This is a genomic window from Streptomyces arenae, from assembly GCF_022343545.1.
GTDB classification, from domain to species: Bacteria; Actinomycetota; Actinomycetes; order Streptomycetales; family Streptomycetaceae; genus Streptomyces; species Streptomyces humi.
Window position 1 is genome coordinate 279,785 of the sequence record NZ_JAKQYH010000090.1, and the last position, 55,283, is coordinate 335,067.

General features: G+C 72.8%; 54 protein-coding genes and 1 pseudogene (2 of these 55 running past the window's edge). 27 read left to right on the forward strand and 28 right to left on the reverse strand.

Annotated elements, in window-relative coordinates; all coding sequences use genetic code 11:
* On the reverse strand, window positions 1-90 hold the beginning of the coding sequence (locus MB828_RS43325) for a cyclase family protein (RefSeq protein WP_301652939.1). The gene continues 846 nt to the left of window position 1, outside the view; the window shows 90 of its 936 coding nt (coding positions 1-90); the start codon lies at window positions 88-90; its stop codon lies beyond the left edge, outside the window.
* An 86-nt stretch (window positions 91-176) separates the two neighbouring features.
* On the opposite strand from MB828_RS43325, the gene MB828_RS43330 reads away from it, so the two are divergent.
* The 3 genes and pseudogenes from MB828_RS43330 to MB828_RS43340 form a co-directional block, all read left to right on the forward strand.
* Window positions 177-1,091, forward strand: coding sequence for an SDR family oxidoreductase (locus MB828_RS43330; RefSeq protein WP_301652940.1), 915 nt, complete (start codon window positions 177-179; stop codon window positions 1,089-1,091).
* 156 nt (window positions 1,092-1,247) lie between these two features.
* Window positions 1,248-2,396: an acyl-CoA dehydrogenase family protein gene (locus tag MB828_RS43335; RefSeq protein WP_301652941.1), complete on the forward strand. Its 1,149-nt coding sequence runs from the start codon at window positions 1,248-1,250 to the stop codon at window positions 2,394-2,396.
* Window positions 2,396-3,442, forward strand: a pseudogene (locus tag MB828_RS43340) (Zn-dependent alcohol dehydrogenase); the annotation flags it as partial. The gene MB828_RS43335 and the pseudogene MB828_RS43340, both read left to right, overlap by 1 nt.
* On the opposite strand, the gene MB828_RS43345 reads toward MB828_RS43340, so the two are convergent.
* Window positions 3,367-4,479: a GlxA family transcriptional regulator gene (locus tag MB828_RS43345; protein WP_301652942.1), complete on the reverse strand. Its 1,113-nt coding sequence runs from the start codon at window positions 4,477-4,479 to the stop codon at window positions 3,367-3,369. The pseudogene MB828_RS43340 and the gene MB828_RS43345 overlap by 76 nt on opposite strands.
* A 71-nt stretch (window positions 4,480-4,550) precedes the next feature.
* Between MB828_RS43345 and MB828_RS43350 the strand changes: the two genes are divergently transcribed.
* Window positions 4,551-5,861, forward strand: a complete 1,311-nt coding sequence (locus tag MB828_RS43350) for an MFS transporter (protein WP_301652943.1) — start codon at window positions 4,551-4,553, stop codon at window positions 5,859-5,861.
* On the opposite strand, the gene MB828_RS43355 is transcribed toward MB828_RS43350, so the two are convergent.
* The 6 genes from MB828_RS43355 to MB828_RS43380 form a co-directional block, all read right to left on the reverse strand.
* Complete coding sequence (locus tag MB828_RS43355) at window positions 5,858-6,466, reverse strand: flavin reductase family protein (protein ID WP_301652944.1); 609 nt, start codon at window positions 6,464-6,466, stop codon at window positions 5,858-5,860. The two genes, MB828_RS43350 and MB828_RS43355, sit on opposite strands and share 4 nt — an antisense overlap.
* A 78-nt stretch (window positions 6,467-6,544) precedes the next feature.
* Window positions 6,545-7,330, reverse strand: coding sequence for an enoyl-CoA hydratase/isomerase family protein (locus MB828_RS43360; protein ID WP_301652945.1), 786 nt, complete (start codon window positions 7,328-7,330; stop codon window positions 6,545-6,547).
* Window positions 7,330-9,558 (reverse strand): acetate--CoA ligase family protein, encoded by a 2,229-nt coding sequence (locus tag MB828_RS43365; protein ID WP_301652946.1) that lies wholly within the window; start codon window positions 9,556-9,558, stop codon window positions 7,330-7,332. Before MB828_RS43365 ends, MB828_RS43360 begins: the two co-directional genes overlap by 1 nt.
* 131 nt (window positions 9,559-9,689) lie before the next feature.
* Window positions 9,690-11,195 (reverse strand): flavin monoamine oxidase family protein, encoded by a 1,506-nt coding sequence (locus tag MB828_RS43370; RefSeq protein ID WP_301652947.1) that lies wholly within the window; start codon window positions 11,193-11,195, stop codon window positions 9,690-9,692.
* A gap of 171 nt (window positions 11,196-11,366) precedes the next feature.
* Window positions 11,367-12,524, reverse strand: coding sequence for a flavin-containing monooxygenase (locus MB828_RS43375; protein WP_301652948.1), 1,158 nt, complete (start codon window positions 12,522-12,524; stop codon window positions 11,367-11,369).
* Window positions 12,525-12,834: 310 nt separating this feature from the next.
* Window positions 12,835-14,427 (reverse strand): subtype B tannase, encoded by a 1,593-nt coding sequence (locus tag MB828_RS43380; protein ID WP_301653030.1) that lies wholly within the window; start codon window positions 14,425-14,427, stop codon window positions 12,835-12,837.
* A gap of 213 nt (window positions 14,428-14,640) precedes the next feature.
* Here MB828_RS43380 and MB828_RS43385 point away from each other — a divergent pair, with 213 nt between their 5' ends.
* Genes MB828_RS43385 through MB828_RS43395 form a run of 3 tightly spaced genes read left to right on the forward strand, consistent with a single transcriptional unit; the run spans window position 14,641 to window position 16,637 of the window.
* Window positions 14,641-15,069, forward strand: a complete 429-nt coding sequence (locus MB828_RS43385) for a Zn-ribbon domain-containing OB-fold protein (protein WP_301652949.1) — start codon at window positions 14,641-14,643, stop codon at window positions 15,067-15,069.
* 43 nt (window positions 15,070-15,112) lie between these two features.
* On the forward strand, window positions 15,113-15,721 hold the full coding sequence (locus MB828_RS43390) for a GNAT family N-acetyltransferase (protein WP_133026590.1): 609 nt from the start codon (window positions 15,113-15,115) through the stop codon (window positions 15,719-15,721).
* 40 nt (window positions 15,722-15,761) lie between these two features.
* A complete protein-coding gene (locus tag MB828_RS43395) occupies window positions 15,762-16,637 on the forward strand; it encodes a GNAT family N-acetyltransferase (RefSeq protein WP_301652950.1) in 876 nt (291 codons plus the stop codon).
* A gap of 240 nt (window positions 16,638-16,877) precedes the next feature.
* Here MB828_RS43395 and MB828_RS43400 read toward each other — a convergent pair whose 3' ends face one another.
* Genes MB828_RS43400 through mdlC form a run of 3 tightly spaced genes read right to left on the reverse strand, consistent with a single transcriptional unit; the run spans window position 16,878 to window position 19,724 of the window.
* Window positions 16,878-17,279, reverse strand: coding sequence for a tautomerase family protein (locus MB828_RS43400; protein ID WP_301652951.1), 402 nt, complete (start codon window positions 17,277-17,279; stop codon window positions 16,878-16,880).
* A gap of 38 nt (window positions 17,280-17,317) precedes the next feature.
* Window positions 17,318-18,079 carry an SDR family oxidoreductase gene (locus tag MB828_RS43405; protein WP_301652952.1) on the reverse strand — a complete coding sequence of 254 codons (762 nt, stop codon included), beginning with the start codon at window positions 18,077-18,079 and terminating at the stop codon, window positions 17,318-17,320.
* A 34-nt stretch (window positions 18,080-18,113) separates the two neighbouring features.
* Window positions 18,114-19,724: a benzoylformate decarboxylase gene (gene mdlC, locus MB828_RS43410; protein ID WP_301652953.1), complete on the reverse strand. Its 1,611-nt coding sequence runs from the start codon at window positions 19,722-19,724 to the stop codon at window positions 18,114-18,116.
* 196 nt (window positions 19,725-19,920) lie between these two features.
* Here mdlC and MB828_RS43415 point away from each other — a divergent pair, with 196 nt between their 5' ends.
* A complete protein-coding gene (locus MB828_RS43415; protein WP_301652954.1) occupies window positions 19,921-20,547 on the forward strand; it encodes a TetR/AcrR family transcriptional regulator in 627 nt (208 codons plus the stop codon).
* A 79-nt stretch (window positions 20,548-20,626) separates the two neighbouring features.
* On the opposite strand, the gene MB828_RS43420 is transcribed toward MB828_RS43415, so the two are convergent.
* Entirely contained in the window at window positions 20,627-21,298 is a 672-nt protein-coding gene (locus MB828_RS43420; RefSeq protein ID WP_301652955.1) for a pyridoxine/pyridoxamine 5'-phosphate oxidase, read from the reverse strand.
* Between the two features lie 143 nt (window positions 21,299-21,441).
* On the opposite strand from MB828_RS43420, the gene MB828_RS43425 reads away from it, so the two are divergent.
* Window positions 21,442-21,912, forward strand: a complete 471-nt coding sequence (locus tag MB828_RS43425; RefSeq protein ID WP_301652956.1) for a hypothetical protein — start codon at window positions 21,442-21,444, stop codon at window positions 21,910-21,912.
* Between the two features lie 22 nt (window positions 21,913-21,934).
* Here MB828_RS43425 and MB828_RS43430 read toward each other — a convergent pair whose 3' ends face one another.
* On the reverse strand, window positions 21,935-22,945 hold the full coding sequence (locus MB828_RS43430) for an expansin EXLX1 family cellulose-binding protein (protein WP_301652957.1): 1,011 nt from the start codon (window positions 22,943-22,945) through the stop codon (window positions 21,935-21,937).
* Window positions 22,946-23,077: 132 nt separating this feature from the next.
* Window positions 23,078-24,247: a thiolase C-terminal domain-containing protein gene (locus MB828_RS43435; RefSeq protein ID WP_301652958.1), complete on the reverse strand. Its 1,170-nt coding sequence runs from the start codon at window positions 24,245-24,247 to the stop codon at window positions 23,078-23,080.
* A 99-nt stretch (window positions 24,248-24,346) separates the two neighbouring features.
* Here MB828_RS43435 and MB828_RS43440 point away from each other — a divergent pair, with 99 nt between their 5' ends.
* A complete protein-coding gene (locus MB828_RS43440; RefSeq protein WP_301652959.1) occupies window positions 24,347-25,531 on the forward strand; it encodes an acyl-CoA dehydrogenase family protein in 1,185 nt (394 codons plus the stop codon).
* Window positions 25,528-25,995: a nitroreductase family deazaflavin-dependent oxidoreductase gene (locus tag MB828_RS43445; RefSeq protein WP_301652960.1), complete on the forward strand. Its 468-nt coding sequence runs from the start codon at window positions 25,528-25,530 to the stop codon at window positions 25,993-25,995. The genes MB828_RS43440 and MB828_RS43445 overlap by 4 nt, the downstream gene beginning before the upstream one ends.
* 15 nt (window positions 25,996-26,010) lie before the next feature.
* Here the strand turns inward: MB828_RS43445 and MB828_RS43450 are convergent, their stop codons facing one another.
* Window positions 26,011-26,625, reverse strand: a complete 615-nt coding sequence (locus MB828_RS43450; protein ID WP_301652961.1) for a LysE family translocator — start codon at window positions 26,623-26,625, stop codon at window positions 26,011-26,013.
* 82 nt (window positions 26,626-26,707) lie between these two features.
* On the opposite strand from MB828_RS43450, the gene MB828_RS43455 reads away from it, so the two are divergent.
* The gene (locus MB828_RS43455; RefSeq protein ID WP_133026581.1) at window positions 26,708-27,160 is read left to right on the forward strand and encodes an Lrp/AsnC family transcriptional regulator; all 453 of its coding nucleotides are present in this window, start codon (window positions 26,708-26,710) and stop codon (window positions 27,158-27,160) included.
* 66 nt (window positions 27,161-27,226) lie between these two features.
* On the opposite strand, the gene MB828_RS43460 is transcribed toward MB828_RS43455, so the two are convergent.
* Window positions 27,227-27,874: a TetR family transcriptional regulator gene (locus MB828_RS43460; RefSeq protein WP_301652962.1), complete on the reverse strand. Its 648-nt coding sequence runs from the start codon at window positions 27,872-27,874 to the stop codon at window positions 27,227-27,229.
* A gap of 168 nt (window positions 27,875-28,042) precedes the next feature.
* On the opposite strand from MB828_RS43460, the gene MB828_RS43465 reads away from it, so the two are divergent.
* Both MB828_RS43465 and MB828_RS43470 read left to right on the forward strand, forming a co-directional pair.
* Window positions 28,043-28,801 (forward strand): VOC family protein, encoded by a 759-nt coding sequence (locus tag MB828_RS43465; RefSeq protein ID WP_301652963.1) that lies wholly within the window; start codon window positions 28,043-28,045, stop codon window positions 28,799-28,801.
* A 199-nt stretch (window positions 28,802-29,000) separates the two neighbouring features.
* Window positions 29,001-31,343, forward strand: coding sequence for a PQQ-binding-like beta-propeller repeat protein (locus tag MB828_RS43470; protein ID WP_301652964.1), 2,343 nt, complete (start codon window positions 29,001-29,003; stop codon window positions 31,341-31,343).
* 184 nt (window positions 31,344-31,527) lie between these two features.
* On the opposite strand, the gene MB828_RS43475 is transcribed toward MB828_RS43470, so the two are convergent.
* From MB828_RS43475 to MB828_RS43485, 3 genes are read right to left on the reverse strand one after another with little or no spacing between them, the layout of a single operon-like run.
* Window positions 31,528-32,301, reverse strand: coding sequence for an enoyl-CoA hydratase/isomerase family protein (locus MB828_RS43475; protein ID WP_301652965.1), 774 nt, complete (start codon window positions 32,299-32,301; stop codon window positions 31,528-31,530).
* Entirely contained in the window at window positions 32,298-32,711 is a 414-nt protein-coding gene (locus MB828_RS43480) for a Zn-ribbon domain-containing OB-fold protein (protein ID WP_301652966.1), read from the reverse strand. The genes MB828_RS43475 and MB828_RS43480 overlap by 4 nt, the downstream gene beginning before the upstream one ends.
* Window position 32,712: 1 nt before the next feature.
* The gene (locus tag MB828_RS43485; protein WP_301652967.1) at window positions 32,713-33,876 is read right to left on the reverse strand and encodes a lipid-transfer protein; all 1,164 of its coding nucleotides are present in this window, start codon (window positions 33,874-33,876) and stop codon (window positions 32,713-32,715) included.
* Between the two features lie 75 nt (window positions 33,877-33,951).
* Between MB828_RS43485 and MB828_RS43490 the strand changes: the two genes are divergently transcribed.
* Window positions 33,952-35,541, forward strand: a complete 1,590-nt coding sequence (locus tag MB828_RS43490) for a FadD3 family acyl-CoA ligase (protein ID WP_301652968.1) — start codon at window positions 33,952-33,954, stop codon at window positions 35,539-35,541.
* A 65-nt stretch (window positions 35,542-35,606) separates the two neighbouring features.
* Here the strand turns inward: MB828_RS43490 and MB828_RS43495 are convergent, their stop codons facing one another.
* Window positions 35,607-35,831, reverse strand: coding sequence for a hypothetical protein (locus MB828_RS43495; protein ID WP_301652969.1), 225 nt, complete (start codon window positions 35,829-35,831; stop codon window positions 35,607-35,609).
* A 194-nt stretch (window positions 35,832-36,025) separates the two neighbouring features.
* On the reverse strand, window positions 36,026-38,977 hold the full coding sequence (locus MB828_RS43500; RefSeq protein WP_301652970.1) for an AfsR/SARP family transcriptional regulator: 2,952 nt from the start codon (window positions 38,975-38,977) through the stop codon (window positions 36,026-36,028).
* 254 nt (window positions 38,978-39,231) lie between these two features.
* Between MB828_RS43500 and MB828_RS43505 the strand changes: the two genes are divergently transcribed.
* From MB828_RS43505 to MB828_RS43535, 7 genes are all read left to right on the forward strand, one after another.
* Window positions 39,232-40,479: an amidohydrolase family protein gene (locus MB828_RS43505; protein WP_301652971.1), complete on the forward strand. Its 1,248-nt coding sequence runs from the start codon at window positions 39,232-39,234 to the stop codon at window positions 40,477-40,479.
* The gene (locus tag MB828_RS43510) at window positions 40,461-41,396 is read left to right on the forward strand and encodes an LLM class F420-dependent oxidoreductase (protein WP_301652972.1); all 936 of its coding nucleotides are present in this window, start codon (window positions 40,461-40,463) and stop codon (window positions 41,394-41,396) included. The genes MB828_RS43505 and MB828_RS43510 overlap by 19 nt, the downstream gene beginning before the upstream one ends.
* Before the next feature lie 12 nt (window positions 41,397-41,408).
* Complete coding sequence (locus MB828_RS43515; RefSeq protein ID WP_301652973.1) at window positions 41,409-42,179, forward strand: SDR family NAD(P)-dependent oxidoreductase; 771 nt, start codon at window positions 41,409-41,411, stop codon at window positions 42,177-42,179.
* Window positions 42,180-42,272: 93 nt separating this feature from the next.
* A complete protein-coding gene (locus MB828_RS43520) occupies window positions 42,273-43,391 on the forward strand; it encodes an LLM class flavin-dependent oxidoreductase (RefSeq protein ID WP_343236249.1) in 1,119 nt (372 codons plus the stop codon).
* Window positions 43,392-43,491: 100 nt separating this feature from the next.
* Entirely contained in the window at window positions 43,492-45,222 is a 1,731-nt protein-coding gene (locus MB828_RS43525; RefSeq protein ID WP_301652975.1) for an N-acyl-D-amino-acid deacylase family protein, read from the forward strand.
* Entirely contained in the window at window positions 45,219-46,679 is a 1,461-nt protein-coding gene (locus tag MB828_RS43530) for an aldehyde dehydrogenase family protein (protein ID WP_301652976.1), read from the forward strand. The genes MB828_RS43525 and MB828_RS43530 overlap by 4 nt, the downstream gene beginning before the upstream one ends.
* A 196-nt stretch (window positions 46,680-46,875) precedes the next feature.
* Complete coding sequence (locus MB828_RS43535; protein WP_301652977.1) at window positions 46,876-47,430, forward strand: DUF3455 domain-containing protein; 555 nt, start codon at window positions 46,876-46,878, stop codon at window positions 47,428-47,430.
* Between the two features lie 21 nt (window positions 47,431-47,451).
* On the opposite strand, the gene MB828_RS43540 is transcribed toward MB828_RS43535, so the two are convergent.
* Both MB828_RS43540 and MB828_RS43545 read right to left on the reverse strand, forming a co-directional pair.
* Window positions 47,452-47,865: a cytidine deaminase family protein gene (locus tag MB828_RS43540; RefSeq protein ID WP_133026567.1), complete on the reverse strand. Its 414-nt coding sequence runs from the start codon at window positions 47,863-47,865 to the stop codon at window positions 47,452-47,454.
* A 43-nt stretch (window positions 47,866-47,908) separates the two neighbouring features.
* Window positions 47,909-48,295, reverse strand: coding sequence for a nitroreductase/quinone reductase family protein (locus MB828_RS43545; RefSeq protein WP_133026566.1), 387 nt, complete (start codon window positions 48,293-48,295; stop codon window positions 47,909-47,911).
* Between the two features lie 218 nt (window positions 48,296-48,513).
* Here MB828_RS43545 and MB828_RS43550 point away from each other — a divergent pair, with 218 nt between their 5' ends.
* Window positions 48,514-50,163 carry an alkaline phosphatase family protein gene (locus MB828_RS43550; protein ID WP_301652978.1) on the forward strand — a complete coding sequence of 550 codons (1,650 nt, stop codon included), beginning with the start codon at window positions 48,514-48,516 and terminating at the stop codon, window positions 50,161-50,163.
* Between the two features lie 155 nt (window positions 50,164-50,318).
* Here MB828_RS43550 and MB828_RS43555 read toward each other — a convergent pair whose 3' ends face one another.
* The 3 genes from MB828_RS43555 to MB828_RS43565 all read right to left on the reverse strand — a co-directional run bounded on the left by MB828_RS43555 (window position 50,319) and on the right by MB828_RS43565 (window position 52,329).
* Window positions 50,319-51,173, reverse strand: coding sequence for a serine hydrolase domain-containing protein (locus MB828_RS43555; protein WP_301652979.1), 855 nt, complete (start codon window positions 51,171-51,173; stop codon window positions 50,319-50,321).
* A 111-nt stretch (window positions 51,174-51,284) separates the two neighbouring features.
* Window positions 51,285-51,467 (reverse strand): DUF397 domain-containing protein, encoded by a 183-nt coding sequence (locus MB828_RS43560; RefSeq protein WP_301652980.1) that lies wholly within the window; start codon window positions 51,465-51,467, stop codon window positions 51,285-51,287.
* Between the two features lie 10 nt (window positions 51,468-51,477).
* The gene (locus MB828_RS43565; protein ID WP_301652981.1) at window positions 51,478-52,329 is read right to left on the reverse strand and encodes a helix-turn-helix domain-containing protein; all 852 of its coding nucleotides are present in this window, start codon (window positions 52,327-52,329) and stop codon (window positions 51,478-51,480) included.
* Window positions 52,330-52,529: 200 nt separating this feature from the next.
* On the opposite strand from MB828_RS43565, the gene MB828_RS43570 reads away from it, so the two are divergent.
* The 3 genes from MB828_RS43570 to MB828_RS43580 all read left to right on the forward strand — a co-directional run bounded on the left by MB828_RS43570 (window position 52,530) and on the right by MB828_RS43580 (window position 53,575).
* On the forward strand, window positions 52,530-52,970 hold the full coding sequence (locus tag MB828_RS43570; protein ID WP_301652982.1) for an ATP-binding protein: 441 nt from the start codon (window positions 52,530-52,532) through the stop codon (window positions 52,968-52,970).
* A gap of 50 nt (window positions 52,971-53,020) precedes the next feature.
* Window positions 53,021-53,296: a hypothetical protein gene (locus MB828_RS43575; RefSeq protein ID WP_301652983.1), complete on the forward strand. Its 276-nt coding sequence runs from the start codon at window positions 53,021-53,023 to the stop codon at window positions 53,294-53,296.
* Between the two features lie 150 nt (window positions 53,297-53,446).
* Window positions 53,447-53,575: a hypothetical protein gene (locus MB828_RS43580; protein ID WP_301652984.1), complete on the forward strand. Its 129-nt coding sequence runs from the start codon at window positions 53,447-53,449 to the stop codon at window positions 53,573-53,575.
* Here MB828_RS43580 and MB828_RS43585 read toward each other — a convergent pair.
* Both MB828_RS43585 and MB828_RS43590 read right to left on the reverse strand, forming a co-directional pair.
* Entirely contained in the window at window positions 53,545-53,823 is a 279-nt protein-coding gene (locus MB828_RS43585; RefSeq protein ID WP_301652985.1) for a hypothetical protein, read from the reverse strand. The genes MB828_RS43580 and MB828_RS43585 overlap by 31 nt on opposite strands.
* 4 nt (window positions 53,824-53,827) lie before the next feature.
* A complete protein-coding gene (locus tag MB828_RS43590) occupies window positions 53,828-54,412 on the reverse strand; it encodes a 3'-5' exonuclease (protein ID WP_301652986.1) in 585 nt (194 codons plus the stop codon).
* A gap of 269 nt (window positions 54,413-54,681) precedes the next feature.
* Here MB828_RS43590 and thrS point away from each other — a divergent pair, with 269 nt between their 5' ends.
* A protein-coding gene (gene thrS, locus MB828_RS43595) for a threonine--tRNA ligase (RefSeq protein ID WP_301653031.1) crosses the window boundary here: on the forward strand, window positions 54,682-55,283 show its 5' end (the start). Its footprint extends 622 nt past the window's final position; the window shows 602 of its 1,224 coding nt (coding positions 1-602); the start codon lies at window positions 54,682-54,684; its stop codon lies beyond the right edge, outside the window.

The following is a 55,283-nucleotide window of genomic DNA, read 5'->3' on the forward strand; positions in this document are numbered from 1 at the left end:
GCCGATCTCGTCGTCGGCTCCCCAGCGCCCCCAGTTGTTGACGCGCTCGGCGATCTCGTGAAACGCGGGATGAAGGGTCGGCAGTGACATCCGGTTCCTCCCCGGGGCTTGTGTCCGCACATCAGACGCGCCATAAAATCTAACGGTCCGTCAGAAACCGCGGGAAGGGGCCGGGCGTGGGGAACTTCTTGGCAGGCAGGGTCGTCGCCGTGACCGGTGCGGGGCGCGGTATCGGACGGGCGGTGGCGCTGGCGGCGGCGGCCGAGGGGGCGAGGGTCGTCGTCAACGACTACGGCGTGGCGGTCGACGGCGGATCGCCCGCCGGCGAGGTCGCCGAAGCCGTGGTCAAGGAGATCGAGGCGGCGGGCGGCGAGGCGGTCGCGGTGGCCGACGACATCTCCACGATGGCGGGCGGACAGCGGATCGTGGACGTGGCGCTGGCCTCGTACGGCCGGCTCGACGGAGTCGTGTGCGTGGCGGGGATCCTGCGCGAGCGGATGCTGTTCAACATGACCGAGGAGGAGTGGGACCCGGTCATCGCCACCCACCTCAAAGGCACGTTCACGGTGTTCCGGGCGGCGTCCGCGGTGATGCGGAAGCAGCGCGCCGGCACGCTGATCGGCTTCACCAGCGGCAACCACCAGGGTTCCGTCGCGCAGCCCAACTACAGCGCCGCCAAGGGCGGGATCATCTCGCTGGTGCGCAGCGCGGCGCTCGGCCTGCACAAGTACGGGGTGACCGCGAACACGGTGGCGCCGGTCGCGCGTACCCGGATGTCGGCGGGGGTGCCGACGGAACTCGCGGAGATCGGCGAACCGGAGGACGTGGCCGCGTTCGTGGTCTACCTGCTGTCGGACGCCGCGCGGGACGCGGGGATCACGGGGCAGGTGTACACGGTCGCCGGGCCGAAGATCGCGGTGTGGGCCCAGCCGAGGGAACTGCGCGCCGCGTACGCGGAGGGCGGCACCTGGACGCCGGAGCGGATCGCCGAGGTGCTGCCGGGGAGCGTGGGGGTGGACCCGATGCCGATGCTGGCGCGGCTGGCGGCGATGGAGGCGGCCGCGCGGGCGGGGAGCCGGCCGAACGCCTAGGGGGCAGGGGGGTGCGGTGCGAGGGCGGGTGCGGGTGCGTCGTGGTTGTTCGCGCAATTCCTCCCCCAGCCTTCGGCCGGGGGTACCCCCAGCGCCCCTGGGCCCGCTGCCCCCACCGGCGTTCGGACCTGACCCGAATCATCTTTGGAGGTCACCGTGGAGTTCGGTTCAGTGCCGGAGGACGAGGCGTTTCGTGGGGAAGTCCGGGCCTGGCTCGGCGCGCACGTCGCCGGTGGTGTGGACCGGCGCGGGTGGGAGCGCGTGCTCGGGGCGGACGGGTGGATCGGGCTCGGGTGGGCCGAATCCGGGTACGGGAACCGGACCGGCACCCTCACCCAGCAGGTCGTCTGGGCCGAGGAGTACGCCAGGTCGGCCGCCCCGCCGCGCTCCGGGCACATCGGCGAGAACCTGCTGGCGCCGACGCTCATCGCACACGGCACCGCGGAGCAGAAGGCGCGGTTCCTGCCGCCCGTCGCCGCCGGCGAGGAGCTGTGGTGCCAGGGGTACAGCGAGCCCGGCGCGGGATCGGACCTGGCCGGCGTGCGGACTGCGGCCGTACGGGAGGCGGACGGCTACCGCGTCTTCGGGCAGAAGATCTGGACCTCGCTCGCGCACGAGGCCGACTGGTGCTTCGTGCTCGCGCGGACCGAGGCCGGTTCACGCCGGCACCACGGACTGAGCTTCCTGCTCGTGCCCATGGACCAGCCCGGCCGGATCGAGGTCCGGCCCATCCGGCAGCTGACCGGCACCGCCGACTTCAACGAGGTCTTCTTCGACGGCGCGCACGCGGAGCATGTCGTCGGCGGCGAGGGCAACGGCTGGCGGGTGGCGATGAGCCTGCTCGGCTTCGAGCGGGGCGTGTCCACGCTGGCCCAGCAGATCGGGTTCGCCGAGGAACTCGGCAGGGTGGTGCGGGACGCCGTGGCGAGCGGCGCCGCCGCCGATCCCGTCGTACGCGCACGGCTGGTGCGGCAGTGGGCCGAGTTGCGGGTGATGCGCTGGAACGCCCTGCGCACGCTCGGGAACCCGGCCGCCGAACCCGGCGCCCCGAGCGTGGCCAAGCTGCTGTGGGCCGGCTGGCACCAGCGGCTCGGCGAACTCGCCGTGCAGGTGCGGGGCGCGGCGGCGAGCGTCGGACCGGCCGACTGGTCGGCGGCCGCGCCGTACGAACTGGACCCCGCGCAGCACCTGTTCCTCTTCTCCCGCGCCGACACCGTCTACGGCGGCTCGGACCAGGTCCAGCGCACGATCATCGCCGAGCGCGTGCTCGGTCTGCCGAGGGAACCGAAGGGGGTCGAGTCGTGATGCGTGGTGTGGTGTTCGACGGGAAGCAGGTGCAGGTCGTCGACGACCTGGAGGTACGGGAACCGGGGCCGGGCGAGGTGCTGGTGGCGGTGGCGGCGGCGGGGCTCTGCCACAGCGACCTGTCCGTGGTGGACGGGACCATACCCTTCCCCGTTCCTGTGGTGCTCGGACATGAGGGTGCGGGCGTGGTCGAGGCGGTGGGTGTGGGGGTGACCCATGTGGCGCCGGGAGACCATGTGGCGCTGTCCACCCTCGCCAACTGCGGGGCCTGTGCCGACTGCGACCGGGGGCGGCCGACCATGTGCCGCAAGGCCATCGGCCGTCCGCAGCAGCCGTTCACGCGCGGCGGCCGTGACGTCCACCAGTTCGCGTGCAACTCGGCCTTCGCGGAACGCACGGTCGTCAAGGCCGTGCAGGCGGTCCGGATCCCGAAGGACATCCCGCTGACGTCCGCCGCGCTGATCGGCTGCGGGGTGCTGACCGGGGTGGGCGCCGTACTGAACCGGGCCCGCGTCGACCGCGGCGACACCGTGCTGGTCATCGGCACCGGCGGGATCGGGCTGAACGTCATCCAGGGCGCGCGGATCGCGGGCGCCCTGCGGATCGTGGCCGTGGACGCCAACCCGGCCAAGGAGGAGGTGGCCCGGCAGTTCGGCGCCACCGACTTCCTGACCGCCACGGATGGGGTGAAGGACCTGCTGCCCTACGGCGTCGACCACGCCTTCGAGTGCGTGGGCCGCGTCGAACTGGTGAGGCAGGCCATAGACCTCCTCGACCGGCACGGCCAGGCGGTCCTCCTGGGCATGCCCGCCGCCACCGCCGAGGCGTCCTTCGTGGTCGCCTCCATGTTCCTCGACAAGTCCGTCCTGGGATGCCGCTACGGCTCCTCCCGCCCCCAGCACGACATCGCCCTGTACGCCGAGCTGTACCGCCAGGGCCGCCTGCTCCTGGACGAACTGGTGACCGCGACCTACCCGGTGGAGGACTTCGAGAAGGCCCGCGCGGACGCGGAGGCGGGGCGGGTCGCCCGAGGGGTGCTGACCTTCTCGCGGGCGGCGGCGGACGGCCGGGGGCCGGTGGGCTCCGGGGACTCGCCCGGCGCGGTGCGGAAGGTCCGTCGGTAGGCGGTCGGGGTGACGCCCAGGGTCGCCTGAAGGTGCTGGCGCATCGACTGGGCGGTGCCGAACCCGGCGTCCCGGGCCACCTGGTCGACCGACAGGACGGTGGACTCCAGCAGGTGGCGGGCGCGTTCGACGCGCTGCCGGGTGAGCCACTGGCCGGGGCTCACGCCGGTCTCCTCGCGGAAACGGCGGGTGAAGGTCCGTACCGACATGGCCTCCTGCTCGGCCATGTCGCGCAGCTGGATCGGCTCGTGGAGGCGGCCCAGCGCCCAGGCGCGGGCGGCCGTCGTGGTCGCCGTCTGGAGGTCGGGGACCGGGCGGTGGATGTACTGGGCCTGGCCGCCGTCCCGGTGCGGGGGTACGACGGTACGGCGGGCCACCTCGTTGGCGACGGCCGTGCCGTGGTCGCGGCGGACCATGTGCAGGCACAGGTCGATGCCGGCGGCCACCCCGGCGGAGGTCAGCACGTCACCGTCGTCGATGAACAGGACGTCCGGGTCCACCTCGATCCGCGGGAACAGCCGCTGGAGATGGTCCGCGTCGGCCCAGTGCGTGGTCGCCGGGCGGCCGTCCAGCCAGCCGGCGGCGGCCAGCACGTAGACGCCGGTGCAGATGGAGGCGAGCCGGGTGCCGGGGCGGACGTGGGCCAGGGCCGCGGCCAGTTCGGGGGTGAGGACGCCCTCCTCGAAGAGCGGACCCAGTTCGTACGACGCCGGGACGATCAGCGTGTCGGCGGTGGCCAGCGTCTCCGGGCCGTTCGGCACGTGGATCGAGAAGTCGACGTCGGTCTCGACCGGGCCCGGCGGGCGGACGGAGCAGGTCACGACCTCGTACAGGTGCCGGCCCCGGGCGTCCTTGGGGCGGCCGAAGATGCGGTGCGGGATGCCCAGCTCGAAGGGGAGCAGGCCGTCCAGGGCGAGGACGACCACACGGTGCGGGCGGAAACCGGGCTCACTGCTCATGGCCCGATCGTAGCGAATACTGTCCTTCGGGCCACTCGATGGAGTGAACCCCCTGACCGAAGCTTTATGGCGTGACCCAGACAACCGAAGCCGCAGCAGCCCGCCGGGACCCGAGGCCGACCCGCGCCCCGCGCGTCCACCGCGCCTGGTTCGTCGCCGCCGTCACCTTCGTCACGATCATCGGCGCGGCCGCCTTCCGTTCCCTGCCCGGCCTGCTCATCGACCCGCTGCACGCGGAGTTCGGCTGGTCGCGCGGCACGATCGGGGCGGCCGTCTCCGTCAACCTCGCGCTGTACGGGCTCACCGCGCCCTTCGCGGCCGCCCTGATGGACCGGTTCGGCATCCGGCGCGTGGTCGCCGTCGCGCTGACCGTCATCGCGCTGGGGTCCGGTCTGACCGTGTGGATGACGGCGGCCTGGCAGCTGATGTTGTGCTGGGGCCTGCTGGTCGGCCTGGGCTCCGGCTCGATGGCGCTGGCGTTCGCCGCCACCGTCACCAACCGCTGGTTCACCGCCCGGCGCGGCCTGGTCACCGGCATCCTGACCGCCGCCTCCGCCTCCGGCCAGCTGATCTTCCTGCCGCTGCTGTCCTGGATGGTCGAGACGTACGACTGGCGCCCGGCCGCCGTCACGGTCGCCCTCGCCGCCCTCGCGGTGGTCCCCTTCGTCTGGCTGCTGCTGCGCGACCACCCGGCCGACGTGGGCCTGAAGCCGTACGGCGCGACCGAGTTCGTGCCGAAGCCGCCGCCGGTCACCGGGGCCGCCCGCCGGGCGGTCGGAGTGCTCCGCTCCGCCGTGCGCACCGGCCCCTTCTGGCTGCTCGCCGGCACCTTCGCGATCTGCGGGGCGTCCACCAACGGCCTGATCCAGACCCACTTCGTGCCCGCCGCCCACGACCACGGCCTGCCGGTCACCGCGGCGGCCTCCCTGCTCGCGGTCATCGGCGTCTTCGACGTCGTCGGCACGATCGCCTCCGGCTGGTTCACGGACCGCTTCGAACCGCGCCGCCTGCTCGCCGTCTACTACGCCCTGCGCGGCCTCTCACTGCTCTTCCTGCCGATGCTGCTCGGCCCGTCGGTGCACCCTCCGATGATCTTCTTCATCGTCTTCTACGGCCTCGACTGGGTCGCCACCGTCCCGCCCACCCTGGCCCTGTGCCGCGAGCAGTACGGCGAGGACAGCGCCATCGTCTTCGGCTGGGTCCTCGCCTCCCACCAGATCGGCGCGGCCCTCGTCGCCTTCCTCGGCGGCGTGGCCCGCGACGTCTTCGGCAGCTACGACATGGTCTGGTACGCGTCGGGCGCCCTGTGCGCGGCGGCGGCCCTGATGGCCCTGGTGATCCGCCGCCGTACGGTCCCGGCCGCGCCCGCCCTCGCCGTCTAACCGCCCAGTCCGGCGAACCGGCCCCGGTGGAACAGGAGCGGGGCGGCCTCTCCGTCGCCGGCCCCCAGGGCGGTCACCCGGCCGACCACGATCAGGTGGTCGCCGCCGGTGTGCACCGCGTGGACCGCGCAGTCGATCCACGCGGCGGCACCGGCGAGGCGGGGCGCCCCCGAGACCGGGGCCGCGTCGTACGCCACGCCCGCGAACTTGTCCGTGCCGCTCGCCGCGAAGGCCCGGCACAGCCCGTCCTGGCCCGCGCCGAGCACGTTGACGCAGAAGACGCCGGCACGGGCGATGCGCGGCCAGGTGGCCGACGTACGGCCGACCATGAAGCAGACCAGCGGCGGGTCGAGGGAGAGGGACGAGAAGGACTGGCAGGCGAAACCGGCGGGGGCGGGCTCGCCCCCGGCGGCCGGTGCGGTGATCACGGTCACCCCGGTCGCGAAGTTCCCGAGGACCCGCCGGAACTCGCCCTGCTCGACCGGCGCCCGCTCGTCCGCGCGCACACACCGCAACTCCGGCCGCGGCAGCGCTTCCACCGGCCCCCGCGCGGGAGCCGACCTGAGATAACGAACGGCGGCGGCCGCCGCCCCTGCGTGTCCCATCACCTCTTCATTGAAGCTGACGCACCGTCAGATGAAAAGGGTGGCGACGGACGCTGTATGGGCACCTAGTGTGCGGGCTCACCGGCCCCGGAAAACGGGGCTTCTGCGCTCCGTGAAGGCCCGTAGGCCCTCCTGGGCGTCATGGGTCGTCATGTTGATCTCCTGGGCGGCGGCCTCGGCGGTGAAGGCGGACGCGCGGTCGCCGTCCAGGGACGCGTTGAGCAGCTGTTTCGTCAGGGCCAGGGTGCGGGTGGGGCCGGCGGCCAGACGTACCGCCCACTCCCGTGCCGTCTTCGCCAGCTCCTCGTCCGGCACGACCCGGTTGACCAGGCCCATGCGCTCCGCCTCCGGCGCGGAGAGCGCGTCGCCGAAGAACATCAGCTCCTTGGCGCGCTGCGGGCCGACCAGGCGCGGCAGGAGGTAGGCGCCGCCGCCGTCGGGGACCAGGCCGCGCCTGACGAACACCTCGATGAAACGGGCCGACTCGGCGGCCAGCACCAGGTCGCAGGCGAGCGCGAGATGGGCGCCGAGCCCGGCCGCGGTGCCGTTGACCGCCGCGATCACCGGTTTCTCGCAGTCGAGGACGGCGGCGATCAGGCGCTGCGCGCCGAGCCGGATGGTGCGGGCCACGTCACCGGGAACGCGCTCGGCCGTGGCGCCGCCGCCCCGCAGGTCGGCGCCCGCGCAGAAACCGCGGCCGGTGCCGGTGATCACCACCGCGCCGATCCCGGGGTCCCCCGAGGCCCCGGCGAGGAGGCGGATGACGTGGTCCCGCTGGTCGGGCGTGAGGGCGTTGAGGGCTTCGGGGCGGTCGAGGGTGAGGTGGGCGACCCGTTCCGCCGTCACGTACCGGACGCTGTCCATCAGCGGCACACCGCCAGCGCGTCCAGCGCCACCGCGCCCTGCCCCTGGTCCAGCACCATCAGCGGGTTGATGTCGAGCTCCGCGAGCTGGTCGCCCAGTTCCAGGGCCATGCGCTGGACGCGCAGGATCACCTCGACGAGCGCGTCGAGATCGGCCGGCGGCCGGCCCCGCACCCCGTCCAGCAGGGCCCGCCCGCGCAGTTCGGCCAGCATGTCCCGGGCCTGTTCCTCGCCGAACGGCGGCACGCGGACGGCCGCGTCGTGCAGCACCTCCACCAGCACCCCGCCGAGCCCCACCGTCACGGTCGGCCCGAAGAGGTCGTCGTGGGTGACCCCGACGACCATCTCCACCCCCCGCTCCACCATCTGGCAGACCAGCACGCCGTCGAGGGCCACCCCCTCGTACCGGGCGATGTCGGTGAGCTCCCGGTAGGCGTCCCGGACCTGGCTGGCCGAGGTCAGTCCGACCTTCACCAGGCCCAGCTCGGTCTTGTGGGCGAGCTGCCCGCCGGACGCCTTCATCACCACCGGGTAGCCGACCAGCCCGGCCGCGCGCACGGCCGCCGCCGCGCTGGTCACCAGCTGCTCGCGCGGCACCCGTATGCCGTACGCGCGCAGCAGCTGCTTCGCCGCGTGCTCGCTCAGCTGCTGTCCGGGCCGCATCAGCGCCAGCGCCTTGCGGTAGGAGGGCGAGGGGGTGCGCGGGGCCTCGTCGAAGGGGGAGCGGTAGCCGCTGACGAAGCGGTGGTGGTCGAGGTGGGCGCGGACGGCGGTCAGGCAGTTGCCGACGGTGCGGAAGGTGGCCACCCGGGAGGAGCCGAGGAGCACCTCGCGGTAGGCGGCCTCGGTGCCGACCGGCGAGCCCCACACCACGCAGACCAGCTTGTCGGTCGCCTCCGCCGCGTCGACCAGGTCTCGGACCAGCCTGTCGCTGAGCGGCGGGAAGGGGCCGGTGACCGGGCAGATCAGCACCCCGACCTCCGGGTCGGCGAGGATCGAGTCGATGATCTTCCGGCCGCGCCAGTCGCCCACCGGATGCCCGCCGTTGTCGACCGGGTTGGCCACGCTCAGGTACTCCGGTATCCACTGGTGCAGCTCGGCCTGCCGGGCCTCGGACAGCACCGGCAGCCGCAGGCCCAGGCCGGACGCCAGGTCGGCGACGTGCGCGCCCGTGCCGCCCGAGATCGAGTAGACGACGACCCCGTCGGAGCGCGGTGCCCGCGCCCGGGCCAGCAGGGCGGCGGTGTCCTGGAGTTCGTCCAGACCGTCGACGCGGATCACGCCGTACTGCCGCAGCGCCGCGTCGACCACGTCGTCCGCGCCGGTCAGCTTGCCGGTGTGGGAGGCGGCGGTGCGGGCGCCGGTCTCGGTGCGGCCGACCTTCACGGCGACGACGGGCACCTTGCGGCGGGCCGCGCGGTCGGCGGCCAGGAGGAAGGCGCGCCCGTCCTTCAGCCCTTCGACGTAGCAGGCGATGGCGCCGACCTCGGGCCGCTCGGCGAAGTAGGAGATGAAGTCGGCGGTCTCCAGGTCGGCCTCGTTGCCGGTCGGGGCCCAGTGGGAGAGGCGGATGCCGAGTTCCTGCGCGGCGAAGACCGGGCGGCCCTGGTGGCCGGACTGGGTGATCAGGGCGATCGCCGGGCCGTCCAGGTCGTCGCGGAAGCGCTCGAAGGCGTTCAGGTTGGTGTTCGGGCCCAGCAGGCGGAGCCCGGAGCGCCGCACGGCCGCCGCGAGCCGCGTCTGGGCCGCCGCCCCCGCCACGCCGGTCTCCGCGAACCCGGAGGCGAAGGCCACGGCGAACCTGACCTTGGCCTCGGCCAGTTCCTCGATCACCGGCAGCGGGTCGGCGACCAGCAGCACGGCGAGGTCGACCTGCTCGGGCAGGTCGGCGACGGAGCGGGCGCAGGCGATGCCGAAGACCGACGGCCGGGTGGGGTGCACCGGATGCACCCGGGCTCCGACCCGCCCGGCCCAGTCGAGCAGCTGCCGGGTGATACCGGTGTTGGGCCGCCCCTCGGCGTCCGAGGCGCCGATCACGGCGACGGACTCGGGCCGGAAGAACCGGTCCAGATCCGGCACGTCCGCGTACAGCGGCCGTCCGCTGACGTCCAGTTCGTCCTCGTCGGCCGTCCGGCCGTGGACGGCGGGGCCGGGACGCTGCTCACCGCAGGCGATGGCCCGGGCCCGGCGGGAGTCGGTGGTGAGGGTGCCGTGGGTTGATCCAAGCATCGGTCCGCCCGCTCCTGTGTGACAGCTCCTGTGTGACAGCACAATTAACTGACGCAGTGTCAGATTACTGAACTGACACTGCGTCAGGAACCAGTGTGCACGCAAAGTTGAGGCCGAAAACGCTCCGTCCGCTACCCGAGGGCGGCCAGCACCTCCTTGGCCGCCCGCTCGCCCGACCGCACCGCTCCGTCCATGAAGCCCGTCCAGAACGTGGAGGTCTCCGTCCCGGCCCAGTGCACGCCGTCGACCGGCTTGCGCAGGGCGGCCCCGTACGCGGTCAGCACACCGGGCGGTGCGTAGGCCACCGGGCCGCCCCGGGAGAAGCCCTCGTTGTCCCAGCGTTGCAGCACGAAGGAGGTGGGTGATGCGGCCTTGTCGCCGAAGTAGTTGACGTAGTCGGCCAGCACGGCCGCCTTGATCTCGGCCTCGCCCGCCGCGTCGTACGCCCGCATCTCGTCGGCCTCGATGAAGCCCATCAGCGCGCCGTAGGAGGCGTCCGGCGGGGAGTTGTCGAAGGTCGAGCGGACCACGCCGGAGTCGCTGACGGCCTGCCCGTTGAGGCCGTCGGCCCGCCAGAACGGGGTGTCGTACACCGCGATCGCCTTGCCGATCGAGCCCATCGGCATCCGCTGGGTGAGCTGGTCGCGGGCGGCCGGCAGCAGCGGGTCGAAGGTGATGCGGGCGGCCAGCGGCGGCGGTACGGCGACGATCACCCGGGTCGCGGTGACCGTGACGCCGTCCGCCGTGACCAGGTACGAGCCGCCGGACTTCACGACCGAGCGCACCGGGGCGCCCAGCACCACCCGGTCGCCGAGGGTCGCCGCCAGTCTGATCGGGACCTGCTGGGAGCCGCCCACGAAACGGGACTCCTGGGCGCCGTTCGCGGTGTCGGTGAGGCGTTCCAGGGTGCCGGGCGTGGACTCGTTCCCGGCGGCGGCGATGTAGTAGAGGACGTAGAGCAGGGAGAGTTCGCGGGGCTGCGCCGAGAAGATCGACGTGCAGGCCAGGTCCAGCAGGAACTTGGCGGAGGGGATGACCGCGTTGGCGTTCAGCCAGCTCTCGAAGGTCTGCTTGTCCCACTCGGCGGCCTTGGCGGCGGTCCAGGGCGCGTCCACCGGCACCGTCGCGGCCATGCTGTCCAGCTCGGACTGCACGATCGCCGCGTTGGCGAGCCCGGCCGCGTCCACCGGCGGGACCGAGCCGAGCAGGCCGCTGGTGTCGTAGGGGGTGCGCTTGCCGCCCTTGTAGAGGAGGTTGTCGCCCGTGTTGTAGGTGGTGAAGGTCGCCACGCCCAGGGAGTCGGCGAGGGCCTTGATCCGGTCCTGGGTGGGGCCGATGAACTCGCCGCCGCCCTCCGTGTGGCCGCCGTTGGCCAGCTTCAGGTTCACCACCCGGCCGCCGACCCGGTCCCGGGCCTCCAGGACGGCCACCGTCCTGCCGCCGGCCACCAGGTCGCGGGCCGCGGTGAGCCCGGCGAGGCCGCCGCCGACGATCGCGACGTCGACGGTCCGGGAGCCGGCCGTGGTCGCCGCCGCGGCCGCCCCGGCGGAGACCGCCGAGACCGTGGTGAGGCCGGCCGCCCCGGCGGCGGCACCGCCGAGCAGGGCGCGGCGGGAGAGCTGTCTTTCACGTGCCACGTGCGTCCTCCGTACTGAGCGAGAGGGGTGGAGCCGGAAAGTTGAGCAGGGCTCACATTCTGGTCTCGCGCGCGGGCATGCTGCTACCGCCGGTAACAAACAACTCTCGTCGCGTCGGTCACATGGCCAAGAGGACGTCTACGTAAGGAGGTTGAGGACGGTTGAGGACTTCTACGCCGTCCGGGCGCGCTTGGCGAGCGCCTTCGCGATCTTCTCGGCGTCGATGGCCATCTCGCGGAACATGCCGCTGATCGGGTTGGTGTAGCCGGTGAAGTAGAGGCCGGGGGCGTTCCCGGGGGTGCGCGGGCCGTGCACGACGGGGCGGCCGCGGCCGTCGAGGACGTCGAGGTGGCCGACCAGGCCCTCCAGGGCGCGCACGTATCCGGTGGCCGCGATCACCGCGTCGGGGGAGGTGCGGGTGCCGTCGGCGAGGGCGACCTTGCCGTCCTCGAAGCCCTCGACGGCGGCCACGATCTCGACCCTGCCCTGCCGCACGGCGTCGATCAGGCCGACGTCCAGGACCGGGATGGAGCCCTGCTTGACCCGGCTGTAGAGGCCGGTGTCGGGGCGGGGCAGCCCGTGGGCGGCGAGGTCGGGCACGCTGACCTTGGCCATGGTGCGGGCCAACCGGTCCACCAGGCCGGTGGGGAGCCGTCGTACCAGGATCGAGTTGTACTGGGCGGCCCAGCCCGCCGTGGAGCGGCGCACGATGTGCGGGACCGTGCGGACAGCCAGCCGTACCCGGGCCGCGCCGCCCTCCGCCAGGTCGACGGCGATCTCGGCGCCGGTGTTGCCGACCCCGACGACCAGCACGTCCTGCCCGGCGAACGGCCCGGCGTCGCGGTACTCGCCGGCGTGCAGGAACCGGCCCCGGTAGCCGTCGAGGCCCGGCCAGTCGGGGATGCGCGGGGTGTGGTTGAAGCCGGTGGCGACCACCACCGCGGAGCCGGTCAGTTCGCGGCCGCCGGAGGCGTGCAGCAGCCAGCCGTCGCCGTCGGGCGAGCGCTCCACGCGGGACACCTCGACACCGGTGACGATCTCCAGTTCGTGGTGCTCGGCGTACTTCTCCAGATAGCGCACCACGTCGTCGCGGGAGACCCAGCGGCCGAACCGGCGCGGCATGGGCAGCCCGGGCAGCGCGGACAGCCGGCGGGTGGTGTGCAGGTGCAGGCGGTCGTAGTGGCGGCGCCAGGACGCGCCGACGCTGTCGGACTTCTCCAGGACGACGGCACGGACACCCCGGGCCCGCAGCGCGTACGCGGCGGCGAGACCTCCGGGGCCGGCGCCGATGACGTAGACGGGCGAAACGGTGGGGGAGAACACGGCCATGAGCGCGAGCGTAATCACGCTTCAGGTTGATGGGTCTCGGTCAAGACCGGAATTGGTTGCGGATTGATCACACCCGTAGGAGTCGTGGGTGGGATTTGTGGCGTAGCCCACTTGGTCTGCGCGGAAACGGAACGGAGAGGGTGCGAAAAGGCCCGTGCCGTCGGGCTCCGGTGCGCTGGAGCCCGACGGCACGGGTGGGCGGTGTCCTCAGACAGACGGGAAAAGGACACCGCGTTCGGGGAGGCTATCGCGGCAGTGGGGGGCCTATCTCGATTGTGAGAGGTTCTTACCTCTGCGAGGGCCGCTGCTTTTACGAGCGCTTCTTGCCCTTGCGATAACCCGTCACTTCCGCGATCCAGGTGATGAAGTCACCGGGGTCGGTGTTGGCGCCGTGACCCTGGTCCCAGTAGTAGAGGTGGTCCACGTCGTCGCCGAGGTTGTCCAGACGGGCGGCCAGGTTCGCCGAGATCACGTGCGAGGTGTCGGAGTCGTTGGTGCCGAGGCGGATCCACCAGTGCTTGGACCGGCGGTCGTTGACCTTCTCCACCAGGTGGTACATCGGGTTCATCAGGTTCAGCTTCGCGGGGATGTCGGCCGCGACCCGCCTGCTGCTCAGCCCGGTGCTGTCGTTCTTCGCGCCGTACGCCGTGAAGTGCCGGCTCGCCGTGGTGCCCGCGCCGAACTCGTTGTTCTCGCCCGCCGACAGGTCGAAGGCGTCGAAGGCCGGGGTGTCCTTCTTCCGGGCGCCGACGTGGGTGAGGAAGTCGGCCCAGGTGAAGGTGGCCTTGCCGCCCGACCAGGTGATGAAGGTGTTGGACGCGAGGTACGTCTCGCGGTCGGAGTCGGAGAGCGCGGCGAGGTAGGCGGTGGCGGACGGCTGGAGGTACTGCTCGACCAGGTAGTCGTCGTAGTTGCGGGCGGTCAGCGGGCCGAAGCCGGCCAGGCCGCGGAGCCGCAGGCCCGCCTGGTACTCGGCGAACTGCCCCTTGAGGTCCTTGGAGACGGACTGGTCGACCTGCTTGCCGGTGGCGAGCGCGTTGGTGCCCCAGTTCCACTCGTAGGCGCCGTCGGCGTGCTCCAGATCGGTGATCGGGCACCAGGCGCCGACCGCGAAGACCGCGTCGGAGGCGTCGGCGGCGCCGAGCTCCTTCAGGTACTTCACGTAGAGCGGGCTGTCGCCGGAGGCGCCGAGCAGCGTGGACAGGGCGCCGCCCGCGCTCGTGCCGGCGGACACGATCCGCTCGACGTCACCGGGGATGACACCCTTGTTCGCCTTGATGTACCGGACGGCGGCCTTGAGGTCGACGATCGCGGCGGGCGCGGTGCCGTAGTACTCGCCTGCGGAGTTCTTGAGCGTACGGCCGCGGGCGCCCGGCTCGATCACGACGTACCCGGCGGCCAGTGCGAGCAGCTGGTTGCTCGAGGTGGCACCGCCGGTCGCGTTGGTGTTGCCGTTGGCGTTCGGGGCCGCGCTGGTGGTGGAGCCGGGGGCGCCGCTGGGGGCCGCGCCGCCGCCCATCGCCGAACCGCCGCCGCCGACCTCGGTGGCGTCCGCCACGGAGGCGGGCAGGTAGCCGCCGATCGAGTTGGCGAGCAGGATCGGCGCGTTCGCCGGGTCGACGGTGCTGCCGTCGATCTCGACCGGGGCGCTGACGATCAGGGACTGGTAGGTCTCGTCCACCGGGTTGGCGACATAGGTGATCGCCTTCCAGAAGTGGTAGGTCACGGAGTGGTCGGCGCCGTCCGCGTCGGTGATGGTCTTCGTCAGCTTCGTGTAGGCGTCCGGGTCGAACACCAGGGAGCCCGAGGCGCCCGAGGACCCCCCGGACGAGCCGTCGGCCGCCTGTGCGCCGAGCGCGATCCCGCCGGCCGCCGCGACGCCGGCCGTGGCGCCGATGCCCATGACGACCGTCCTGCGCTTCACTGACCTGTGCTTCACGGTGCTGCCCCTCGTCTTCCGGCTCCTTGGCCCTGCGTCTGCGAACGTAGGCGAGCGCCAACAAAATCGTCAACAATTTCCGGGGATTCATGGGCGGCGCACAGCCCCGCGGGGAACGCACAGCCTTTTCAGGTCCGGCACTCGGTTTTCCCGCCGACCTGACGTACCGTCAGATGCATGGATGCGACGACCGGCGACCCGTCCCCCGGCACACCGCCGCCCCGGCGCCACGACCTCCCCGAGCCGGACGCCTTCACCCGCCCCTACTGGGAGGCGGCGGCCGAGGGGCGGCTGCTGCTGCGCCGCTGCCGCCCGTGCGGCCGGGCCCACCACTACCCTCGGGAGTTCTGTCCGCACTGCTGGAGCGAGGACGGCACCTGGGAGCCCGCGACGGGCCGCGCGACCCTCTACACCTGGTCCGTCGTCCACCGCAACGACCTCCCGCCGTTCGGCGACCGGGTCCCGTACACGGCCGCCGTGGTCGACCTGGCGGAGGGGCCGCGCATGATGACCGAACTGGTGGAGACGGTCCGGCCGCGCGCCGGTCTTCCCCTGGAGGTCGCCTTCCGGGACGGGGTGCCGGTGTTCCGCCCGGCGGAGCGCTGAAACCCGCTGGGCCGCCACCTGCCCCACGGGTTTCAATGGGCGCATGGCCCTGACCGACGAACAGCCCGCCGCCCGCCGTCCCGACCCCGCCCCGCACGGCCACGGCCTGCGACTCGACCACTGGGACCCGGACACGGAAGCCCATCTGGAGAGCTGGCTGCGCGGCCGTACCGACCCGGAGTTCCGCCGCTGGAACACTCCGCTCACGACCGAGACCGACCTGGCCGGCGCCCGGGCCGCCCTGGTCAGACAGCAGGCCCAGGTGGACGACGGGATCTGCGTGCCGTTCCGCATCGCGGACGCGGCGAGCGGTGCGACCCTCGGTCACATCGGCATCAACGTGATCGACCGGGTGTTCCGGTCGGCCCGGGTCGGTTACTGGGTGCTCCCCGAGGCACGGGGCCGCGGGGTCGCCACCCACGCCCTGGACCTCGCCGCCGCCTGGACCTTCGCCGAACTGGGCCTGTACCGGCTGGAGCTGGGGCACGCGCTCGGCCACGAGGCGTCCTGCCGCATCGCACGGACCTGCGGGTTCCCGGCCGAGGGGACCCTGCGCGGCGCGATGTTCGAGGCGGGCCGCCAGGACGCCTTCCGGGACGTCCACCTGCACGCCCGCCTCGCGACGGATCCCGCGACCTCCGTGGCCGGCTAATTCAGGTGCCGGACCGGGCCGTCGGAGGGGACCATCGACCATGAACCCCCGAACACACACGCCGGCCTGGCACTTCACCACCGACGTCGACGAATTCCTCGCCCACACGCGGGACTTCCTGCACTCACGCCCCGACCTGCACACCGTCCACCTGACGGTGACGGAGCAGCTGCGGCGGAGCGGGCCGCGGGCCTACGGCGACCGGCCGCCGCTCCTCGGCCGTCTGGCCCGGGCGGACGGCAGCGTGGGCGCCGCGCTGCTGCACACCCCGCCGTACGCCCTGCGCACCACCGGGCTCACCGCCGACGAGACCGAGACGCTGGTCGACGCACTCCTCGACCGCGGCCATCCCGTCACCGGGTTCGCCTCCGAGCGGGCCACCGCGGAGGCGTTCGCGACGGCGTGGCAGCGGCGGACCGGGGTGCCCGCACGGCTCGGCGAACGCCATCGGCTGTACCGGCTGGCCGAGTTGACCGAGCCGTCGCCGCTGCCGGCGGGCCGGGCGCGGGTCGCGTCCGAGGCGGACCGGGACCTGCTGGTCCGCTGGTACGGCGAGTTCGTCGAGGACACGGGAGCGCACGCCGGCCGGGACGGCGGTGAGTGGGCCGACTTCCGGCTCTCGTACGGCGGAGTCACCCTCTGGGAGACCGCCGACGGCACGCCCGTCTCCATGGCCGGGGTCACCCCGACGATCGCCGGGCAGGCCCGGATCGCACCCGTCTACACCCCGAGGGAGCTGCGCGGCCGGGGTTACGCCGGGGCGGTCACCGCGCGGGTCAGCCGGGCGGCGCTGGCCGAAGGGGTCGGCGAACTCCTCCTCTTCACGGACCTCGCCAACCCGACGAGCAACGCCCTGTACCAGCGCATCGGTTACCGCCCGGTGGCCGACTGGGCGGAGTACGACCTCGGAGCCTGACCGGCCCGTGCGCCGTTCCCTCTCCGGACGGAACCGTGCGCGCTGTCCCCGCTCCGGTCCGGGCCGTGTGCGCCGTCCCCTCTCCGGCCGCGCGGCGGGGGCCGGTCGGAGGGCCGCGCTGCGCGGCCTGCGGTGCGCGTGCCGTGCGCGGGGCCTGCGGTGCGCGTGCCGTGCGCGGGGCCTGCGGTGCGCGTGCCGTGCGCGCGGCCTGCGGTGCGCGTGTCGTGTCGTGTCGTGCTGTCAGTCTGTGGTCCCGGTCAGCCATTCGTGCTCCTCGCCCGGTTCGGGGAGGACGCGGCCGCCTTCGACGGCGGACCGGGCGGGGCCGTCCTGGAGCACCACCATGGTCCGGTCCTCGTCGAGTCCGGAGACCCGGGCGAGTGCCGAGGACAGCTCCACCGCCAGCCGGGTCGCCTCGTCCTGCGGATGGCCGCGCCGCACCCAGCCGGTGAGGATGAGCGGCGCCGCGGGCCGCCCGCCCGCGAAGACGCTGTCCGCGGGAAGTTCGGCGAAGACCACGTTGACGTAGGCCGGGGGCACGTGGTTGGCGGCCGCGTGGATCCGGGTGATCTCGGCGGCCAGCCGGGCTTTCACCTCGCTGGTCAGCGTCCCCCGGGCCGCCGTGCAGGTGTAGACGGGCATGGTGTCCTCCGTTCCGGGTTCCCGGGTCGCCGACCCGGTCAGAAGCCTCTGCGCACGCCGCCGTCGATCTGGAACATCGTGCCCGTCAGGTACGACGCGGCGGGCGACAGGAGGAAGGCGGCGGCGCGGCCGAACTCGTCCGGGGTGCCGTACCTGCGCAGGGGAGCGCTGCCGACCGCCCGCTCGCGGGCCGCGTCGGGATCGCCGGAGCGGGCGTCGAGTTCCCGTACCCGGCCGGTCTCGATGTGGGCGGGGACCAGACCGACGACGCGGACGCCCCGTGGCCCCACCTCGTCGGCGAGGGTCTTCGCATAGCCCGCGAGGGCCGGGCGCAGGGCGTTGGAGGTGGCCAGCCCGGGGATGGGTTCGTACACGGAACTGGAGAGGACGAAGGCGATGACCCCGCCCTCGCCCAGTTCCGGCAGTACGGCCCGCGAGAGCCGCACCGCGCCGAGGAAGACCGACTCGAAGGCCGCGCGCCACTGGTCGTCGCCGATGGTGTCGGAGCTGCCCAGGGGCGGCCCGCCGACACTGACCAGGATCCCGTCCAGTTGCCCGAAGGCGTCGCGGGCCGCGGCGACGAGCCGGTCCGGGGTCCCGGGGTCGGCGTTGTCGGCCGCGACCCCGGTGGCCTGTCCGGGGCCGCCGAGCTGCCGCACGGTGTCGGCCACGGACTCCTCGCCGCGGCCGCTGACGACCACCCGCGCACCGTCCGCCACCAGTTCCCGCGCGGCCGCCCTGCCCAGTCCCCGGGTGCCGCCGGTGACGACGTACACCCGGTCCTTCAGTCCGAAGTCCATGACTGCCGTTCCCTGTCCGGTGCCGCGGACCGCCCTAGAGCATGGCCTTCTGCGGCTGCGTGGCGACGACGATGACGGTGGTGGTGTCGGCGGTCAGGGCCGACTTGAACTCCCGCTCCAGGTCGCCGGCGGTCTCCACGTCGACGGCCCGGCAGCCGAAGCCGCGGGCCACGGAGGCGATGTCGAGGCCGGGCAGGTCGAGGCCGGGGACGCCGGGTGTCTCCTCGAGCACGGCGAACGACTTGAGGATCGAGTACTCCTGGTTGTGCATGACGACGTAGACGATCGGGAGCCGGTGCTGTGCGGCGGTGTAGACGGCCTGTACGGAGTACTGGAAGGAACCGTCGCCGATCAGGCCGACGACGGGGCGCCGCACGCCCCGGTCCCGGTCGCCGAGCGCGACCCCGACGGCGGCCGGGGTGCCCCAGCCGATGCCGCCGCTGGCGGTGGCGAAGAAGGAGCCGGTGCGGTTGGTGGGCAGCCACTCGATCTGCTGGGCCATGGTCGAGGTGGACTCGTTGACGATGACCGCGTCGGCCGGGCGGACACTGCTCAGCGTGGCGTAGACCTCCGGGGGCGTCATCGGCCTGTTCGGCGCCGGCGGGAGCTCGCGGGGACGCGGCATCGGCTGCGGGGCGGGGCGGGCGGAGCCTTCCGTGACCGTTTCGAGGAGCAGTTCGATCGCCGCCCTCGGATCGCCCAGCAGACTGTCGCCCACGCGTGCCGAGGCCGCCACGTCGGGGTTGCCGGTGATGTGCAGGAGTTCGGTGCCCTCGGGCAGGTAGGGGCCGGGCACGTAGGGGTAGTAGCGGAACACCTCGCCGCCGATGACCACCACCAGGTCGTGCCCGGTCAGCCGGTCGCCGATGGTCTTCACCGACATGCCGAGCGGCCCGGCGAACAGGGGGTGGTCCTCGGGGAAGGAGGCCCGGTCCAGCAGCGGGGCGCCGTAGACGGTCGCGCGCAGCTTCTCCGCGAGGGCCACCGCCGCGTCCCAGCCGCCGGCGCGGTCCACCTCGGGGCCGAAGACCAGCGCGGGACGGCGGCTGGCGGAGATGCGCTCGGCGAAGCCGCGCAGCCGCTCGGGGTCGGGGGCGACCCGGACGCTGACCGTCCGCGTGCGGGTGAAACCGGACAGCGGCCGCTTCCAGTCGTCCATGGGGACGGACAGGTAGACCGGGCCGGCGGGCGGCTGGAGGGCCGTCGCGTAGGCACGCAGGAAGGCCTCGGGGACGTCCTCGGCGCGGGCCGGTTCGTACGACCACTTCACCCACGGCTTCGGCAGCTCGGTGGCCTCCCGGTTGCCGAGGTACGGCTCCCCGATCACCAGCTCCCGGTGCTGCTGCCCCGAGGTGAGGATGAGGGGCGTGTTGCCGTGGTAGGCCGCCACCAGGTTGCCCATCGCGTTGCCCATCCCGGCCGAGGAGTGCAGGTTGACCAGCGCGGGGCGGCCGGTGACCTGGGCGAAGGTGTCGGCCATCGCGATGACGGACGCTTCCTGGAGTCCCAGGACGTAGGTGAAGTCCTCGGGGAACTCCTGGAGGAACGGCTGCTCGGTGGAGCCGGGGTTCCCGAAGACCGTCGTCAGGCCGAGGGACCGCAGCAGGTCGTAGGTCACGCTGCGGACCGTGGATTGCTCAGACATGATCGATACCGGCTTTCTCGGAAAGCGGATGAGCGGGAGAAGGGGCGGGAGAAGAACGGGAGAAGGGGCGGGAGACGAGCGGGAGAAGTGGGAGAAGCGTGCGAAATGGCGACTAAACCCGCGAACTATTTGACATCTGCATAAGAGCACTGGTAACGAGTGTCGGCAACCGGAGGAAAACGGGACGGAGGTGTCGATGAGATCCGCCGTTGAGAACACCGATCCCCGGGCCGTCCGCACCGTCGCCGCTCTGCGGCGGGCGGTCGTCGAGCTCGCCTCCGAGCAGCCCGTCTCCCGGATCACCGTCGCCCGGCTGGCCGGGCGCGCCGGAGTCACCCGGGCGACGTTCTACAACCGGTACGGCAGCCCCCTGGACGCTCTCGTCGCCGCTCTGTACGCGGACCTGGAGGCCGGGCACCGGCTGGAGGACCGGCGGCGTGCCGAGGGGGTGGCCAGCACGGAGCTGCTGCGGCTGGCCGTCACCGAGGTGGCCGATCACGTCGAACGGTTCGCGGGCGTCTACCGGCACGCCCTCGACGACCCGGCGGACCGCGGGGTCTACGACGCGCTGGTCCGGCACTTCACCGGCTACGCCCTCGACTACCTCGCCCGGGCCTCCGGCCCGGACGTCCCGGGCGCCCGCCACGAGGTGATGGCCGGCTTCCTCGCCCACGGATTCGCCGGGGCGATCGGGGTGTGGCTGGGCGACCCGGCCACCACCAAGGACGACCTGGTCCTGGCCGTCGTGGCCTGCGCCCCCGCCTGGTGGGCGGACGCGGACCTCACGGCGAGAGCGCCCGGCGGGGAACCCACGGCCGGATAGGACCGCGCGCCCCGGGGCGTCGGTGCGCAGGCTCCGTGACCGGTCCCAGGACCCTCGTCGGTCACGGTGGGCGGGCCGGTCACGGCCAGAGCAGTTCCCTGTGCCACCCGCCGTCCGGCCGCGCGGCGTACCGCAGGCGTACGTGCCGGCGTTCCGGGTCGCCCTGGAAGAACTCGGCCTCCTCGGGGCGCAGGTGGTAGAGGGTCCAGGTCGGGGAGAGGGCGGTGGGGTCGGCGCGGGCGCGTTCCCAGGCCGCTTCGGACGCCTCGCGCAGCTCCTCGAGCGAGGACAGCCTCCCGCTCTGCAGGCCGGTGAGCGCGGCGGCCAGGGCACCCGTCGAGCGGGCGTGCAGATCCGCCTGGCTCTCCTCGGACGGGGCGGCGGTGACCGGGCCCCGGAGCCGGACCTGGCGGCCCAGCACCGGCCAGTAGAAGACCAGGGCCGCGTACGGGCGCGCGTTCAGCTGGTGTCCCTTGCGGCTGGTCACGTGCGAGGCGAAGGACCAGCCGCCGGCGTCCGCGCCGTGCAGCATCACGATCCGTACGTCCGCCCGGCCCTCCGCGTCCGCCGTCGCCAGCGACACGGTGTGCGGCTCCGGCTGCCCGGCCGCCACCGCCTCCGCGAACCACGTGGTGAAGAGCGGGAGCGGGGCGTCGGGAGCGGCCGCCGGGTCGAACGGCCGTAGGTCCGTGTTCTCGGGGGACCAGACGCGGAGCGATTTCAGGAGCGTGTGGAGATCCGTTGCTGCCATGTGCCGAGTATCACTCGGGCACCTCCGGCAGCCGTGTCATCAGGGGCTCGTACGGCGTCCGGGCGTTCCCCGAAGTGCGCACGCGCGGGGCCGGCCGGGCAAACCGCTGCGAACGCCCGCGCCCCGGCAGCACACTGTCCGGCATGAGGGGACCCAGGACCGTGAAAGTGGCCGTACGCCACGTGCGCGGCGATGCCGGACGGCGCCGTACGCGTGCTGTGACCTGGGCCGCCCGTGACTTCCAGCTGGTCCGGCCGGCCGTCGGCCTGGACCGGGTCGAGCTGGAGTGTCCCGTCTGCGCGGTCCCGGTCCTGGCCGAGGTGCGCGACCACGCCCGCACCCGGCGCGTCCGCGCGGCCTGGGCGGCGGCCGGCGTCCTCGCGCTGCTCCTCTGCGCCGTCTCGCTCGGCTACGCCCTCCACGAGGGCGCCGCCACCCGCCCGCCGGGGCAGCCGTCGGCCGCCCTGGTGCCGGCCGGCGTGGTCGTCGCCGGCGTCCTCCTCGCCGTGGCCCTGACCGCGTTCACGGTCCGCCGCGGCCACATCGGCGTCCGACTCCTCACCGACGGTCCCGGGGCCGGCCGCGGCCACCGCGTCGTCCCGGTGCGCGGGTAGCGCCCTCGGGGGCTCCGCCCTCTCAGTGGCGGGTGAACTGGAGGCCGGTCCGCTGGACCGTGTCCGGGCGCACCGCGAGGGCGGGTACGACCAGCTGCTCGCCGTAGATGTCGGTGAGCCGGATCCCGCTCCCGCAGCCGGTGCCCTGCTCGGAGAGGAAGTAGTTGTACCCGGTGCGGGTCAGCGCCAGCCAGCCACCGCCGGTGCGGACCTCCAGGCGGGCCAGCGGGTTGCGGTGGCCGATCGCCTGGATGCCGCACCAGTACTGGGTGGAGCCGGTCTTGTAGCGGATCGAGACGGTGTCGGAGGTGGCCGGGCTGAGCAGGCTCCAGGTGATCGCGATCCGGCCGGCCGAGAGCGGCGCCAGCTTCGCGAACGCCTGCCTGCTGAGGTCCAGCTGGCCCACCGCGCAGGGCGCCGGGCACTCGTTGGTGATCCGTACCGTGATCGACGCGCCGCCCGCCGCGCGGACGGACACGTACGCCCCGCACGCCTTGGCCGTCTCGTAGTCGGCGGTGTTCATCGCCGCGGTCATCACGTCGGAGGTCGGGCCGTAGGAGCAGGCGCCGTTGCCGTCGCCGGCGTCGTACGCGGTGGCGACCCCGTCGTAGGTGGTGCCGGGGCGGATCCGGCCGGGCGCGGGGGCGGTGGTGGTAGCCGGGGTGCGGGCGGTGCCGGTCGCCGCCTGCCGGGCCGGGGAGGCCGCCGGCCGGGCCGTGGACGCCGACGGCGCCGTGGTGCGCCTGCTCGCCGTGGGTGCCGGCTCGGCGGACGACGGCTTGGGCGAGCCGGGTGACGCGGACGACGGTGCCGACGCCCGTTCCGGCGCGCCGGCCGCGGTCGCCGAGGAGGACGCGGACACGGCACGGGCCTGCCCGCCGCCGTCCGAGCCGCCGGGGCGGAACGCCACGACCAGCGTCACCAACAGGGCGACGCCGGCGACGGCGGCCACCGCGAGCAACGGGCCGCGGACCGGCTGCCATTCGAAGTCCCGGTGCTGCCGCGGGCGGCGGCGATGGGTGGAGGAGGCCACGGGGGATCCTTACGCGGTTCGGCGGTGCACGTCCTTCGAAACATCGAAGCTTCCGGTACGGCAGTGGCCGCCGGGGCCGGAAAGGTTGCCGCGGTACGCCGGATTCCCATACGGACGGGGCACCGGTCGCGCTCACCCCCGCCCCAGCACCACCGTCCCCGACGAGCAGAACCAGCCCCCCGTCCCCGACGCCACCCCGAGTTCCGGCAGTCCCCCGTCCGCCCGGCGCACCTGCCGGTCACCGGCCTCGCCGCGCAGCTGCCGTACCGCCTCCACGAGCAGGAACAGGCCCCGCATCCCCGGGTGCTGGGCCGAGAGGCCGCCCCCGTCCGTGTTCACCGGAAACTCCCCGCCCGCCACCCGCAGCCGCCCCTTCTCCACGAACGCCCCGCCCTCGCCCTTGGCGCAGAAGCCGAGGTCCTCCAGCGTCACCAGCGTCATGTAGGTGAACGCGTCGTAGATCTCGGCGAAGTCGATGTCGGCGGGGGTGACCCCGGCCCGCCGGAACGCCAGTTCACCGCTGACCGCCGCCGGGGACACCGTGAAGTCCGGCCACTCCGACATCGTGGCGTGGGACAGGCTCTCGCCCGTCCCCAGCACCCACACCGGGGCGGTACGGCAGTCCCGTACGTACTCCTCGGCCGCCAGCAGCACCGCCGCGCCGCCGTCGGAGCGGATGCAGCAGTGCAGCTTGGTGAAGGGGTCGGCGATCATCGGTCCTGACAGGACGTCGTCGACCGTGATCGGGGTGCGGAACATCGCCTCCGGGTTCAGCGCCGCGTTCGCCCGGGCCTGGACCGCCACCTCGGCCAGCTGCTCGAGGGTCGTGCCGTGTTCGATCATGTGGCGGCGGGCCGCCATCGCGTACTTGGCGACCAGCGTGTGGCCGTAGGGGACCTCGAACTGAAGCGGGCCGCGGGCACCGAAGGACAGGTTCCCGGTCCGGCGGCCCGCCCTGATGTCGGCGCGGGCCGTCGAGCCGTACACCAGCAGCACCGCGTTGGCGTGGCCCGCCGCTATCGCGTCCGCCGCGTGCGCCGCCATCACCTCCCAGGTGGCGCCCCCGACGGAGGTGGAGTCGGCCCAGGTGGGGCGCAGGCCCAGGTACTCGGCCACCTCCACCGGCGCCAGCGTGCCGAGGCCCGCCGACGCGAAGCCGTCCACCACCCGGCGGCCGAGGCCCGCGTCGGCCAGCGCGCGCCGGGCCGCCTGGGCGTGCAGGGCGTAGGGGGTGGCCTCGTCCACCCGGCCGCAGTCGGAGAGGGACACACCGACCACGGCGACCTTGCGGGGTCCAGTCATGAATCTGACGGTACATCAGATCTGCCGCTCGCCGCCCCTGGGCATCTGCATCCGGCGCCCCTAACATGACGGGCCGTCAGATCGTCAGGAGGTCCCGTCATGGACGCCCGCTTCACCGACGAGCAGGACGAGATCCGGCGCGCCCTGCGGGAACTGCTCCACAAGCGCTGCGGCACGGAGGACGTACGGGCCGCCGTGGACCGGGCGGAGGGCCACGACCCCGGCCTGTGGACCGCCCTCGCCGAACAACTCGGCCTGCCCGGACTCGCGCTGCCCGAGGAGTACGGCGGCGTCGGCTGCACGCTCACGGAAGTCGCTCTGGCCGCGGAGGAGTTGGGGCGCACCCTCGCTCCCTCCCCGTTCCTCGCCACCGCCGTCCTCGCCGCCCCGCTGCTGCTCGCCCTCGGTACCGGGGCCCAGCGTGCCGAACTGCTCCCGAGGATCGCCGCCGGCGGTCTCACCGCCGCGCTCGCCGTCCCCGGCACCCGGCTCGGCGCCGCCCTCGCGCTCACCGGCCCGCCCGCCGCCGACTGGGCCGGCGGCGGCCGGGCCGGCGGGGTCCAGGCACGGCGCACGGCGGAGGGCTGGCGGCTGTACGGGGAGGCCGACCAGGTGCTGGACGGCCACAGCGCCGGGCTCCTGCTGGTCCCGGCGCACGCCGGAGGGTACGCCCGCTCGCGTGTGCTGCTCTTCCTGGTCGCGGGGGACGCCACCGGGGTCGTACGGACGCGGCGGACCGCCCTTGACCCGACCCGCGGGCAGGCGCGCGTCCAACTGCGCGACGTATCGGCCGAGTTGCTGGGCGACGAGGACACCGACATCCATCCCGCCCTCGCCGCCCTCGGGGACGCGGCCGCCGCCGTGCTCGCGGGCGAGGCGGTGGGGGCGGCCGACCGGGTGCTGGAACGGACCGTCGAGTACGTGAAGCAGCGCGAGCAGTTCGGGCGGCCGATCGGCTCCTTCCAGGCGGTCAAGCACCGGCTGGCCGACGTGTACGTGGCGGTGCGCGCGGCCAGGTCGGCGGCCTACTACGCGGCCTGGGCGACGGTCCACGGCGAACGGGTCGGCGGGGTGGCGCTCGCGCAGGCGCTGGAGGCGCTGCGGACCGCCGCCGGGGAGGGCATCCAGTTGCACGGCGGGATCGGGTTCACCTGGGAGCACGAGGCGCATCTGTACTTCAAGCGGGCCGCCGGGGACGAGTCGCTCTTCGGGCCCGTGCACCGGCTGCGCGACCACGCGGCCGGCCAAGCCGGTCTGTTCGAGGGTGCGGGGGTGGCGATGTGATCGGGGTGCGGCTGGTGCAGAAGGTGTCCGCGACCCGGGGGTTCGCGAAGGTCGCGCCGCACGTCGTCCCGGCGCTGGACCGGGCGGTGCACCGGCTCAGCGGGGGCCGGGTGCTGCTCAGCGCGCGGATGCTGCCCGGGGTGGTCCTCACCTCCACGGGGGCGCGCAGCGGGCAGCCCCGCCGTACGCCGCTCGCGTGCATGCCCGACGGCGACGGCTGGTACCTGGTCGGGTCCAACTTCGGTCGGACCGGTCACCCCGCCTGGACGCGCAACCTGCTCCGGCATCCGGACGCCGGGATCAGCTGGAAGGGGCGGGACATCCCGGTCACCGCCCGGCTGCTGACGGGGGAGGAGCGGGCGGCGGCCTGGCGGGCGCTGCTGGTCTTCTGGCCGCCGTACGCGGCCTACCAGGAGCGCGTGGAACGGGAGATCAGGGTCTTCCGGCTGGACCGCACGGCGTGACGGCGGTGCCGGGCCTCACAGCGCGTGCTGGGCGAGGAGGAGTGCGCCGATGCCCAGCATGGCCGCCCCCGAGGTGCGGGTCACCGCACGGGCCGCCCTCGGGCGGGCGGCGAGCAGGCGGCGGGCCAGGACGCCGACGGTCAGGTAGACGGCGGCGCAGCACGCCATGTGGAGGGCGCCGAGCAGGGCCGTCTGGGCCGCCACCGGGGCGTGGGCACCCTCGGTCACCAGGAACTGGGGGAGCACGGAGAGGTAGAGCAGCAGCCCCTTGGGGTTCAGCCCGCTGATCGCCGCCCCCCGCCAGAAGCCACCGGCTCCGCCGTCCGCGCCGCCGTCCGCCGCCCGCGGTGCCGCCGGGTGGCGCAGCACGCTCCAGCCCAGCCACAGCAGGTAGCCGGCGCCCGCCACCGTGAGCGCCGTCAGCAGCCGCGGCGACCCCGCCACCAGCACCGCGAGCCCCGCGACCGCCAGCGCCGTGTGCAGCGCGTACCCGGCGACCAGGCCCGCCACCGCCCGTCCCACCGGGCGGCCGCGCACCCCGGCGGCGATCACGTACGCCCAGTCGGCGCCCGGGACGCAGACCAGCAGCAGGTCGACGGCGAGGAAGGAGAGCAGAGGGGTGAGGTCCATGGAGGGGACATTAGGCGCGTACTGCCCGAAAGTGTTGTCAAAATTTGCTCGGGACCGGCGGTTCTCGGGGAGAATCTGCCCCATGGACGACATGGACCGGAAAATCCTTGCCGAGCTCCAGCAGGACGGGCGGCTGACCGTGACCGAACTGGCCGGGCGGGTGCGGCTGAGCGTCTCGCCCTGCCACCGCCGGCTGCGCGAACTGGAGCGGACGGGTGCGATCAGCGGGTACCGGGCGGTGGTGGAACCGGCCGCCGTGGGGCTGACCTTCGAGGCGCTGGTGTTCGTGTCGATGCGGCAGGAGGACCGGGACACGGTCGCCGACTTCGAGCGGGCGCTCGCCGAGATCCCCCATGTGCTGGACGCGCAGCGGCTGTTCGGCGAACCCGACTACCTGCTGCGGGTGGCCACCGCCGACCTCGCCGCCTTCCAGCGGCTCTACGACGAACGGCTCGCGACCCTGCCGGGGGTGCAGCGGCTGAACTCGACGCTGGTGATGAAGCACGTGGTGCGGGACCGGCCGCTGCCCGCGTAGGGCGACAGGCGGTGGTTCACCGCTGTGCGTGAACCACCGCCTGCCAGACAGGACCCCGTGCTCGGGTTACTTCGTGGGCTTCTTCCCGGTCACGCCCAGGTGCACCAACAGGGCCAGGTTCGGCTTGAGTTCGGCCTGCTTCACGCCCCAGCTCTGGAACCCCTTCTGGTGCGCGGCGACGGCCGCGAGCATCGCGACCAGCGAACCGGCCACCGCCGCCGGGTTCACGTCCTTGTCGACCCTGCCCTTGGACTGCAACTCCGAGATGGAGTCGGTCAGGGAGTTGTTCACCGAGTTCAGGATCTTCATGCGGATCTTGTAGAACCGTTTGTCCCCTTCGGCGGCACCGAGGTCGACCACGCGCAGGATCGCGTCGTTCTTGCGCCAGAACTCCAGGAAGCCGTCCACGAGTTCCTGCGCGGTCGCCCAGCCGGCCTTGCCGACCCAGGAGCGCCCGGCCAGCAGCTCCGTCAACTGGCCGCCCTCGGTGGCCATTTGCTCGGCGATCTCCAGGACGGCGCCCTCGACGTCCGGGAAGTACTGGTAGAAGGTCGCGGGCGAAGTCCCCGCCTTCCGGGCGACATCGATGACCTTGACGTCCCGGTACGGGGAGGAGCTGAGCATCTCGCTGAGGCAGTCGAGCAGTTTCTGCCGGGTCGCCTGCCCACGCCGACCGGCCACCCGGCCGTCGACGGTACGCACTTGTCCTGTCATGCCGTCAGCTTACCGAGGGGTGATCTGAGCGCGATTCGGCCGACTGCAAATGGGGTGCGCGGGTGTGGAGGGAGTCTGCCCGGAAGGGAAACGGGCGGGAACGCCCCGGTCACTCCGGGCGGGTGCGGCCGGTCTGCGGGGTGCGGGCGGGGCGGTTACTTTGACGACATGGCCGAAAACAGGGCAGCCGCGTACGCGGAGGGCGTCCCGTGCTGGGTGGACGTCCAGCTTCCCGACGTCGAGGCGGGCAAGCGGTTCTACGGTGACCTCTTCGGATGGAGCTTCGAGAACGACACCGCCGACCCCGCGGACGGAGCCGCCGGTGCCGCCGGCGGGGGTTCCGCGTGGGCCCGGCTGGGCGGCGCGGACGTCGCGAGGCTGGCGCGGAAGACGGACGGCCGGATGCCCACCGCCTGGACGGTGTTCTTCGCCACCCCCGACGCCGGCGACCTGTGCCGGCGCGTCCTGGTGGCCGGCGGCACCGTCGTGACGGCCCCCGCGCCCGTCCGCGACCTCGGCACCGCCGCGCTGGTCGCCGACCCGCAGGGAGCCGTCTTCGGCGTCTGGCAGGCCGGCGCCCACCGCGGCTTCGGCGTCCGGCACGCCCCCGGCACCTTCGCCTGGGCGCAGCTCTACACCAGCGACACCGACGCGGCCAACGCCTTCTACGCCCGCCTCTTCCACGACGCCCTGTTCGGCGCCGGTGCCGACCCGGACTTCGGCCGGGCCCCGGTGACCGAGGTGTTCGCGGCCGGGATGCCGTCCCAGTTCGTCGTGCACTTCCGCACCGGGGACGTGGAGGCCGCGACCGGGGCGGTACGGCAGCTCGGCGGCCGGGTCCAGGCGCCGCCTTTCGAGACGTCGTACGGAAAAGTGGCCGTCGTGACCGACAATCAGGGGGCGTCCTTCGCGCTGCTGCAACGCTGAGGTCACCGGAAGGTGGATGTCGGCAGTCAAATGTCTCACTTTGTCACGAGACACCCCGATTGGTCGCCGGGTTCGCAACCTGCGCTCGGGCCAGGAAGAATCGGGGTGCGTGCCGCCACGGCGGTGCGGTGGTGAGACGCTGCACGGGGTCGCGTACATATGTGGGTGGACGTGGCCCGTACGGGGAGGTGGCAGGCAAGTGGTGGATCAGCTGACGCAGCACGATCCGCGGCGGATCGGGCCGTTCGAGGTGCTGGGACGGCTGGGGGCCGGCGGCATGGGGCTGGTCTATCTCGCGCGCTCGGCGTCCGGCCGGCGCGTGGCGATCAAGACGGTCCGGACGGAGCTCGCCGAGGACCAGCTGTTCCGGGTCCGCTTCACCCGCGAGGTGGAGGCGGCCCGCGCGGTCTCCGGCTTCTACACCGCGGCCGTCGTCGACGCCGACCCGCGCGCCGCCGTGCCGTGGCTCGCCACCGCCTACGTGCCCGCGCCCTCGCTCGAGGAGATAGTGAACGACTGCGGGCCGCTGCCGGCCCAGGCCGTTCGCTGGCTCGCCGCGGGCGTCGCCGAGGCCCTCCAGTCGATCCACGGCGCCGGGCTGGTCCACCGCGACCTCAAGCCCTCCAACGTCCTCGTCGTGGAGGACGGCCCCCGGGTGATCGACTTCGGTATCGCCTCCGGCGTCTCCAACACCCGCCTGACCATGACCAACGTCGCGGTCGGCACCCCCGCCTACATGTCCCCCGAGCAGGCCAAGGACTCCCGTAGCGTCACCGGCGCCAGCGACGTCTTCTCGCTGGGCTCCATGCTGGTCTTCGCCGCCACCGGCCACCCGCCCTTCCACGGCGCCAACCCGGTCGAGACCGTCTTCATGCTGCTGCGCGAGGGCCCGGACCTCGAAGGCCTCCCGGACGAGCTGCGCCCCCTCATCGAGTCCTGTATGCAGATGGAGGCCGCCGCCCGCCCCAACCCGGCCGACCTCCAGGCCCAGCTGGCCCCCCATCTGTTCGGCTCCGGCTCCGACGACAGCGGTACGGCGTCCGCCTGGCTGCCCGAGAAGGCGGTCGGGCTGATCGAGTCCCGCCGCGGCGGCCGTCCGGCCGTGAAGCCCTCCGCCCACCCGTCCGGCGGCCGCGGCGGCGGCCGTCCGGTGCTTCCGCCGCCGCCGTCGTACGACCCCGCCATCCCCGCGCCCGTCCCGGTCGGCGCCCCCGACACCGGCCCGGTCCGGCTGGCCGGCGGCCAGGTGCCGATCGGCCCGGGACCGCGGGTCGCCGACGCCCGCGCCGCCGCCGTCAAGGCGCCCCCGCCGGAGGCCGGCCTGGTGGCCAGCTGGTCCCGCCCCGGCCCCGGGGTCAACGGCGCCGACCCCGCCGTACCGCCGGTGCCGGTCCAGCCCCCGGAGACGGCGTCCGGCTGGCGGCCCTGGCGGTTCCGGATGTCCAACGACGTCTGGGGCACCCCGTCCGTCGACGGCGACCTCGTCTACGTCACCTCCTTCGAGGTGCACGCCCTCGACGTCGCCACCGGCCGCCGCCGCTTCAAGACCCGCGACGTCGCCTGGTCCATGGCGGTCGCCGACGGCCGTATCCACGCCTCCGACGGCCCCACCCTGTTCGCCCTGGAGGCCCGTGAGGGCGGCGACCTGTGGCGGCTGTCCACCGACGCCTGGGTGTACTCCCTCAAGGCCGACCGCGGCACCCTCGTCACCGGTACCCGGGGCGGCGGGGTACAGGCCTGGGAGGCCTCCACCGGGCAGAAGCTCTGGGAGCTGTCCGGCGCCCAGACCGACTTCGAGGCGCCCGAGTCCGGGCCCGCCCTGCACGAGGGCAAGGTCTTCGTCTGGCAGGACGCGAGGCTGCGCGCGCTGGACGCCAGGACGGGCGAGGAACGCTGGTCGTACCCCATCGGCGACGCGGCCTCCTGCGGCGGCGTCCCGGTCCGCCTCACCCACGCCGACGACGGCTTCGTGTACGCCTCCGCCGGCACCCGTGTCATCGCCCTCGACACCGCGACGGGGCGGGTCCGCTGGCACTTCGAGGCACCGGCGGTGTTCCTCTCCCCGCCGGCGTTCGTGCCGGGCCCCGCGGTCACGGGCGGAGGCATCTACCTGGCCGACTACCTGGGCACGGTCTACGCCCTCGACGCCACGGACGGCCGCGACCGCTGGCGCATCGCCACCGAGGCCCGGGCGTCGATCGAGCCGGTGCTGGTGGCGGCGGGCCATGTCCACGTCGGCAGCGGCAAGGGCCTGTACACCCTGGACGCGGTCACCGGGACGCCCAAGTGGCGGTTCCAGGCGGGCGGTGACGTGGTCGGCGCCCCGGCGGTGGCCGAGGGCCGGATCCACTTCGGCTCCACCGACCACCTGCTGTACACCCTGAAGGCCGACGACGGCCGGTTGCGGTGGAAGCTGGCGACGGGCGGGGAGATCACCGGGTCGCCGGTGGTGCGCGACGGGGTCGTGTACGCGTGCAGCAAGGACCGGTGCGTGTACGCCCTGGACGCGGAGAAGGGCACGGGGACGGCCCGCACGGCGTGACCCCGGCCGACGGTCGAGTGTCGGCTGCGGGTGCGCGGGGGTCATTCGCGCAGTTCCCCGCGCCCCTAAAGGGGGCGCACTGCACCGGCCCTTCTTTTAGGGGCGCGGGGAACTGCGCGATCAGCCCCCACGCACCCGCAGTCGCCCTGCGACGCAGAGCCGCTACCCCTTGGGCGGACCTCTCTCACCGGATACGGGGAGGTGTGCGCGGCCGGTCGGCGAACAGCTGCGCCTGCCGCTCCTCCGGCAGGTTCCCCAGTGTGATGAGGTGCGGCGCCGTCGCGAACCCCCGTTCCCGCGCCGCCTCCTTCGCCGCCCACAGGGCCCGCACGCTCCCCTGCACCCCTTCCGTCGGATACCCGGCGATGACGCGCGCGCAGCGCACCGCCGCCGCCAACGCCCCGCCCGCCTCCGTCACTTCGGACACCAGCCCCACCTCGTACGCCCGCCGCGCGGAGACCCGCTCCGCGTTGCCCATCAGCACCATCCGGGCCACCTCCCCGTACGGCATCCGCTGGGCCATCAGCACCGCCTCGTAGGCGCTGACCATGCCGTAGGAGGTGTGCGGGTCGAAGAAGACCGCGGTCTCGTCGGCGACGACGAAGTCCGCCTCCCCGAGGAGGTAGAACGCACCCCCGCAGGCCATCCCGGCGACCGCCGCGATCACCGGCTTCCACAGGTCGTTCGCCTTCGGCCCGATCGCGAGCAGCGGATCGTCCTGGCTGTACGGCGACGCGGGCTGCGGCACCGCCGCGTCCCGGTCGAGGCCGGTGCTGAAGGCGCGTCCGCCGGTCCCGGTGAGGACGACGGCCCGCACCGTGTCGTCGAACCGCAACGCCCGCCAGGTACGGGACAGTTCGCCGGCCGTCTCCAGGTCGACGGCGTTGTGCCGCTCGGGGCGGTCGAGCGTGACGACGGCGACTCCGGTGTCCTTGTCGGCCGTGACGCGCACCGTCACGGCCGCTCCAGGACCCACTGCGGCAGACCGTCCGCGAAGACCGCCTGCACCCGGGCGCCGATCCGGACGCGGTCCGGGGGGAAGGAGCCGAGAGCGGCCCCGGCCTCGCTGACCAGGTTGCCCACGAGCCGCACCCGAGGGGCGTCGTCCAGCTCCACCACCACGACGTTGTACGGGGCCTGTGCCGCGTAGTCCGGCAGCAGCGGCGGGTGCGGGACGACGTACGACCAGATCCGGCCGCGTCCGCTGACCGGCCGCCACTCGCTCGCGAAGGACTGGCAGTGCGGGCAGCAGGGGCGGGGCGGGAACCGGGGTTCACGGCAGTCGGCGCAGGCCTGGACGCGGAGTTCGCCGCGGGCCGCGTACTCCCAGAAGGGGGCGCCGTCGGTGTCGGTGACCGGTCGCAGCATGTCAGCTCCGGTTGGTGAGGAGGAGGGCGGAGGTCGGGACGCCCTCGCCGGCGGTGACCAGGCAGGCGGCGGCGCCGGGGACCTGCGCGGTACTGGTGCCGCGCAACTGCTTGACGCCCTCGGTGATGAGGTTGAAGCCGTGCACGTAGGCCTCGCTGAGCCCGCCGCCGCCGGTGTTGACCGGCAGCCGCCCGCCAATCTCCAGCGCCCCCTGCTCGGTGAAGGCGCCGCCCTCACCGCGCCCGCAGAAGCCGTACCCCTCCAGGGAGAGCGGGACGAGGGCGGTGAACGCGTCATAGATCTGGGCGACGTCGACGTCCTCGGGGGTGAGGTCGGCGTGCTTCCACAAATGCCGGGCGGCGGTCCAGGCCGGGCCGGTGAGCGGGTCGTCGTTCCAGTAGTTGACCATGCCGTGGTGCTGGGCGGGCAGGCCCTGGGCGGCGGAGTGGACGTAGACGGGCGGCCGGGCGCAGTCCCGTGCGCGTTCCCGGGAGACGACCACGCAGGCCAGTGCGCCGTCCGTCTCCAGACAGTTGTCGAAGAGGCAGAGGGGTTCGCTGATCCAGCGGGAGGTCATGTACATCTCGCGGGTGAGCGGACGGTCGTACATGATCGCGGCGGGGTTCTGGTTGGCGCGGTTGCGGCAGGCGAGGGCGACGTTGAAGAGGTGGTCGCGGGTGGCGCCGTACTCGTGCATGTAGCGGCGGGTGAGCATGGCTATCTCGTCGGCGGGCCGGAGCAGGCCGAAGGGGCGGGTCCACTGGGCGGGGGTGGGGAGTTGCACGGTGGTGTTGGTCCAGGGCCTGGGTCCGCTGCCGCGCTTCCGGGACCGCCACGCGACCCCGACCGACGCCTGCCCGCTCGCGATCGCGGCGGCGAGGTGGGCGACCGTGGCGCAGGAGCCGCCGCCCCCGTATCCCACCTTGCTGAAGAAGGTCAGGTCGCCGAGGCCGACCGCCTTCGCCAGTTCCACCTCGTCGGTCTCCTCCATGGTGAAGGAGGCGAGCGCGTCCACCTCGCCCGGGGCGATGCCGGCGTCGTCGAGGGCGGCGAGGACGGCCCGGCAGGCGAGGGTCCGCTCGTCCTCGTCGAGCCGTTTCGCGAAGCGGGTCTGCCCGATCCCGACGATGGCGGTGGCGTCCTTGATGCCTCTGGGACCGGCCATGTGCCCGCACCTCCACGGCTCTCGCGGCTTGCTGACAGGCCGTCAGGCTACAGCTAATCTGACGGACAGTCAGCTATGCGTCCGGGGAGGCCGGTTGTGCGCGGTGACAAGGAGTGGGGGACCGTTCCGGGGCTGGTGCGGTCGGCGGCGAGGCGGTACGCGGACGCCGAGGCGGTGGTGGACGGCCGGACCCGGATCAGCTACGCCGAACTGGGTGCCCGTGTCGAACGGTCGGCGGCCGCCTGCCTGGCCGCCGGCGTCGGCACGGGCGACCGGGTCGGCATCTGGGCGCCGAACTCCCTGGAGTGGATCGTCGCGGCGCTGGGCGCGGTGTCGGCGGGCGGGGTGCTGGTCCCGCTGAACACCCGCTTCAAGGGCGCGGAGGCGGCGGACGTGCTGCGTCGCAGCGGGGCCCGGCTGCTGTTCGTGACCGGTACGTTCCTCGGCACCTCGTACGTGGCGTCGCTGCGCCGGGCGGCGGGGGAGGGGACCGGGCCCGGTCCGCTGCCCGGCCTGCCGGACCTGCGGGACGTGGTGGTGCTGGCCGAGGACGCGCCCGCCGACTTCCGCACCTGGAAGGACTTCCTGGCGGCGGGCGAGGGCGTCGGGACCCGCGAAGTCGCTTTGCGGGTTGCCGAGTTGGACGGCGACTGCCTGTCGGACATCGTCTTCACCTCGGGTACGACCGGACGCCCCAAGGGCGCGATGATCACACACGCGCAGACCCTGCGGGCCTACGAGGTGTGGGCCGACCTGGCGGGTCTGCGCGCCGCCGACCGCTACCTGATCGTCAACCCCTTCTTCCACACCTTCGGTTACAAGGCCGGGGTGATCGCCTGCCTGATGCGCGGCGCGACGATGATCCCGCAGCCGGTGTTCGACGTGGCGACGGCCCTGGCCAACGTGGCCGCGGAACGGGTGTCGGTGCTGCCCGGCCCCCCGACCCTCCACCAGTCCCTCCTGGACCACCCGGCACGCGCCGCCCACGACCTCTCCGCGCTGCGCCTGGTGGTGACCGGAGCCGCCGTCGTACCCCTGCGGCTCGTGGAACGCCTGCGCGGTGAACTCGGCGTCGAGACGGTCCTCACCGCCTACGGCCTCTCGGAGGCGAGCGGGATCGTGACCATGTGCCGCCGGGGCGACGACCCGACGGTGATCGCGTCGACGTCGGGGCGGGCGATACCCGGGACGGAGGTGAGGGTCGACGAGACCGGGGAGGTGCTGGTCCGGGGCTTCAACGTGATGCGCGGCTACTACGAGGACCCGGCGGCGACGGCCGCGACGCTGACACCGGACGGCTGGCTGCGCACCGGCGACGTCGGGATCCTGGACGCGGCGGGCAACCTCCGCATCACCGACCGGCTGAAGGACATGTTCATCGTCGGCGGCTTCAACGCGTACCCGGCGGAGATAGAGCAACTGCTCGGCCTGCACCCGGACGTGGCCGACGTGGCGGTGATCGGCGTACCGGACGCCCGTCTCGGCGAGGTCGGCAGGGCGTTCGTGGTCCGCCGCCCGGGCGCCCTGCTGACCGCCGACGACCTGATCGCCTGGTCCCGCCGCGAGATGGCGAACTACAAGGTGCCACGGACGGTGGAGTTCGTTGCGGAACTCCCGAGAAACGCGAGCGGGAAGGTGGTGAAGGGCGTACTACGGACCCGCTGAACACACCTCGGCCGCGGCGGCTCCCCCTCGGCGCCGCCGCGGCCGGTGTTCCCCCTGGTCGTGGTTCAGCCCGCGGCCTCGGTGGTGGCGTGGTTCTCCAGCAGCGCCTTCTCCGCACCGGTCGCGTGGTTCTCCAGCGCCACGACGTCCTCGGTGTCGGTGGTGCTGTTCTTCAGCAGTGCCTTCTCCGCACCGGTCGCGTGGTTCTCCAGCGCCACGACGTCCTCGACGTCGGTCGCGTGGTTCTCGTCGGGCGTGGTGACCGACTGGCTCGTCTTCTCGTCGCTCATCGGTTGTGCTCCTCTGCGTGAAAGTAGGCAAGGCCTGTCCGGCAGCTCCCCCGGGTGCCGCCGGACAGGCGCGGCGGCCGTCACCCTAATGGGTGGGCCTGCCGTGTCGATCCGCCTGCCCCCCGACGCGCCGGATCGATGAATCGAGAATGGCGTGTGGCGATAAACGAACGATGAACGCGTGACGGCGCAGGTCAGGCAGCGGCCGTCGGTTCGAGCAGAGCGCGTACCTCGTCGGCTTCGTGGGCACCCAGTTGCTCGAACACCGTCAGCGCCTCGCGCCAGCAGGCACGGGCCCGGTCGGAGTGTCCGATGTCGCGCAGGCTGCGGCCCAGGACGGTGAGCACGTTCGCGTGCCGCCACTCACCGCCGATGCCACGCAGCAGGGACAGTGACTGCTCCGCCATCGTGGCGGCCTGGGCAGGGCGGTGTGCCCACAGGTGCACCTCCGCCATACGGAAGATGGTCATGCCCTCCCACAGACGCTGCCGGCTCTCCTGGAAGACGCTCAGGGCGTCGTCCAGGCAGTCCAGGGCCTGCTCCGGCTGTCCGGCCTGGGTCAGGGCGAGTCCCAAGGCGTACCGGGCGTTCGCGCCTCTGAGGGTGTGCCCGAGAGTGTCGTAGATCGCCACGCCCTCACCGGCCAGCCGGACCGCCTCGGCGACGCGGCCGGTGGCCAGTTGGATGCGGGACAGGTTGCACAGGGCGCTGGCCTCGCCCGGCCGGTTGCCGTCGGCGCGGTAGTTGGCGATGGCCAGGTTCAGGTGGGCCTCGCCGTCGTGGTGGCGCCCCTGGTAGAGCGCGATGATCCCCCGGTCGTTCGGTGTCACGCCGCTGGGCAGCGGATCCCTGGTCGCCGCAGCCAGTTTCATGGCCTGCGCGGCTTCCTCGTCGGCCAGATCGAATCGCCCGGCGACGATGTGGACGTTGGTGATCGCCATCCGGGCCCGGCCCTCGGCCAGCGGATCTGCCTGGGTCTGGGCCGCGTCTCGCACAGCCGTGGCCGCCACCTCGTAGTCACGCGCGTTGGCACCGGACTCGGCGAGGTCCTTGACCACCCACAGCAGGTCGATCGCGCCGCGCAGCCTGCCACGGCGGACGGACTGCCGCGCACAGGCCAGCAGGCAGTCGGCCTCGGCGTACAGCCAGTCCAGTGCCGCCCGGTGGCTCGTGAAGGAGAGCCCGGGGTACCCGGTCGGCTCCAGGTGCTCCACGGTCCGGTCGCCCGGGCGCTCGATCGCGTACACCCCCGCCGCCGTGGCAAGGTAGAAGTCCAGGAGGCGGGACAGGGCCGCCTCGCGTTCGCCCGGCGGCTGTTCGTCGCGTTCCGCGCACGCGCGTGCGTAGAGGCGGACCAGGTCGTGCAGGCGGTAGCGGCCCGGTGCCGCCGACTCCAGGAGGGAGGTGTCGACCAGGGACTCCAGCAGGTCCTCGGTCTCCTCCGACGGGAGCGCGAGGACCGCCGCGGCCGCCGCCAGCGAGATGTCCGGGCCGTCCGCCAGGCCCAGGAGGCGGAACGCCCGTGCCTGGGCCGGTTCCAGCTGGCCGTAGCCCAGTTCGAAGGTCGCCTTCACCGCCAGGTCGCCGGCCTGGAGTTCGTCGAGGCGTCGGCGTTCGTCGGCGAGCTTCGCCGCCAGCACCGACACCGTCCAGGTGCGGCGGGCCGCGAGGCGGGACGCGGCGATGCGGATCGCGAGCGGGAGGAAGCCGCAGGCGGCGACGACGTCCAGGGCCGCCTCACGCTCCGAGGCCACCCGCTCCTCGCCGACGATCCGCGTGAAGAGCTGGAGCGCCTCGTCGGGGGACATCACGTCCAGGTCGACCAGATGCGCCCCGGCCAGGTCGACCATGCGGACCCGGGAGGTGACCAGGGCCGCGCAGCCCTCGGTACCCGGCAGCAGCGGGCGTATCTGAGCCGCGTCCTTCGCGTTGTCGAGCAGGACGAGGACCCGGCGGCCGTCCAGGACCGAGCGGTACAGGGCCGCGCGGTCGTCGAGGGAGTCGGGGACGGCGGAGTCCGGCGTGCCCAGGGCGCGCAGGAAGGAACCGAGGACCGTCTCCGGCTCCGCCGCCTGCGCCCCGGCGCCCTGGAGGTCGACGTACAGCTGGCCGTCCGGGAAGGCGGCCCGCGCCTGGTGGGCCACGTGGACGGCGAGGGTGGTCTTGCCGACGCCCCCGATGCCGGCCAGCGCGGACACGGCCATCACCCGGCCCTCCGCCGAGGCCAGCACCTCGCTCAGCTCGGCGACGAAGGCGGAACGGCCCGTGAAATCGGGTACGGTCGCGGGGAGTTGGGCGGGGCGCACCGGTGCGGCCGGCGGTGCGGCCGCGGGGGCGGAGGGCTCCGCGAGGGCCGGGTCGGCCCGGAGGATCCGCTGCTGGAGCTCGCGCAGGCCGGGACGCGGGTCCACACCCAGTTCCTCGGCGAGCAGGCGGCGGGTGTCGGCGTAGACCGCGAGGGCCTCCGCCTGCCGGCCGCTGCGGTACAGGGCGAGCATGAGCAGTTCGCGCAGCCGCTCGCGGAGCGGGTGGGCCGCGGTCAGCGCCGTCAGTTCGGACACCGCCTCCGCGTGGCAGCCCTGCTCCAGGTCCATGTCCAGCCGGGACTCCAGGAGTTGCAGACGCCACTCCTCCAGGCGGACCCGCTGCGCGTCGGCGTACGGGCCGGGGACGCCCGCCAGCGGTTCGCCGTCCCACAGGGCGAGCGCCCGGTTCAGTACGTCACGGGCCTGGGACAGGTCTCCGGCGCCCCGCGCCTTCTCCGCCTCCGCCGCCAGGTCCTGCGCGGCGGCCAGGTCCAGGGCGCCCTCGCCGAGCCCCCGTACCGCGTACCCGCCGGACTCGCTGACCAGGACCCCGGGGTCCAGGATCTTGCGCAGCCGGGAGGCGTAGGTGCGGACCGCCGCCAGTGCCTGCGACGGCGGTTCGGCGCCCCACAGCGCGTCGATCAGCTCGGCCGCGGTGGCCGTACGGCCCTCGCGCAGCAACAGGGCGGCGAGCAGCGCGCGTTGCTGGGGGGAGCCGGTGTTGAGCGGCTCCTCCGCACGCCAGGCGCGCACCGGACCGAGCACGCTGAAGCGCACCGCCGCCGCCTCCGCCGCGGAGGAGGGGCGCCGCTGCTCCGGTACCCGCGGTCCACCGTCCATGCCCGTCCCCCTAGAGACCCGACTCACCCCGTCAGTTTGCCTTGTTCAGGTGGGTTGCGTCAGCCGGGCGAGACACCGATCACAGGGCGACACGCGGTGGTCCACGGAGTCTTCACACCGTGACGGCCGCCATGAGCAGGCCGGACGGAAGACGGAACGATTCTTCCGAGGGCTCCGGCGGACCCGGACGGGCGCCTGATGAACCGTCACTCCCATAGCTGACGGTTCGTCAGATCAGCGCTACCGTGAGCGCCATGGACACCCGTGACGACATCCAGGACGGCACCCTCCCGCTGATCATCTCCGTCGACGACCACACCGTGGAGCCGCCGGACGTCTGGCAGTCCCGCCTCCCGAAGAAGTACCTGGACACCGGACCGCGCATCGTCCGCGCCCCGCTGCGTGACATGAGCTTCCTCGGCGGCCGGTTCAAGCCCGTGATGGGCGACCCGGGCGAGGACGGCCCGATCGGCGACTGGTGGATCTACGAGGACCTGCACCGCCCTCTCACCCGCCTCGACACCGCGGTGGGCTACTCCCGCGACGAGATCAAGCTCGAGGTGATCACGTACGAGCAGATGCGGGCGGGCTCCTGGGACGTGCCGCGGCGGCTCGCCGACATGGACGTCAACCACGTCCAGTCCGCCCTCTGCTTCCCCACCTTCCCGCGCTTCTGCGGGCAGACCTTCACCGAGGCCGCGGACCGCGAACTGGCCCTGCTCTGCGTCCGGGCCTACAACGACTGGATGGTGGAGGAGTGGTGCGGCCCGCAGGCCCGCGGCCGCCTGATCCCGCTGACCCTCATCCCGCTCTGGGACGCCGGACTGGCCGCCGCCGAGGTCCGCCGCAACGCGGCCCGCGGGGTCCGCGCCGTCGCCTTCTCCGAGATACCCCCGCACCTCGGGCTGCCCTCCGTCCACACCGACGCCTGGGACCCCTTCCTCGCCGCCTGCGACGAGACCGGCACGGTCGTCGCCATGCACATCGGCTCCAGCAGCAGGATGCCGTCCACCTCCGCGGACGCCCCGCCCGCCGTCGGCTCCACCATCACCTTCGCCAACTGCTGCTTCTCGATGGTCGACTGGCTGATGAGCGGCAAGTTCGAACGCTTCCCGAACCTGAAGGTGATGTACGCGGAGGGCCAGATCGGCTGGATCCCCTACATCCTGGAACGCGCCGACGTCGTCTGGGAGGAGAACCGGGCCTGGGGCGGGGTCGCCGACAAGGTCACCCGGCCGCCCTCCGAGCTCTTCGCCGGGCACGTCTACGGCTGCTTCTTCGACGACGCCTTCGGCCTGAGGAACCTCGACTCCATCGGCCTCGGCAACGTCCTCTACGAGACCGACTACCCGCACTCCGACTCCACCTGGCCGAAGTCCCGGGAGGTCGGCGAGGCCCAGATGGGCCATCTCGCCCCGGACGTGGTGGAGCGGATCGTACGGGGCAACGCGATCGACCTGCTGGGCCTCACCCCGGAGGGTCTGTGGGGCGGTCCGCGGTGATCGACTACGGCATCCAGCTCCCCGTCCAGTCCCAGTCCACCCTCTACGCGGAGCGCTGGGAGGCCGGGGCGGGCGCCGCCGACCTGGTCGAGATCGCGCGGGCCGTGGACCGGGCTGGCTTCGCCTACCTCGCCGTCTGCGACCACGTGGCGATCCCGCACCGGCTGGCCGACGCGATGAGCACCGTCTGGTACGACCCGGTCGCCACCCTCGCCCACCTGGCCGCGGTGACGGAGCGGGTGCGGCTGCTCAGCCATGTCGCCGTCGTGGGCCTGCGCCACCCGCTGCTCTCCGCCAAGCAGTACGCGACCCTCGACCACCTCTCCGGCGGACGGCTGATCCTCGGGGTCGGCGCCGGGCATGTCCGGGAGGAGTTCGAGGTGCTGGGCGTGGACTTCCGGCAGCGCGGCGCCGTGCTCGACGAGGCGGTCGACGCGCTGCGGGCGGCCCTGGGACCGGACGAGTTCCCCGCCCACCACGGCAAGTTCTACGACTTCGAGGGGCTCGGCCAGCGGCCCCGGCCCGCACAGGCGCGGGTACCGGTGTGGATCGGCGGGTCCTCGCCGGCGGCCGTGCGCCGGGCCGCGCTCAAGGGCGACGGCTGGCTGCCGCAGGGTGATCCGAGGGACCGGCTGCCGGCCCAGATCGACCGGCTGCGGCGGCTGCGCGCGGAGGCCGGGATCGAGGAGCCGGTCACCGTCGGCGCGATCACCGAGCCGCTGTACGTCGGCACACCCGGCTGGGACGTGGGCCGCCGCACCCTCAGCGGCGGCCCCGACGCCCTCGCCGAGTCGCTGCGGGCCTACGGCGCGCTGGGCGTGCACCAGGTCCAGGTGCGGTTCCGCAGCCGGAGCCGCACCGAACTCATCGACCAGATAGAGGCGTTCGGGGCCGAGGTAGCGCCCCGCCTGATCTGAGGAGTGCGTGGCATGGGCAAGCTGGACGGGCGGGTCGTCATCGTCACCGGGGCGGCCCGCGGGCAGGGCGAGCAGGAGGCGCGGCTCTTCGTGGCGGAGGGCGCGCACGTGGTCGTGGCGGACGTCCTGGACGACCTCGGCGAGGCGCTCGCCAAGGAGATAGGGGCGCGCTACGTCCACCTGGACGTGGGTGTGGAGCAGGAGTGGCAGGCCGCCGTCGCCGCCGCGAAGAAGGCGTACGGGCGGCTCGACGGGCTGGTGAACAACGCGGGCATCCTGCGCTTCAACGCCCTCGTGGACACCCCGCTCGCGGAGTTCATGCAGGTCGTGCAGGTCAACCAGGTCGGCTGCTTCCTCGGCATGAAGACGGTGGCGCCGGAGCTGGCCGACGGCGGGACCATCGTGAACACGGCCTCCTACACCGGGCTGACCGGGATGGCGGCGGTGGGGACGTACACCGCGACCAAGCACGCGGTGCTCGGGCTCACCCGGGTCGCCGCGCTGGAGCTGGCCGACCGGGGGATCCGCGTCAACGCGATCTGCCCCGGCGCCATCGACACCGCGATGTCCAACCCGGCGCGGCTGGACCCGGACGCCGATCCGGCGGAGATGAGCCGGGCCCTGGACGAGCTGTACCGCAAGCTCGTGCCGCTCGGGCGGATCGGGCGCGCCGAGGAGGTGGCCCGGCTGGCCCTGTTCCTGACCTCGGACGACTCGTCGTACATCACCGGTCAGCCGTTCGTGATCGACGGGGGATGGCTGGCCGGCGTCAGTGTCATCTGACGGCTCGTCAGCTATTGACCTTTCTGACGCTACGTCAGAAAGTGCCTAGGACTCATAGGGACCACCCACCTGGACTTGGGACGGTGAACCGCCTTGGAATTCGGGCTCTTTGTACAGGGATACGTGGGCAAGCGCGCCGAGACCGACCCGCTGGCCGAGCACAAGGCACTGATGGAGGAGACCGAGTACGTCATCGAGGCGGACAGGTCCGGCTTCAAGTACGCCTGGGCCTCCGAGCACCACTTCCTGGACGAGTACTCGCACCTCTCCGCGAACGACGTGTACCTGGGGTACCTGGCCCACGCCACCGAGCGGATCCACCTCGGCTCCGGGATCTTCAACCCCCTCGCCCAGGTCAACCACCCGGTGAAGGTCGCCGAGAAGGTGGCCATGCTCGACCATCTCAGCGGCAACCGCTTCGAGTTCGGCAGCGGGCGGGGCGCCGGCTCCCACGAGATCCTCGGGTTCATCCCCGGGGTGACCGACATGAACTACACGAAGGAGATCTGGGAGGAGACCATCGCCGAGTTCCCCAAGATGTGGCTCCAGGACGAGTACGTCGGCTTCCAGGGCAAACACTGGCAGCTGCCGCCGCGCAAGGTCCTGCCCAAGCCGTACGGGAAGTCCCACCCGGCGATGTGGTACGCCGCCGGGTCGCCGCCGTCGTACGCCATGGCGGCGAAGAAGGGGCTCGGGGTTCTCGGGTTCAGCATCCAGAAGGTCTCCGACATGGAGTGGGTGCTGGAGCAGTACAAGACGGCGATCGTGAACGCCGAGCCGGTCGGGGACTTCGTCAACGACAACGTGATGGTGACGACAACCGCGATCTGCGCGCCCACCCACGACGAGGCGATCCGGATCGCGGCCTCCGGAGGGCTGCACTACCTGCCCTCGCTGGTGTTCCGGTACCACGACACCTTCCCGCGGCCCGAGGGGTTCCCGGTGTGGCCCGAGACGCTGCCCGAGTACACCCCCGAGTTCGTCGAACTGCTCGTCGAGGAGGAGCTGCTGATCTGCGGCGACCCCGACGAGGTGCTGCGGCAGTGCAAGCGGTGGGAGCAGGCCGGGGCCGATCAGTTGAGCTTCGGGCTGCCGGTGGGGGTGCCGAAGGAGGAGACGCTGCAGACGATCCGGTTGATCGGGGAGCACGTGATTCCGAAGATCGACACGGATCCGGTGCACCGGACTACGCGGTTCCGTCAGGGGGCTTGAGCGTGCGCCGGCGGGTGCGGGTGCGGGTGCGTGGTGGCCTGTCGCGCCGTTCCCCGCGCCCCTAGGCAGGCAGTCGTGCCGCATACCAGGAGGTGAGCCCATGCTCGATCACGTCATCAAAGGGGCGTCTGTTGTCGACGGCACCGGCGCGCCCGCCTTCGTCGCCGACGTCGGTGTCCGTGACGGGCGTATCGCCGTCATCGGGACCGTCACCGGGGAATCCCGTACCAGCGAGGACGCCACGGGGCTCGTGCTCGCTCCCGGGTTCGTCGATCCGCACACGCACTACGACGCGCAGCTGTTCTGGGACCCGTACGCGACCCCCTCCCTGAACCACGGGGTGACCACGGTCGCCGCCGGGAACTGCGGGTTCACCCTCGCGCCCCTCAACCCGGCCCGGCCCGACGACGCCGACTACACCCGGCGCATGATGTCCAGGGTCGAGGGGATGTCGCTGGTCGCCCTGGAGGAAGGGGCACCCTGGAGCTGGAACTCCTTCGGGGAGTACCTGGACGCCCTCGAAGGACGGATCGCCGTCAACGCCGGTTTCATGGTGGGGCACTGCGCCCTGCGCCGGTACGTGATGGGCGCCGACGCGGTGGGCGGACAGCCCAGTGAGGAGCAACTGAACCAGATCGTAAGGCTGTTGCACGAGGCCATGGACGCGGGGGCGTGGGGCTTCTCCACCACCCAGTCCAGCACCCACTCGGACGGGGACGGGCAGCCCGTGGCCTCCCGGCACGCACGCCCCGCCGAACTGCTGGCCCTCGCCAAGGCCGTCGGGGAGCACGAGGGGACGCAGATCGAGGCGATCGTCGCCGGGTGCCTGGACCAGTTCAGTGACGCCGAGATCGACCTGTTCGCGGAGCTGAGCGCGGTGGCCGGGCGGCCCCTGAACTGGAACGTGCTGACGGTGGACGCCGCCGTGCCCGAGCGGGTGCCCCGGCAGCTCCAGGCGAGCGAGCGGGCCCGGAAGGCGGGCGGCAGGGTCGTGGCGCTGACCATGCCCATCCTCACGCCGATGAACATGTCACTGGGGACCTTCTGTGCACTGAACCTGATCCCCGGATGGGGGCCGGTCCTCGGGCTGCCGGTCCCCGAGCGGATCGAGAGGCTGCGCGATCCCGAGGTGCGCGCCGGGATGCTGGAACGCGCCCGCTCCAAGGAGGCCGGGGTCTTCCGGCGGCTGGCGAACTTCGGGCGGTACGTCATCGGGGACACCTACAGCGAGGCCAACGCCGGGCTCACCGGGCGGGTCGTGAACGACATCGCGCAGGAGCGCGGGCAGGACCCCTTCCACTGCCTGGTCGAGATCTGCGCCGCCGACGGTCTCCGCACCGTCCTGTGGCCCATGCCCACCGACAACGACCCCGCCTCCTGGGCGCTGCGCGCCGAGACCTGGCGGCACGAGGACGTCCTGCTCGGCGGGTCCGACGCGGGGGCGCACCTGGACCGGATGTGCGGGGCACCGTACACCACCCGGTTCCTCGGGGACTGTCTGCGCGGCCGGAAGCTGCTCGGTCTCGAACAGGCCGTGAAGATGCTGACCGACGATCCCGCCCGGCTCTTCGGACTGCGGGAGCGCGGACGGATCGCCGAGGGCTTCCATGCCGACCTGGTGCTCTTCGACCCGGAGCGGATCGCCGCCGGCCAGGCCACCCTGGTGCACGACCTGCCGGGAGACAGCCCGCGGCTGGACTCGAAGGCGATCGGCGTGCGCGCGGTCTGGGTCAACGGCGTCGAGGCCATCCGGGACGACGTGGTGAGCGGGGCCGTACCCGGGACGGTGCTGCGGTCCGGGCGGGACACCAGGACGGTGAGCACCCGGTGAGCGAAACGGCCGGCCGGCAGCGGCTGTTCCTCGGGGGCGCCTGGGTCGAGCCGGACGCCGGGCACTACGCGGTGATCGACCCGGCGACCGAGGAGACCGTCGGCTGGGCGCCCGAGGCCTCCGAGGAGCAGGTGCTGGCCGCCTGCGCCGCCGCCCGGGAGGCGTTCACGGCCTGGTCGCGGACCCCCGCCGCGGAACGGGCCGCGGTGCTGGGCCGGGCCGCCGGAATCATCCGGGAGCGGACGGGGCCGTACACGGAGCTGGCGCGGGCGGAGACCGGGGCGACCACCGGGACGGCGCGGGCGATGCAGGTGGGGGTGGCCGTGGCCCGGTTCCGGCGGTACGCGACCGTCGAGCCCGCCGAGTGGGCGATCCCGCCGCAGATCAACGAGGCCGGCCCGATGGGGAAGGCCGGGGTGATGGGCGCGCTGGCCGTACGGCAGCCGGTCGGGGTGGTCAGCTGCATCACCTCGTACAACAACCCCTGGGCCAACCCGGCGGGCAAGGTCGCGCCCGCGCTGGCCATGGGCAACACGGTGGTGGTGAAGCCGGCCCCGCAGGACCCCCTGTCCGTCTACCGGATGGCGGAGGCGCTGGAGGCGGCGGGCGTCCCGCCGGGCGTGCTGAACGTGGTCTCCGGCCGGTCCACCGCGGTCGGCGAGGCGGCCGTCGCCTCCCCGGACGTCGACATGGTCAGCTTCACCGGGTCCACGGCCGTCGGGCAGCGCATCGCCGAGGTGTGCGGGCGGGACATGAAACGGCAGTTGATGGAGCTGGGCGGCAAGGGCGCGGCGGTCGTCCTCGACGACGCGGACATCGGCTCGGCGGTCGCCGGGATCGGCACCACCTTCTCCTTCTACAGCGGACAGATCTGTACGGCGCCCACCCGGGTGCTGGTGCAGCGCGGCCTGTACGACCGGCTGGTGGCCGGACTCGCCGCGTACGCGGGCAGGTTGACGGTGGGGGACCCGGCGGCGCCGGACACGGTGGTGGGACCGGTCATCTCCGCCGAGCACCGGGCGCGCGTCGAGTCGTACGTCGAACTCGCCCGCAAGGAAGGGGCGACGGTGGTGGCGGGCGGTGAACGCCCGTCGCTGGAGCGGGGTTTCTATGTCGCGCCCACCCTCCTCGCCGACTGCGGCAACGACATGCGGGCGGCCCGCGAGGAGATCTTCGGCCCGGTCGTCTCCGTCATCCCCTTCGACGACGAGGAGGAGGGCATCGCCCTCGCCAACGACTCCGACTACGGCCTCATCGACTACGTCTGGTCGGGGGACGTGGCCCGTGCCTTCCGGGTGGCGCGCCGGCTGCGGGCCGGCGGGGTCGGGATCAACACGGTGGGCCGGAACATGGAGGCGCCGTTCGGCGGGTTCAAGAAGAGCGGGGTGGGCCGGGACGTCGGCTCGTACGCGCTGCACGCCTACAGCGAGGTACAGGCGATCGTCTGGCCGGGATGAGGTGACAACCGGCTTGCCGCGACTGCCCTTTGGGACCGCCGGGGCGTCCCGTGCGGGCAGGGATCGGCCGATCGGCCCCGCGGGCGGCGCCGGGTCCGTAGCGTCCGGGGCACAAGGGGGACGGCCGGTTTCCGGTTGATCGACGTCCGGCCGGCCCCTCCCTGGACACGCATCACCATTCTTCGGAGACAGCTCCATGAAGCTCGCCAAGAGAATCGCCCTGACCTCCACGGCCGTCGCCGCCGCGGCCGCCGCCACCCTGCTCGGCACGACCGCCGTCCAGGCCGCGTCGGCACAGCCCGTCCGCATCCCGGCCGTCCACGCCCCCGCCGCGCTCGCGGTGCCCGACGGCAACAGGCTGACCGGCGTCTACTCCGCGCACGGCGTGCAGACCTACACCTGCACCGACGGCGCCTGGAAGCTCCTGGAGCCCGCCGCCACCCTCTCCGACAAGCGGGACCGCGCCCACCGCCCGGTCGCCCTGCACTCCCGCGGCCCGGTGTGGGTGTCCACGGTGGACGGCAGCGCGGTGAACGCCTCCGCCGTCGCCACGTCCGCCAAGGAGGGCACCATCCCCGAACTCCTCCTGAAGGCCACGGCCACCCGCGGCACCGGGACGTTCGAGGGCGTCACCTACGTCCAGCGCCTGGACACGGAAGGCGGTGTGGCCCCGGCCGCCGCGTGCACCGGCACGGACCAGGTCTCGGTGCCGTACTCGGCGACGTACGCGTTCTACAAGGCGGCGAACTGAGCCGGTGCCGAGCCGCGGGGTCTACCCGGCGTCCAGCTGGTGGTCGGCCCAGACGTAGCTCGCGGGCAGCAGGTCCGAGACGGGGACGCTTCGGACGCGGCCGTCCTCCCCGACGATGACCTTGATGGCGGGGAAGTAGTCGAGAAGTACCTGACGGCACCGACCGCAGGGGGGAACGATCCCCCGGTCGCGGTCGCCCACGGCGACGATCGTGTCCAGTTCGTAGGCTCCCTGGGCGGCCGCGGCGCCGATGAGGACGAGTTCGGCGCAGGGTCCTCCGGTGAAGTGGTAGGCGTTCACCGCGGTGACGATCCGGCCGTCCCGGGCGCGGCCCGCGGCCGCCATGGTGTGGTTGTCGCCCCGGCAGCGGGTGCGGGCGACATGCGCTGCGGCCTCGACGAGTTCCTGGTCGGCGGGGTGGGTCTGCGTGGTCATCTTCTCAGCCTTCGTCACAGGGCAGCGGTTCTCTGGTGCGGCACTAGTCGGTGAGGTCGACCCGGATCGTCAGCAGCTGGGTCCCCAGCAGCTTCACGGCCGCGCTGTTGCCCTTCGGCAGGGTGCGCAGCCGGGCGACCGGGTCGTCGTCGGGCAGCAGGTGGGCGGTGCCGTGGTGCCACCGCCCACCGATCCGCACCCGCACCCGGGGATCGGCCTGGATGTTCCGCACGTACTGCGACTTCACCCCGAACTCCGACACCAGCCAGAAGCTGTCCCCGACCCGCTTCCCGCCCAACGGCGTCCGCCGGGCCTGCCCGGACACCCGCCCGGTGGTCTCCAGCAGCGTCTGGAAGGGCATGAGCCGGGTCAGCGGGTTGGCGACGTGCCGCTGGAAGGCGGTGGTGATGCGGAATCTGCGGTCGGACATCGTTCCTCTGTCTCCGAAGTGGGCTAGGGGCCGGTGGGCTTCGCGGGCTACGGGCCGGTGGGCTTTGCGGGCCACCGGCCGGTGGGCTTTGCGCGCCGACATGACGTTCTTTGACAGAATCGGGCACGCAGGTCCGGTTCCGTACACGTTCTCCTTCTCGAATGTCGGTGCGTCACCCGCAGGGTCACGAGCTCCGCACAGTCTCGAGGAGAACCCCCGTGTTCCGACACCCCCTCCGTCCTGCCGCGGCGGCCGCCGCCGCGCTCGCCGCCGTCGGCGGTCTGACCGCCGCGACGGCCGGTCCCGCCTCGGCCTCCCCCACGCCCCGTTCCCGGCACGTCCTGCTGCTGTCGGTCGACGGCCTGCACCAGTCCGACCTGGCCTGGTACGTGGCCCGGCACCCGCGTTCCGCGCTCGCCCGCCTGGCCGGCGGCGGCGTGGAATACACCCACGCGAGAACCACCGTCCCCTCCGACTCCTTCCCCGGCATGGTGGGACAGCTGACCGGCGGGGACCCGGGCGTCACGGGCGTCTACTACGACGACACCTACAGCAACGCCCTGCTCCCGGCCGGCACCACCGACTGCGCGGGCGTCAGGCCGGGCGCCGAGGTCGACCTCACCGAGGACCTCGACAAGGACCAGAACTCCCTCGACGCGGGCCAGGGCCTGACCGGCCTGCCCGGCAGCATCCTGGACATGACCGGTGACGCGGCCGCCCTCATCGACCCGGCGAAGCTGCCCGTCGACCCGAAGACCTGCAAGCCGGTCTACCCGCACTCCTACCTCAAGGTGAACACGGTCTTCGACGTCGCCCGCAAGGCGGGGCTGCGCACCGCGTGGTCGGACAAGCACGTCGCCTACGAGATCCTCGACGGGCCGTCCGGCGACGGCATCCAGGACCTGTTCGCCCCCGAGATCAACAGCCAGGCCGTCGGCCACCCGGCCGGCCAGGACTGGACGAAGGACAACGCGGCCACCGAGCAGTACGACGCCTACAAGGTGAAGGCTGTCCTCAACGAGATCGACGGCCACGACCACAGTGGCACCCACAAGACCGGCGTACCCGCGGTCTTCGGCATGAACTTCCAGTCCGTGTCCACCGCCCAGAAGCTGCCCGCCTCCGACGGCCTGACGGGTGGTTACACCACGCCCGGCACCCCCGGCCCGCTGCTCGCGAAGAACCTCGGCTTCGTCGACCAGGAGGCCGGGGCTCTCCTCGACGAGATCCACCAGCGAGGCCTCGACGGCAGCACGACCGTCATCCTGTCCGCCAAGCACGGCCAGTCGCCCACCGACCCGAAGGCACTGACCCGCATCGACGACGGGCCGTTGCTCGACGGGCTGAACGCCGCCTGGAAGGCCGCCCACCCCGGCGCCGGCGACCTGGTCGCCCACGCCGTGGACGACGACGCCATGCTGCTGTGGCTGAGCGACCGGTCCCAGGCCGCCACCGAGTTCGCCAAGGCCTACCTGCTCGCCCGGTCCGGCACCGGCACCGGCATCGACGGAGCCGCCAAGCCGTTCACGGCGAGCGGCCTGAAGACCGTCTACGCCGGTGCGGCGGCCGCCCGCTACTTCCACGCCAGGCCCGGCGACTCGCGCGTGCCCGACGTGTTCGGCGTCAGCCGGTACGGCGTGGTCTACACCGGCGGCAAGGGCAAGATCGCGGAGCACGGCGGAGCAGCCGCCGACGACCGGGACGTGCCGCTCGTCGTCTACGGCGCCGGCACCCCGCACGACGTCCGCGTAGACGCGCCGGTGCGGACCACGCAGATCGCGCCGACGATCCTGCGGCTGCTCGGCCTGGACCCGCGCGCCCTGGACGCCGTCCGCATCGAGCACACCCGGTCCCTGCCGGTCCGCTGACCAGTCCCGGAACCGGCACCGTCGGCCGCGGCCCCGGCCGACGGTGTGGGCCCCGGCCCCGGCCGACGGTGTGGGGGTGTGCCGGGACGTACGCCGAAGGAGCTTCTCCTCTGCTCCCCGAACCGCGCTGAGCATCCGCCGGCGGTGCGTACGACTCACTCGTCCTGAAGTTCGACGGTGTTGCTGGGTGCGGTCTGCTGCAGGACCTCGATGCCCAGTTCGTCGGTGCGGTCTGCTTGTCCGGTGAGCCGGTGCACCACTACCCATCTGCCGTCCGGCACGGCGCCGGCGAAAACGGAGGCGTCACCGGTGGCGCCGTTGTGCCAGAGCACGGTGCCGGATCTCTGCCAGGACAGGGCGGGCTCTCCCAGTTTCCGGTCGACGAGGAGGGCGACCACCAGATCGGCGGCGGCCCGCGGGGTGGCCCAGAGGCCTCCGGCGGGCAGGATGGCGCCGGTCATGGTCCAGGGGCGACGTGGGCGGCCGAACAGCCCGCGGCTGTGCAGGCGTCTGTCCGGCGGAGGAGTGCCGGTCACCTCCGTGACGTCCAGAGGGGCAAGGACATAACGGTTCAGGAGGTCCTGGTAGGACATCCCTGTGGCGGAGGTGAGTGCGGCTCCGAGGATGGCGTACCCGAGGTTGGAGTACTCCTCGGTGTGGCCGGGGGCTGTGGTGGTGAGGGTGTCCAGTCCGTGAAGTACGGCGTGCAGGGCGGCATCGTCGAAGGCGGTGTAAGGGTCTCGCCGGTTCAGGTGCGGGGGCAGCCGTGGCAGTCCGGAGGTGTGCTGGGCGAGATGCCTCAGGGTGATGCCGGTACCCCGCGGTACCGGGAGGAGCTCCTCCAACGGGGCATCCAACTGAAGCACCCCCGTCGCAGCCAGCCGGGCCAGCACGGTTCCGGTGAGCGGCTTGCTCAGAGAGCCGATCTGGACGTACGAGTCCAGGGCGTGTCCATGCTGGACCCGGGGGGCTTGGCCGCTGCTGAGGACGCAGGTGGGAACAGGGCGCACGGCACGCTCTCCGTAGGGATCGTTAGATGGTGGGTGAGGAGGAGCCCGACGCCGACTCCCGTGCTCCTTCGGCACGCATCTCGGTCACATCCCGGCAACTGCCTGGCACCGTCACCGTCCGCCGGACGACTTCACCATGTCGAGCAGACCTCCGAAGGCCTTGGCGCCGACGGTGAGGACGCTCCGGGGCGGGTCGGCGTCGGCTATGCGGACGAGGGCGGGGCCGGCGGATATGTGGACGCAGGCGTCGCCTTCCTGGCAGTAGGACGACTTCTGCCAGCGGTGCGGGGACATGTCGGCTCCTTCACAGGTTCTGGGCGATCGAGTGGATCAGATCTCGGGACTTCGTGGTGCTGAGGGCGGTGGCTTCGACCACGTCGAGCAGGTTCCGGTACTTGTCCAGGAGGGCCTCGGCGTCGAGGAGGACCGGGCCGTGGAACTGGTCGAGTTGTGCGGTGTCGAGCTGTGGGACCGGGCCGTATAGGTAGTTGATGGACTGACCCGATCCGGGGAACGCGCCGACGTCGAAGGGGAGCACCCGGATGGTGACGTGCTCCAGCTCGCTCATGTCGAGCAGATGCCGCAACTGCGCGCGGGCCACGGTCCGACCGCCGACACGCATGTGCAGGGCGGCCTCGTGCACGGTGGTGCGGTACGGCGTCGGGTTGGCCCCGTACAGCACGCCCTGTCGTTTGACGCGGTGCGAGACGCGGTGCTCGACCTCGGGCGGGGTGGGTGCCGGGATGACGTGCCGGAAGATCTCACGCGCGTGCTCCGCGGTCTGGAGCAGGCCCGGCATGTGGGAGGTGTACGCGGTGCGTACGGCCACGGCGTGGTGTTCCAGCTCCGCCAGGTCGAGGAGCCCCGAGGGCAGAACCCCGCGGTAGGTCTCCCACCAGCCGAGCGTCCTGTCCGTCGCCAGGTCGACGAGGGCTTCCACGAACGCCTGGTCCGCGCACGAGTAGATGGAGGCCAGGGCTCTGATGCGCTCGGGACTCACGCCGAACCGGCCCGACTCCACGCTGCTGAGCTGCCCCTGGCCCGTACCCAGTTCCCGGGCCGCCTCGGTGGCCGTTATGCCCGCACGCTCGCGCATCTTGCGCAGTTCGACGGCGACCCGGAGTCGACGGGACGTCAGCGGCGGTCTTGCGGACATGTGCGCTCCTCCTGGACGTCTGTTCCGTCGTGGGTCACTCACACGGGGGAATGTCGCCCGAAGTATCCCCGTACTCCGCAAATGACATTTGCTCAGCCCTTATCGTCGTTTCAGGCGCCACTCCCGGAAGCGCACCGTGGGACGCCATGGCGGAGACACCGGGCACCTGTCCAACTCTCTTCACTGATCGGAGACTTCCCATGGCCACCGTATCCCCGTCCTGGGCGTACACCCTGCACCTTCCGCACGATCCACGCGCACCGGGTATCGCTCGGGGCACCCTGAGACTGGTCCTCGCCGCGCACGGGCTCCCGGAGCTGGCCCCGACCGCGGAGCTGGTGGCGGCGGAGCTCCTGGCCAACGCGCACTGTCATACGAAGGGGCCGTACGCGCTCCGGCTCCGCTCGGTCGACACCGGCCGCCTCCGCGTGACCGTATGGGACACGGACCCGCACGTCCCGCCCGGCTTCTCGACCGCCCCCGCCCCACCACCCCCACCCGACGCCGAGCACGGCCGCGGCCTGCCCCTGGTGCGGGCCTGCGCGGACAGGTGGGGCGCATCGGTGCTCCGTGAGCTCGGCACCTCGAAGGGCGGCAAGGTGATGTGGGCGGAGTGCGGAGCCGGGGCGGTGGCGTGGTGACCAGGGCCATACTGGGAGCTGGAGCGATGTCCGTCCCTCAGGAGCTGATCATGAGCGCACAGCCCGAGCACGGCTGGGGAGCGATGCCCCTCCCGGAGATCCGGACCGTGGACGACCTGCGCAGCGCGCTCAGCCGCTATGGCTTCCCGGGCGATCGCGAGCGCTTCGAAGCGGAGCTGGCGGCCGCCATAGGAGCTTCCCCGACCAATGACTTCGCCGGTGCCGCGGCCGTGGTCCGGGCCTACCGGCACCGGGTGTTGATCAGGAACTCGGCCAAGATCATGACCGCCCTGGAAGATGCGCGAGCCGAAGGCGGCGGCGGGTGAACGACGTCCCGTTGGAGGAGGCCGAGCCCGCGAGGAAGGCGTTCGGTGACCTGACGGAGGGGGAGCGGGAAATGGTCCGGGAGGCGCTCGCCGCCATCGCCCAGGGACCCGGCGACCGGCCGCGAGATCCCCGGGTGGCGGCCTCCGTCCGTGGAATACACGTACACCACACCCCTTGCCCGGGACTCGGCAGAGGCGATCACGGTCGTGTACACGCACACCCACGGCATGGGCGTGACCGTCGTCTACTACTTCCGTGACCCACAGGTCGTGGACTGAGTAGTTCTTCTCACCACGGCCCACAGGGTTGCCGTCCGGCCGCCGTCGCCCTCCTCGTAGCGGGTGAGGACGTCCCGCAGCGCCGCCTCGGCCTCCGGGCGGATCCCCGCCTCGTCCAGCGGATGCGGGCCCTCCCGCATCCTCCGCACCCGGTCGGGGTCGGTGAGGCCCACCGGCCTCCTCGCGATGGGCTCGACACACGCGTCGAGGAGTGCGACCCGCTCCGCGAGCTCCAGCAATTCCCCCATGGCGTCAGGCGAGGTGCGTCACCGGGGCCGGCCAGTGGCCCCGCGCGGAGAGATGAAGCACGAGGGCCGCGATGTTCCAGGCGTCGTCCTCGCCCCGGTGGTGCCGGCCTTCGAGCGGCAGCCCGGCGATCTCCAGGGCCTGGGCCATGCCGGGGCGCTTGCGCAGGCCGTACGCCTCGGTGAAGGCGGCCTTGGCGTTGGTGTGACGATGGTTGAAGGGGTAGGTCGTCCGTGTCGCCTGACACTGCCGGGTGAACTGATGGCGGTCGTAGTCGCCCCAGCTGATCCAGGGCCGGGCGCCCGCACGGTGCTCGGCCGCCAGCAGCCGGCACGCCTCGGCGAAGGTGACCCCCTGGTCGACCTCGGGCTGCGTGAGGCCGGTCAGCTCCGTGCAGAACCCGCTCACCGTGGACCGGGCGGGCCGCACCAGGATCCGGTGCCGGGCCAGCCGCTCACCCGCCGCCAGGTCGACGACGGTCAGCCCGACCTCGATGATCTCGCTGACCTCGCCGGGCGGCGGAGAACCGGCCCAGCAGGTCGCCTCGACGTCCACGACGTTGACGAGCCCCTCGGCCCAGGCACTGTCCATGCTGGGAAGCGTAGGGAGGTGCGCCCGGCCGCGGCACGTGGTTTTCGCGGCAGTTCGAGCCGGTGCGGGCCCGAAAATGAGCGGCGGATTGCCGGGGGCCGTTGCTACGGTGACCGGCATGAAGCGCGCTGCCATGACGACGACGCCGGAGAGTGTCCCGGCGCGCTGACAGATGATCTGATGCGAAGCCCCGGGGCAGGTGCCCCGGGGCTTCGTCGTAGGCCCGGTCTCCTGCTCCGCGACCAGCGAGGGAGACCGCGATGACCACCGTGCACGACCACCGCAGACTCGGCCGGGAACTCGACCTGTTCGGCACCGACCCGCTGATCGGTGCCGGACTGCCCTACTGGCTGCCCGACGGCGCAACCGTGCGGCACACCCTGGAGGAGTACATCCGCGCCGCCGAGCGGCGAGCGGGCTACCAGCACGTGTACTCGCCGGTGCTCGGCAAACGGGAGCTGTACGAGATCTCCGGACACTGGGCGCACTACAGCGACGACATGTTCCCGCCGATGGAACTCGGCGGCGAGCAGGTCGTCCTGCGGCCGAGTCTCTGTCCTCATCATGCGGTCATCTACCGTTCCCGGCCCCACAGTTACCGTGAACTTCCGCTGCGGATGGCCGAGCTCGGCGGCATGTACCGTGCCGAGCTCTCCGGGGTGCTCGGCGGGCTGACCCGCGTCCGGGCCATCCAGCTCAACGACGCGCACGTCTTCTGCACCCTGGACCAGGTCGCAGGGGAGGCGCGGGCGGCGCTGGAGATGATCCGCCGGGCGTACCGGGCGCTCGGCATCACCGCGACCCGCTACCGGCTCTCCCTTCCGGGCCCCGGCGGGAAGTACGTGGCCGCACCCGATAAGTGGCGACGGTC

Excerpts from the sequence above, each read along its gene's own strand:
- MB828_RS43435 (WP_301652958.1), bottom strand. The coding sequence starts at position 24,247 with ATGACTGGACCCCGCAAGGTCGCCGTGGTCGGTGTGTCCCTCTCCGAC.
- MB828_RS43415 (WP_301652954.1), top strand. The coding sequence starts at position 19,921 with ATGAGATCCGCCGTTGAGAACACCGATCCCCGGGCCGTCCGCACCGTC.
- MB828_RS43515 (WP_301652973.1), top strand. The coding sequence starts at position 41,409 with ATGGGCAAGCTGGACGGGCGGGTCGTCATCGTCACCGGGGCGGCCCGC.
- MB828_RS43440 (WP_301652959.1), top strand. The coding sequence starts at position 24,347 with ATGGACGCCCGCTTCACCGACGAGCAGGACGAGATCCGGCGCGCCCTG.
- MB828_RS43360 (WP_301652945.1), bottom strand. The coding sequence starts at position 7,330 with ATGGACAGCGTCCGGTACGTGACGGCGGAACGGGTCGCCCACCTCACC.
- MB828_RS43400 (WP_301652951.1), bottom strand. The coding sequence starts at position 17,279 with ATGCCCGTCTACACCTGCACGGCGGCCCGGGGGACGCTGACCAGCGAG.
- MB828_RS43535 (WP_301652977.1), top strand. The coding sequence starts at position 46,876 with ATGAAGCTCGCCAAGAGAATCGCCCTGACCTCCACGGCCGTCGCCGCC.
- MB828_RS43375 (WP_301652948.1), bottom strand. The coding sequence starts at position 12,524 with ATGGCCGTGTTCTCCCCCACCGTTTCGCCCGTCTACGTCATCGGCGCC.
- MB828_RS43455 (WP_133026581.1), top strand. The coding sequence starts at position 26,708 with ATGGACGACATGGACCGGAAAATCCTTGCCGAGCTCCAGCAGGACGGG.
- MB828_RS43565 (WP_301652981.1), bottom strand. The coding sequence starts at position 52,329 with ATGTCCGCAAGACCGCCGCTGACGTCCCGTCGACTCCGGGTCGCCGTC.
- MB828_RS43575 (WP_301652983.1), top strand. The coding sequence starts at position 53,021 with ATGAGCGCACAGCCCGAGCACGGCTGGGGAGCGATGCCCCTCCCGGAG.
- MB828_RS43390 (WP_133026590.1), top strand. The coding sequence starts at position 15,113 with ATGGCCCTGACCGACGAACAGCCCGCCGCCCGCCGTCCCGACCCCGCC.
- MB828_RS43525 (WP_301652975.1), top strand. The coding sequence starts at position 43,492 with ATGCTCGATCACGTCATCAAAGGGGCGTCTGTTGTCGACGGCACCGGC.
- MB828_RS43385 (WP_301652949.1), top strand. The coding sequence starts at position 14,641 with ATGGATGCGACGACCGGCGACCCGTCCCCCGGCACACCGCCGCCCCGG.
- MB828_RS43540 (WP_133026567.1), bottom strand. The coding sequence starts at position 47,865 with ATGACCACGCAGACCCACCCCGCCGACCAGGAACTCGTCGAGGCCGCA.
- MB828_RS43570 (WP_301652982.1), top strand. The coding sequence starts at position 52,530 with ATGGCCACCGTATCCCCGTCCTGGGCGTACACCCTGCACCTTCCGCAC.
- MB828_RS43465 (WP_301652963.1), top strand. The coding sequence starts at position 28,043 with ATGGCCGAAAACAGGGCAGCCGCGTACGCGGAGGGCGTCCCGTGCTGG.
- MB828_RS43585 (WP_301652985.1), bottom strand. The coding sequence starts at position 53,823 with ATGGGGGAATTGCTGGAGCTCGCGGAGCGGGTCGCACTCCTCGACGCG.
- MB828_RS43380 (WP_301653030.1), bottom strand. The coding sequence starts at position 14,427 with ATGGGCATCGGCGCCACGGCCGGCGTCGCGGCGGCCGGCGGGATCGCG.
- MB828_RS43505 (WP_301652971.1), top strand. The coding sequence starts at position 39,232 with ATGGACACCCGTGACGACATCCAGGACGGCACCCTCCCGCTGATCATC.
- MB828_RS43420 (WP_301652955.1), bottom strand. The coding sequence starts at position 21,298 with ATGGCAGCAACGGATCTCCACACGCTCCTGAAATCGCTCCGCGTCTGG.
- MB828_RS43560 (WP_301652980.1), bottom strand. The coding sequence starts at position 51,467 with ATGTCCCCGCACCGCTGGCAGAAGTCGTCCTACTGCCAGGAAGGCGAC.
- MB828_RS43345 (WP_301652942.1), bottom strand. The coding sequence starts at position 4,479 with ATGAGCAGTGAGCCCGGTTTCCGCCCGCACCGTGTGGTCGTCCTCGCC.
- MB828_RS43480 (WP_301652966.1), bottom strand. The coding sequence starts at position 32,711 with ATGCTGCGACCGGTCACCGACACCGACGGCGCCCCCTTCTGGGAGTAC.
- MB828_RS43490 (WP_301652968.1), top strand. The coding sequence starts at position 33,952 with ATGCGTCCGGGGAGGCCGGTTGTGCGCGGTGACAAGGAGTGGGGGACC.
- MB828_RS43500 (WP_301652970.1), bottom strand. The coding sequence starts at position 38,977 with ATGGACGGTGGACCGCGGGTACCGGAGCAGCGGCGCCCCTCCTCCGCG.
- mdlC (WP_301652953.1), bottom strand. The coding sequence starts at position 19,724 with ATGTCTGAGCAATCCACGGTCCGCAGCGTGACCTACGACCTGCTGCGG.
- MB828_RS43365 (WP_301652946.1), bottom strand. The coding sequence starts at position 9,558 with ATGCTTGGATCAACCCACGGCACCCTCACCACCGACTCCCGCCGGGCC.
- MB828_RS43450 (WP_301652961.1), bottom strand. The coding sequence starts at position 26,625 with ATGGACCTCACCCCTCTGCTCTCCTTCCTCGCCGTCGACCTGCTGCTG.
- MB828_RS43355 (WP_301652944.1), bottom strand. The coding sequence starts at position 6,466 with ATGGGACACGCAGGGGCGGCGGCCGCCGCCGTTCGTTATCTCAGGTCG.
- MB828_RS43425 (WP_301652956.1), top strand. The coding sequence starts at position 21,442 with ATGAGGGGACCCAGGACCGTGAAAGTGGCCGTACGCCACGTGCGCGGC.
- MB828_RS43495 (WP_301652969.1), bottom strand. The coding sequence starts at position 35,831 with ATGAGCGACGAGAAGACGAGCCAGTCGGTCACCACGCCCGACGAGAAC.
- MB828_RS43485 (WP_301652967.1), bottom strand. The coding sequence starts at position 33,876 with ATGGCCGGTCCCAGAGGCATCAAGGACGCCACCGCCATCGTCGGGATC.
- MB828_RS43405 (WP_301652952.1), bottom strand. The coding sequence starts at position 18,079 with ATGGACTTCGGACTGAAGGACCGGGTGTACGTCGTCACCGGCGGCACC.
- MB828_RS43545 (WP_133026566.1), bottom strand. The coding sequence starts at position 48,295 with ATGTCCGACCGCAGATTCCGCATCACCACCGCCTTCCAGCGGCACGTC.
- MB828_RS43590 (WP_301652986.1), bottom strand. The coding sequence starts at position 54,412 with ATGGACAGTGCCTGGGCCGAGGGGCTCGTCAACGTCGTGGACGTCGAG.
- MB828_RS43395 (WP_301652950.1), top strand. The coding sequence starts at position 15,762 with ATGAACCCCCGAACACACACGCCGGCCTGGCACTTCACCACCGACGTC.
- MB828_RS43460 (WP_301652962.1), bottom strand. The coding sequence starts at position 27,874 with ATGACAGGACAAGTGCGTACCGTCGACGGCCGGGTGGCCGGTCGGCGT.